Consider the following 43,414-nt stretch of genomic DNA (forward strand, 5'->3'; position numbering starts at 1 on the left):
TGGTCATGGTCTTGTTTTTTGCAATCATGTTGGTTGCCCATGCCATGATGATAGCCGCCATCATGTTGGTTGCCCATCCCATGATTATAGCCGCCATGCTGTTGGTTGCCCTTGTCTTGCTTATTGCGATCATTCTTCTGATCGTTGTGTTTGTCCCTCTTATTATCCTGCCTATCTTTGCCATGATGATGGTCGTGCTTATGATGTTTCTTCTTACCTTTCATAACCCTCTCTCCTTTGTTAAAAAACATATTATTTACAATTAGTTTATGAACCGTAAGGAAAATTGGTTGGACAAGCTACCATAAGGGAACGCTTTTATTTCCTTGGGAGCTAAAATAGGCATGTCAGGACATTATGATTGAACCTTTTTGAAAATCTTATAACTTTTCCAATGCATTTCCGAAGAAAAAAAGCCGATTTTCCTCTTAGGAATATCGGCTTTTTATATTTGAGCATTTTAGAATTACTTTTGCGAGGAACCACCAATAACAGACGTATCTGTCAAGGTCATATTTGGGTAATAGTGTGTGAGGATGTCATTAAACGCCCATCCTCCTAGCCCTAATTGAGAAGCCCCATATTGACTCATCCCTACACCGTGGCCATTCCCGCCTCCAAAGAAGGTAACACCCTTTTCAGCATCTATTTCAAAACTAAAGAACGCAGAAGGTAGAATGGAATAGTTTTTGAGAGGTGAAGCAGTATAGTCGCTGCTTCCACCAATGGCACGGTGCAATAGTACATCACTGCCACCTGTAAAAACAGATTGTGGTCTGATGGTGAAGCGAATATTGTATTCCTTCACAATTTTATAGGTTCCAGTAGATCCTTCAATTACGAGTTCCATAATATTGCCGCCATCCCCACGTTTTAAAACGTACATATCATGAAATTCTCCAATGCCTTCCGCAGGAATTGGCAGGCTGACAAATTCACCTGATTCAGTTTGTGTTAGGATAAACTTTGGATCTGCAGCATACCTGCCACCAATATTTTTATTAATGGTATTAGCTAATTCTTCCATAGAGAAACTTACTTTCCATCTGAAGTAAGCAGATGTGTCATCATATCCTCTGTAAGATAGTGTTTTATAAAAGTCTCGTATTTGTTGCTCGTTAGAAGTATCGATACTAAGCATTTTACTAGAATCATTTGGATCGAACGTATGACTTTGTGCTACTAAATATGGGATCTCCTGCCCTGGGAATGATCCGTCTGCATCTGCCCAAACTTGGTGTTTCGATGCCCCAAAACCTCCAGAAGTAGAATAGTATCTAGCATCTACTAAACTGCCATCCTTACTATACATAATGACTCCTTTTGTTTCCTGTACCGCTTGTGTGGTTAAAGCATTTTCTGCAGAATTGTTATACACCTGGCTCATAACACTGTCCAGAACAAAATAACCATCTTTAGCAAATCGATCGCTTAAATAATCACCTAAAGCATAGGTTCTAGCCGCAACTGCCTGTGCTTTTAAAGCATTTAGTCCAAAGGAAGCTGGCATTTCGCTAGGAACTACCTGGTATAAATATTCTTCTAAATTCACTTCATTAATTAACTCAAGTTTATCACCAGTTGAAGTCGCAGTGATTTCAAAAAACCCTCGATAGGATGGATCCTTAACCGCTCTTGTAATATTGTCTACCTTTATTTTACTACCCTCATCTGTAGACACATAAAGTCGATTTGCGGTTGTGTATACTTCCGTACCGTCTTGCTTTTTAACGGTGACTACATGAGAATCTACTGTAAAAATAATCTTCTCATTTGCACCAACCTGAAAATTTGCATTTGCAATCTTATCAACAATCTTAAGCCCTGTTGGAGAACTCAATTCTATCTTTTCATGGTCCATTGACGCAAAACCAGATGTCATGATACCGACTCTCATATTGTTCACAGGCGTCGGCCCCTCAATAAAGATTTTATGAATTTCACCTTTATGATTAACCCTTACAGTGACATTTTCTGCCCCAACTCTTACATCCTTTAGTGATTTTTCAACTTTCTTCCCATCAATGATTTGTGTAACTTCATAATCTTCATGCAGTGGCAGAACTCCTTGAATCTCTAACTCTAGCGTTTTGTTCGTGCTATCTTTCGCCATAATCTTTTCTGAATATACATCCCAGGATCTGGCCGCCGCAACATTAGCCTGTCCAGGGAACATCTGCGGAAAAAGGCCAACTAGTAGTAGGATTGCTGCTAATACACTAATGAACTTGTATATCTTTTTTATTTGCATCATAAACCTCCTGAATTTTGATAGCGTTTTCTTTTTATCAGAAAAAGCTGCTACTATATATAACTTTGAATCTCTATCCTCCTTTTTTCTACTCTACTATTACAAGTATAGTAAACCGTACAAACAAAGGTCAACATAAAATTTTAAATATTTTAAATTATTTGTGAAATTTTATTTCACTCACTGTGAAATTTTTCCACTGTAAAAGTCCTGCATGACCATTTACCCATAAAATAAAAAAACTCTATTAATTTTACTTAATAGAGTTCACCATAGTAATTGTCGTCTGTTACAGATTCACATTTTCTCTTAAAAAATCAATCGATTCTCTTGTTTCGTCTAAATGTTTGACCGTTTCTTCGTATTGCTGTGATGCTACACACATAAAAAGAATATCGATGACATGCAGCTGTGCCATTCTTGATGAAGTTGCTCCACTCCTAAATGTAGGTTCCCGTGTAGCAGAGGTGTATAGTTTGATGTCTGCGAGCTCCGTTACTAAAGAAGATCCATATTTAGTCAAACTAATCGTGGTTATACCCTTTTTCTTTGCAAGCATTAAAATCTTTGCAACTTCTAAAGTTTTACCTGAAAAAGATATCCCAACGACAACATCACCTTTTTGAGCGTTTGCTACTAAGGTAGCTACCATATGAATGTCTGCAAAGGCAGTGGCGGTCTTGTCGATCCGCAGAAACTTTTGCTGTGCATCCTGTGCAATAATACTAGAAGCACCCACTCCAAAGAAATGGATATTTCTTGCTTCTCTTATCGCTTTAATCGCCTTATTAAGCTCATCTAAACTTAATAGTTCTGCAGATTCCTGCAGCGTTTTCGTACTATTATTGGTCATTTTTTCAATAATCGATAACGGGGATTCATTCGGTTCAATGTCTCTAAATCCCTGCTCCCCTTTTTTCTGTAAATCACCAGCAATTCTCAGTTTTAATTCCTGGAACCCTTTTAAATCCAATGATTTGCAGAGTCTGATGACAGCTGCACCGCTCGTAGAACTTCGCTTACCTAGTTCACTCGCCGTTAAGGAAATCGTTTCATGTGGATTTTCTAATATATATTCAGTAATTTTCCTTTCAGATGGTGGAAGTTTACTTTGCATTTCTGAAAGCATAACTAATCCTCCGGTCATAAAAGCCATGGCCATCAACTCACTTCTACTATGTAAGAAGGAAAAAAGATACCCGTTCTCTCTCCTCTAAACACTAGATTAATTTTCTCATAACATGGAATTTACGTGTAACTTCAAATCCAGTCTTCTTATAAAGATGTCCGGCAGAGGTTTTTTCACTTGTCCATAAGAACCACGCACCATGCAACCCTTCCGCCCGCATGGCATGTAAACACACATGCAGCATAATCTTTCCTAGTCCTTTACCCTGTTGCTCTGGATCCACTCCAAAAGGACCAAATCGATCAGCCACACCTTCATAGCCTCCATAAATACAAAACCCAACAAGCTTGCTGCCTTCTCTTGCAACGAAAATTCGATTGAGTGGAAGACCCTGGAGGATACCTTCACGAATGGCCCGTCCCCAATCAGGATTAAATGTTGTATTAGCAAATTGTATCACTTCATAAAGGTCTTTGTCCTCTGCCGAAGAAAAAGTATACCCCTCAAGCTCACGCTGCTTTTTTAGCTCCAGTACTTCAGTTGGTATGTCAAACCCGATTAAGTTTCGATCCATCGCTACAGGTGAATATAGTTTTTCAAAACCTAACTTTTGTAAAAACGCAAAGCCAGCCGGATAGGTTTCTTCATCTATACCCGGTAAAATATAATTGGGTGCATAGGAAGCAAAAAAGACATTTTCCCTGCCCTCTGATGCAAGAAAATCAACCGCTTCTTTGACAAGCGCAGCCCCAACACTCAATTTTCGAAATTCCTTTTTTACAAAAAAGAAAGGAATCCAGCCATTTTCCGGTTCGAGGTTCACACCAAACATCGGTAATAATCTTCTTACCGCATAAACGCAGCCAATTAATCGATCATCGTGAAACGCCAGACGCATTCCTTTTGGATCAAAATTGGCATCTAACAGCACTAAATTTCGAAATCTTACCGAAGTAATAGGGTCCTTCGGTAAACATTCATTCCAAAGTTCAACAATTTTCTTTTCATCCCCAGATTGATAATAGCGAAAAGTATTCACGTTGTTTACTCCTTTTTTAATTATATAGTAAATAAGGTTGTTTTTGCTTTGAAAAATAGTGCAGTTCTTCCTCACATTCTTCTAGAAATCCCTTGATATCCCTATTTAAAATTCGATCTCTCAGCGCCTTTGTTCCTGCCAATAGGTCAAAAAAGAATTTTTGATTTTCCTTGTGCTCCAAAAATTCAAAGTCGTTCGGGTACATTTCGGCAATCGTCTCGATCAGCGTTAATCCTGTTTTTAAAGAATGTAGGGAATGCCGATCAACAACGTGTAATTGAACTCCCTCACAGACTTTATCTTTATGTTTTTGATAGGTAGGCATAAATGAGATTGGGCGTGCGAGTACCCCGGGTAAGCCTTTTCCATTAAACACCTTTGCTAAGCGGTAACCATCAATGTATGGACTGCCAATGAATTCAAACGGCCTAGTTGTCCCTCTTCCTTCTGATAAATTTGTTCCCTCCACTAAACAAGTTCCAGGGTACAGGATGCTCATATCGATTCCTGTCGTGTTTGGGGATGGGGGTACCCAAAATAAACCCGTTTGATCATAATACATATCTCTTTCCCAACCGTCCATTGGTATGACCGTTAGTTCACAATTGATTCCAAATTCATGCTTATAGAGTAACGCAATTTCTCCCACCGTCATCCCATGACGATTGGGGATTGGATACAGTCCAACGAAGGATTGAGCTTCCTCTTTCACTAAATTCCCTTCCATCAATGACCCTGAAATGGGATTTGGCCGATCTAACACAACAAAATGCTTTCCATGTTCCGCACATGCTTCCATCACATAGGCCATCGTATAAATAAACGTGTAATAGCGTGCTCCAATATCCTGGAGATCGAAAAAGATAACATCCACGGGATCAAGCATTTGTTTACTCGGCTTTTTTGAAGCACCATATAGGCTATAGACCGGAACCTTCGTATAAGGATCGATAAAGGAATCCAGCTTTTCCCCTTCCTTAGCATCGCCTCGTATTCCATGCTCTGGTCCATAAAGAGCCGTCAGCTCAATATCTGGATGCGCATGAAAAAGATCAATCGTCGGTACCAGCCTATGGTTAACCCCTGTCATATTGGTCACAAGTCCAATTCTCTTTCCTTTGAATTCTTGAAATCTACTTTCAAAAAACACATCAATGCCTAGCTTCAAACCGATCCCTCCTTTCAAAAAAAGAGAGATAACATCTCTCTCTTGTTTTCGAACTCTATTATTCTTTTACGCCGCCCAATGTCAAACCTTTGATAAAATGACGTTGGAACATGATAAATACGATAATCATCGGAACAGCTGCGATGGCTGCTCCGCTCATGAGTAATTTAAAGCTTGCTAAGTTGGCATCCTGTAATGATTTTAGACCCACTGGCAACGTATATAGATTGGCATCATTTAGTACGATAATTGGCCATAGGAATGAATTCCAAACGCTCATAAACGTAAAGATACCTAATGCTGCTAGACCTGGTCTTGCTAATGGCAGTACAATTTTCCAATATGTTTTCCATTCACTCGCGCCATCGATTTTCGCTGCATCTAATAATTCATCTGGAATGGAGTACATAAACTGTCTCATTAAAAACACGCCAAATACCATGGCTAAATCTGGGAAAATAAGTGCCCAATGTGTATCCATGATCCCTAGATTTTTTACCATCATAAACAATGGTACCAGGGTTACTTGTCCCGGAATCATCATCGTAGCGATGATGGCCCAGAAAATGATATTCCTACCTGGAAATTGTTTTTTCGCCAGGACATAGCCTGCCATGGAATCGATGAGTAATATCCCTATCGTGACAACCACGGCAATGTATGCACTATTTAGGAACCAGCGACCAATATTATTCTTTTGAAACAAGGTGGTAAAACCAGAGAATGTATCTGACACAATATTGTCCATTACTTCACGGTGATAAGCCTCTTCCTTTGTGTCACCATTTTTGTCAGCTTCACGAGCTTTCCCCCAGTGTTCAAAATACTCTGGAATCCCCATCGGATACATCTTCGGAGGGTTAGAATCCACATAGGATACTGGACGTTCTAATTCTTCATCTTGGTACTTGCTTAATTGCATCGATGTACTAAAGACCCAATAAAGAGGCAAGAGGGAAACGATTGAAAAAACGCCTAATAGCAAATAGATGATGGTTTTATTTAGCTTCTGAATACTTCTAGAATTTTGCATATATGTCCCCTCCTATTCATCGTACTTAAGTACACGGAATTGAATGACTGAGAATAATAGAATGATAAAGAATAAAACAACCGATTGTGCAGCTGCTAATCCAAATTCAAAATCTCTAAATCCAGTCTTATAAATAAGATGAACAAGTGTTTCGGTTGCGGAACCCGGTCCTCCACCAGTCATCATGATAATCTGAGTAAATACTTGGAATGATCCAATTGTACTTAATAAAACTAAATATAAGGTTGAAGGCTTTAATAATGGTAACGTGATATGAATCCATTTTTGGATCCCATTCGCCCCATCAATGGTTGCCGCTTCATAAAGAGATTCGGAGATGGATCCCATCGATGCTAAATATAAAATAATCCCAACTCCAAAAGGAATTAAGCATTGCATGATAATGAGTGCCCAAAGTGCTGAGGAAGATTGTCCAAGCCAGTTAATGGAGTCCACTCCAAACCAGCCTAAAATATAATTAAAAATCCCAAAATCTGTGTTATACATCCAACGCCAAACCATGGCAACGATTACCATCGATGTAACAGTAGGCAAATAAAATGCCGCGCGGAAAAAGCTTTGTGACAGTTTTCCTAAAGGGTAGATAAGACTTGCAATAATAAGTGCACTTACCACGTTAAATGGTACCGTTACAACGGTAAATAAAAATGTATTTTTAAGTGCAATATAAAACGCTTCACTTTGAAAGACTTTTATATAATTATCAAAGCCTGCCCATTCGCTTCCAAAAATTTTATATTCCTGAAAAGATAAAATAAATGCCCAAACTACAGGTATTGCAATAAATGCAATAAACAGGATTAGTTTAGGAAGTAAAAACAAATAGGCGGGTAGATTTTTTTTAATTTGAGAAAGGATCGATGGTTTTCTTTCGATTACAACACTGTTTGAAGTTTGTTGAACGGGTTTCAATTTAACGCCCCCAATTTATCATAAGCTGACAGACTACCAAGAAAAATGGTAGTCTGCCAATCTTGATGCTGCTATTTTAGTATTTCATTTACTTTCTTCTCTGCATCCTTCATTGCATCTTTAGCTGTCTTTTCACCATTAAATACGAGCTGTAATTCTGACTGAATGGCTTCATCGATTTTTTTCCACTCAGGATGACGCGGAAGCATGACAACCTGTGAAGACATTTCTTGAGCCCGAGCCATTTCTGGGTTGTCTTTATAAGGGTCTTTGTCTGCAGCGCTCTTAAGTGCTGGAAATGTACCGTATTCGGTTGCCATTGTATATTGCTCTTCCGTTGAAGAAATATATTTAATAAACTCGCCTACAACTTTCTTTTTACCAGCTTCTTCTTGTTTGAACATTGTCCAGCCGCCAACACCACCGATGGTTACAGGTTTACCTGAATCACCTGTTGGGTAATTAGCAACAGCGAAGTTTGTTGGATATTTACCTTGTGCGGCACCAATGGCCCATGTTGCCCATGGCTGCATCGCAACGGTTCTTTGTTCAGCGTTTGCCCATGCCTGGAATGTACCACCAACGTCTTGTCCACCTGATGTTTCAGGAGATACTTTATCTTTTAATTTCAAATCAGCAAGCTGTTGAATCGCCTTAACTGCTTTTTCATCACTAAATGTAAATTTCGTCATGTCTTTATTTAACGGGCTTCCACCATTCATATAGAAGAATGGCCATGCTTCATAATAACCAGGCATGATGTAAGTTGAGAAACCAAATACGTCCGTTTTCCCATCGCCATCACGGTCAAATGTTAGCTTTTCTGCAGCTGCCAAGAACTCATCCCAAGTCCACTCACCATTTTTCGGTGGCTCCACTCCACGCTCTTTGAATAGGTCTAAATTTAATAGCATAGAATGAACGGTCATAGAGTTAGGAACACCATAAAGTTTCCCATCAAACTTATAAGCATCAAGTGCATTTGGATAAAAATCTTCTAATTCCTTTTTTGTAAAAAGGTCATCCACAGATTCAATAACACCTTGGTCAATATGGTCGACACTTACTGCACTGCCGCTAATATCAACTGGGGCAATATCAGGCCAAGATTGTCCAGCAATGGAAACACCTAATTTATCAGGTAGTTCTGCCCAAGGAACCTGAACTAATTCAACTTTAACACCTTTATGTTCTGCTTCGAATTCTTTAATTTTGCTATCCATCCAGTGGAATTTGTTGTCTTTATCGTCTGGCCAGCGCGGACCATCCCAAATGGTGATCGTTCCTGTCCATTCTTTCTCCGTGTCACCTGAAGCTTTCTCATCATTACTTTTACTGCTGCATGCAGCTAAGAACAATACGATGGCAAGTAAAAGACTAATAAACTTAACTGATTTTTTCACTTTAGTTCCCCCATATTTTTTATTTGTTTTATACTTTCTTTATTTTACATTACACGCTGTTATCTCTTAGCTCCCGCCCCCCTTCAATGCTGCATTCTTACCAGGCGATTTTTCCCATGATGACAGGTTTTTTTGCGCCTGTTGCAGCCGGTAAATTGTTGGTTCTTTTCATAAAACATTGATAGCCTAATAAGGCAAAAACAATGGCTTCTTTTGCATCACCTGATAAACCAACTTGTTCTGTACTATCCATTCGTATATGTGGTGGGAGACTAGTTCGCAGGCTTTTTAGCAATGTCTTGTTGTGCCATCCACCACCACTTATTAGTACCTCTTCAATCTTGCCTTTTTCGATATAGTGCGTAATACCATTTGCTAATGTTCGGGCGGTTAATTCTGTGATGGTAGCAATTCGATCTTCCACCGTAAGATGGCTGGACTCTTCCCATAGCCGCTTCGCATAGTCATGGCCGAATAGCTCTCTTCCTGTGCTTTTTGGAGGCTCAAGCTGATAATAAGGGTGAGCGAGCAGCTCTTTTAGCCATCCTTCATTCACCTTACCACGGGCGGCAATTTCTCCATTTTTATCAAAAGATTGTTTTCCCTCTGTTGCAAGTTCGGTAAAAGCATCGATCAACATATTACCCGGACCTGTGTCAAAAGCGAGGACACCATGTTCGTCGCATCCAGCGGGTAATACTGTTATATTGGCAATTCCACCAATGTTTACGAGCACACGGCCAAACGCTGGATTTCCTAAGAGTAGATAGTCCGCATATGGTACTAATGGAGCTCCTTGTCCACCTGCTGCCATATCCCTTGTTCGAAAGTCACCGATGGTCATCACACCTGTACGTTCAGCAATGACTGCAATGTCACCAATTTGCAGGGTAGAGGTAATCGAATGACCAGCAATTTCTACCTCTTCTGGTTGATGGAAAATCGTTTGCCCATGTGAACTAATCATATCGATTTGATCCATGCTCATCTTTGCTTCATCTACCACTTTTTTAGCTGCATCTGCAAATTGTTCGCCTAAAAGCATATTCATAGAAGAGATGTCTTCGATTCTAGCCCGTTCCGGATTACATAACTCTAGTATTTTTTCCTTCATCACACCTGAAAAAGGAAGTGTTGAAAAAGAGATTAGCTTTATATCAAATTTTTCATTTTCTTCTTTAATGGACACTAATGCAGCGTCAATTCCATCAAGTGAAGTTCCTGACATTAGTCCAACGACAAACTTTTCACCTGCTGACTTATTCACATTATTCCCCTCTCTCTCACGGTACTTGTTGACTGCCAAATTTGATTTAAAATGAAGGTATTGAAACAGGCAACCGTCCGGTAACTTTCTCTAAACCATAGATGGCTTCTGCAGCCATTTTTAACGCCGGATATGAAAATTCATAGGTACATAGATAGGCGGCAACATCTGGTAAATAAGCAATATCGTATGGACTTCTCGTTGCAACAACCACTACAGGTACTGCAGTATCATGTAATTTTTCCACTAACGTAATTTGTGAATTTCCAGGAAGTGCTGTTAACGTGCCAACAACGATTGCATCATATTCCTTTGCTCGCTCAGAAATAGCAATAATCTCATCTTCAGTCGGTGGATTTGATAATTCCACTACATCGGCTAATGCGTCGATTTCATTAATCGATTTACCTAGTAACATCGATGAGTATCGTTTATCTTCCACCTGCATCGTATAGCTGTTCTCAGAATAAACAACGAGTACACGCTGCTTGTTTTCAGCCGCAAGTGGTAACACGCCATTGTTTTTCACAATGGTTACACCTTGTCGATAAATATCCGCAGCAGTCTGTTCATGCTCTTCACAGCCCACTACACTAGGAACGGAAATGGCTTTGTTTAATTGAAGTTCATCCCAAGTTAAATACTTTTCTTTCAATCTAGTAACTCTTCCAAATGCGTCATTCAAAGTGGATTCATTAATTTCTCCTGACTCGACAGCACAGGCAATTGCCTCAATCGTATCCTTTTGCAGGTGATGAAGATGAGACACCATAACCAGGTCTACTCCAGCCTTGATGGCTTCTACACCACCTTGAGCGGTTCCAATTGTGTTTGCAATCGCATTCATTTCCATGCAATCTGTGGTTACAACTCCGTTAAACTGAAGCTTGTTTCGTAAAAGTCCTGTAATCACCTTTTTAGATAATGTGGCTGGCACGCCTGGTTGATCTTCTATCGCTGGAAAATAGACATGAGCTGACATGATGGTATCCGCACCTGCTTGAATGCTTTCTACAAATGGCTTCAACTCTATTTTCTCTAACCGTTCCATATCGTGTGCTATAATGGGCAGATCTAAATGGGAATCAACATTTGTGTCTCCATGGCCTGGAAAATGCTTTAATGTTGTAATCACCCCAGCATCCTGCATGCCTTTCATGGCCATTTTTCCAAACAATGAAACCTTTTCTGGACTCTCGCCAAATGATCTTACTCCTATGACTGGATTGTCTGCGTTATTATTGACATCCAATACAGGCGCTAAATTCCAATTTATCCCCAAAGCTTTTAATTCTTTCCCTGTACCTAATCCAACTTTATAGGCATTTTCAGCCTTGTCCGTTGCACCTAACAGCATGGCACCCGGAAAAATCGTTGCGCCTTCCCCCAACCTGCGTACGACTCCATTTTCTTGATCGATACAAATTAACAGAGGATGTTCATGCCCGGCCTCTTTTGCTGTTCGTTGAAGTTCTGTTGTTAATGCTAAAATTTCTGTTGGTGTTCCAATGTTACGTCCAAAAAGAATAATGCCCCCAACGTGGAACTCTCTTATCAATTCTTTTATTTCTTCTGAAGCGGTTTTACCCTTAAATCCGACGACCATTAATTGGCCGACCTTGTGACGAATATTCATGCTGTCACCCCCATTTCTTGTTTATAACTCAAATCCCGGTATGCTTGTTCCTTTTCTAACATTTGCTCCTGTTGGGTATTTTAATGTTTGCGCATAGGTTGTTCGATTGAGACACCCTCTCATCGTTCCCAGTGCTTTGTAGTAATCATAGTAACGGAAAGAGGTTGAATTCATAATAAACCAATATTGCGACAGCGCTTCCAAATAGGTGTCAAACTCATCTGTTACGTCGACAAATATATCCGGCAGATAACCCTCCATATCCTCCCAATTCTCACTGTGAAACATTCTCGTTAATGAATGTGGAGGCAAGCCTTCTAAATCAAACCCAGGAAGTGCAGCCTTAAGCCATGCCGCTTGAACAATTTTTGGACATAAAGCATGGTCTGGGTGCATGCTATTTTCCCAATGCGTAATCACAACATTCGGCTTAAGCTTTCTGAATAAGCAAGCAACATGTGAGATGGTGGCATCGTCATTCGTTAATTCTGCATCTTTATAATCAAGCGTAATACTCTTTGCACCTAATACAGCTGCAGCTTTTTCCGCTTCCCTAATCTTTTGTTCCCGATACTCTTCTACCGTTAAACCTGCTGGTGTCCCTTTTTCACCTGCAGTCAAATGCAGAAAGGTTACCTCATGGCCTGCTTTGGCATATTTATGGGCGATGGCACCTGCTTGAATCTCTGCATCTCCACAATGTGCCCCAACCACCATTAAATGAATTTTATTTGACACGTCCATTCCTCCTTTAAAAATGTGACCGAATGATGTTATGCAATCTTGGTCGAAGGCGAAGGATTGGATCTTTTCTTCCAAAATGCACTCGATTTGTAAGTAAAATGACATGAAGCTTTATTTCAGGATCAAACCATATGCTTGTGCCTGTGAATCCAGTGTGACCATAGGATAACTCTGAAAAAAGATCTCCACAGCTGGAATGGCTTGGACTTTTCAATATCCATCCTAGTCCACGATATTCATTACTAAAAGCTGTAAAGTTTTTTCTACTCAGTTCAATAGATGCTTTAGACATCACCCGTTCTTCTTTAAACATTCCTTCATTTTCTATCATTGAAGTGAACTTAGTAAGGTCACGAACAGTCGAGAACAACCCGGCGTGTCCGCTAATTCCACCCATGCTTTCCGTATTGTCATCATGTACGATTCCATGCTTATAATCATTTAGCTTTTCACTGTATTCTGTGGCGGCATAACGACTTCTTTCGAATGCCGGGTTAAATGTCGTATCAGTCATTTCAAGCTTGTCGAATAGTTCTCTTTTGAGATAATCTTGAAAACGCTCATTTGTGACGGTTTCAATTAATTTGTAGAGAGTTATATATCCCAAATCACTATAAATAACCTTTTCACCAATGGGTGCCACTAATTGCTCGTCATAGATTCGCTTCAAGATTTGTTCAGTCGTTAAATTTTCTAAAAAATATTCTCTGTGAGCAGGTAATCCGGATGTATGTGTTAATAAGTGCTTGATGGTAATGGTTGATTTTCCGTATCGGTGAAACTCTGGTAAAAAGCAGGATACTGGTTCATCCAGGTGCAAGAATCCTTTTTCAACCAATGTAAGAATAGCAGGAAGTGTGGCAACTAGTTTGGTTAAAGACGCTAAATCAAAGACAGAATTTACTGCCATCGGCTCTTTGACAGGAAATACAACTCGGTTTCCGATCGCCTCTTCTAAAACACACTCTCCCTGATAGGAAACATAGATTACAGCTCCAGGAATATGATTCAATTGAATTTCGTTATGTAGAAAATCAAGAACTTCCCGTTTCATAATCTAGAACTTCCTTTCATTCGCTAGTTCAATGGCTTTTCGCGTAAATCCATTCGCATGCTTGATGGCCTCAATCGCTTCTTTGAAAGAAACATTCGCATTGATCATCACAATGGCCGGCTTCACTTTTTGGTCGGTTTCGTTTAGAACCTTTGCTGACTCTTCATAGGAAACACCCGTAATTGTACTCACAATATTTCTAGCTCGTTCAACTAACTTCGCATTACTTGCATTCAAATCCACCATTAGATTGCCATAAACCTTGCCAAGCTTAATCATGGTTGTAGTTGTAAACATGTTTAAAATCATTTTCTGAGCAGTTGCAGATTTTAATCGAGTAGATCCTGATAAAAATTCTGGTCCAACGATCGCTTCAATATTATAATCTGCGATTTTACCGATCTCTGAATTTTGATTACAGGATAATGCGATCGTAACTGCTCCGACCTCTTTTGCATATTTCAATCCACCAATCACATAAGGGGTTCTGCCGCTAGCGGCAAGTCCGACAACAACATCTAAATGTGTAAGACCTCTTTGTCCTAAATCTATCTCCCCATATTCAAGACTGTCTTCTGCACCTTCAACCGCTTTAAACATCGCTGTTTCTCCGCCAGCCATAATGGCTTGAACTAATTCCGGCGGTGTACAAAAGGTTGGTGGACATTCAGAAGCATCTACAATCCCAATTCTCCCACTCGTACCTGCACCGATATAAAATAAACGGCCATTATTTTTTAAAGATTGATAGATTGCTTCTATGGCAGCCTCAATCTCTGGAAGGACCTTGTGAACTGCATCTGCAACACTTCGATCTTCTTCATTCATTAATGCAACGATCTCACTCGTTGAAAGCTGATCGCTATGGATTGATTTGTGATTTCGCTGCTCTGTTGTTAAGTTTGATATATTCACTTTCATTTGGACACGCCTTTCCAAATTTACTATTTATCTTTGGCTACCTTAATACAAATCTTTACTCAGCTGCTGGTATTCCTTCCAAACCTTAAAACCTAGTTTTCCATAAAAAGTAACCAGTCCAGTCCAATCGATGACAATGCTATGTATGTTTCTATCTCGTAAATAAGAAATACCTGCTTCAACAATGGCAAGCCCATATCCATTTTTTCTTTCTCTTGGGTCAATTCCCAATGGGCCAATTCCACCCAATGGCTCATTCACTAACGGTGCCCAATACACATTTTGTGCAATATAAGGAGACTTCAGGTCGTTTATTCGGCAAAATCCAATGATTTCCCCATCCTTCTTGATGATGACAAACTCTCGCCCAGTACCGCCTCTTTGAAAATAGTGAATCGATTCATATTCCCATCTTCCAGGGAAGCAGCGCTGCAAAAACGAAAGAAACTCCTGTTTTTCTTCTATAGTAAGTAACGAAAATTGAACATCATACTTAGATGGATTAAAACGATTTGGCTGATTTTGATAGTGATGGATTAAATCATACTCTATGTAACCACTTACATAATTTCGCTGCGTAAACCAGTTTATAACCTTCTCAGAGGTCTTCGGAATTCCGGGAAAGTAATGCCATGGATCTCGCCCCATATGTACTGTTTTTATGTTTCTTTCTTTTAACGCCTGCTCCGCTTTCACTAATAGAGCGCTTCCAATTCCTTTACAACGATAGCTCGATTTCACTAAAAGCACCTGGATCCAACCAATTTCCGGGTTCATTCGAACATCTAGATTCTCTTGCCAGCATTTTGAGACCACAAAACCAATCACCTGGTTTTCATCATTCACTGCAATTAATGAGCCAGCTTGTAATATATTTTTGTCTTCAAAGCTATTTTGAATAAAAAGTTCTTTTCTTATCGGGAACTGCATACCAATTTCTGAATTCCAAAGCGAGACTAGTTCTTGTAACCTATTAATATCCCAGCTTATAAATTTCATATCGATACCCCCAATTTTGCTGTTGGAAATTCCCTGCTATTTGTTATTTCATCCATATTATAGCCTATAATATAAAAATGTGAAATAAAAATTCACAATATTATCAATATTTTCGTATTAATATTTCACCCCAGCGATAGAAAAGCCTCCTCGAACCCATCTTGAACGGCTGCGTTTTTAGATTGGATTGCTTTAATTACCGCACCGCCAACAGGCGGAAGCTTCGGTTTTAGTAGGGTTGTTTGGACTTTTTGATCCTTTAAAGCTAATTCAATCGCAGGAATGACTAGGTCTGAACGGTTAAATACTCCGCCAACCAATACAACCGGAACTGTTTCCTCCGCATTAAATAACTGCTGCGCTAAACTACTTATCGACTTCCCTATTTTTCTCCCTGCGTGATGAATGATTTCTTTCGCAACTTCATCATGATGGTCTGCTGCTTCTGCAACATACCTACTCAATGGTGAAATGACTTCGCGTGACTTCCCAACCTGATAAATGATATGGATTAACTCTGGTGGCAGACTTACATTGAAGTGCTTTAAGATACTTTCTGTTAGGATGGTTTTTTTACCTCGCCCATCATATTCCCTAAAAATGGCATGTAATGCTTCCTTGCCAAGGTCATAGCCGCTGCCCTCATCATCGATTAAATAGCCCCATCCACCTACACGGCCTCTATCACCATTCGAATTGATACCAAACGTAATAGACCCAGTGCCTGCAATTTGGACGATGCCCGGTGCTCCGAAGGTTCCAGAATACAAGGCATTAACTCCATCATTATCAACCACAATCTTTGTACCATTTGGCACCATTGTTGAAATCATCTTTTCCATCACAGCTTTTGCATCAGGACGATCTACGCCGCTCATTCCAGCAAACACAACAGATAAATCTAAGAATGCGCTTTCATTTTGTGCCTTTAAAGAAGAAAATAAGTTTATTAATTCCGATTCTACCTTGTTACGATCAACGCCATTTTGATTGGTCGCACCAACTGTTTGATGTGCAGCAATTTTTCCATACTCATCAGCAATGACACCAACTGTCTTCGTGCCCCCACCATCGATACCTAAAACATACATGTAAAAAATCCTCCAAAACATCTTGTAGTTTGACAGTTTCATCATACACTATAAAAATATATTTTAAAAATAAAATATTATTAATAAAATTTTATTTCAATTTCTTGATCCTTATACCTTCTTATCTATCAAAAAAACAGCCAAATGAATGAAAATTCATCTGGCTGCTTCTATTATTTACTAGCAATGATAGGACTAGATATCAACTTTGTATATACGACATACCGATCAGGTGCATCCCCAATAAAATTAAATGGATAGCAGGTTGTTAAGGTGAGCGTTTCGTAATCAGTTGGTACCATTACCGTCATATCGTCAGCTGATACAACTTTTAATTCTGTGGTTTCATACACAAAATCACCATAGGGAGTAGTGAAGGTCACTTGTTCACCTAGTTTTAGATGTTCCAGCTTCCTAAACACCGTATCCCGATGTCCACTTAAAATGACATTGCCGCCTTGACCAGGCAGGGAGCTGCCAGCAAAGTGACCTGCACCTTTTTTCAACTCATTGTCATGAGTGCCTTGGACGACAGGTACAGTTAAGTCAATCGTGGTAAACTGTAATTCACCAATGGACGAACCTGGGTCTGGCAGTTTTGGCCAGGCCTGCTCAAACGTATGATTAGGTAATTCTGGTTCATATTTATCGACCACTTCGTGCGCTAACAGGACCGTCTGCTTTGATAAATCCCACCCAAAATAGGCTACAATACCAACACCGGTTAAGATGAGCAAAATCGGAATACTAAGCAGTACCCATTTCAACTTCTGATACCACTTCTTTTTCCGCTTCTTCTTTCTTACTTTTTCCATAATGGATTAAGCTTCGATTTCGGATTTGCGAGCAAATCGCACTGCAGGTACAACTGCAACTCCGCCTAATAAAATTAATAATCCACCTAAAGCCATATATTCTACAGTGTTGCTATCTGTGTTTGGTAGTGGAGCATTTGGCATCGGAACGAATTTACCAGCTGATTCTAATTTTTGTTTCGCTTGAACCGCGTTATTTAATGCAACCATTTTTGCTTCAAGAGCAGCTGGGTTTAAATCAGCTTTCGTAGGATTAACGACTGCTAGTACGTTTCCTTTTAAATCCTTTAACTGAACTATAAGTGCAGCAGATCCAGCTTTATACGTTGTGATATCAATTGGGTTTCCTTTATCATCAACGATTGACGCTTGAAGATGTGCCAGTTTAACACTTTCAAGGAATAAGCGTGATACTTCCGCTTTTTGAGCTGTTGGAAGATCTTCAGGATTAGCTGCACCCTTTAGGATTTGGCTAACTTGATTCGTATTATCAAGAATGCCTTTGTATTCTGCGTCACTTAAATTAACAGATTGTAAATAAGCATATAAATAATCTACATCACCAATATTTAATGCCTTTAATGAATCTACTAATTTTTGTGCTGCAGGATTTGTTTCAGCTGCCAAAACATTGTTTCCTGGAACTGCTGCAAATGCAGATAGTCCTAGGCTTAGTGCTGCAATTACTGCACCCTTTTTCATTATTGACTTCAAATTCATTTTCTCACCCTCTAGTTTCTTTATAATATCTTCTAAAGATAACATATTCTGCTAGTTTTCTCAATACAATATAGTGAAAATTGTCACATTTTGTTAGAATTATAGGTTTATTCCACTATGGGGTTGGTTACAAAAGGTCTCTTTAATATTTCATTATATTATTCTGAAAAACTGTGTAATTCAGTAATTAACATTGTAAATCCACGTATCACAGGAGATTTCTAACATCCCCAAAAATATCATTCTAGTCAAAATTATTCAAAAATACTTTACAACTCAACAAATTAATGCCTATAATCACTTTTATAGTTTCAAATTTTCAGCATATATTTAATATTTGAAACAAAGTAAATATGAGGAGGAAAAAAAGTGAAAGCAAAGAATTGGTTATTACTTTTAGCATTTGGTTTGATGCTTAGTGTACTAGCTGCATGTTCCGGTGATACGTCGAAGGAATCTGGGGGTACAAAAACGGAGAAGAAGGAAGAGGAAAAGGTACTTAACTTTTTAAACCCTGAAGCCATTCCGTCAATGGATCCATCTTTAGCTACAGATGAATCTTCCTTTGTCAATTTAGCTGCAATAATGGAAGGACTATACCGTTTAGATGAAAAAACACAAGCATCTCCAGGGATTGCTGAAAGTCATGAAGTAAGCACGGACGGTCTGACTTGGACCTTTACATTACGCGAGGACGCAAAATGGTCAAATGGAGATCCAGTAACAGCTCATGACTTTGTCTATGCATGGCAGCGTGCCGTTGATCCGGCAACAGGATCAGAATATGGACCATACATGATGAGTGGTGTAATCAAAAATGCTGCAGCAATAAGCAAAGGTGAACTTGCCGTGGATCAGCTGGGAGTACAAGCTGATGGTGATTTTACACTTGTTGTTGAATTAGAAAACGCAACACCGTACTTTGAAACATTAACGACATTCGGCACATTCTTCCCGTTAAATAAAAAGTTTGTCGAAGAAAAAGGCGATAGTTTTGCGACGAGTTCAGAAAACTTATTATCGAATGGACCATACACGATTTCCAATTGGACAAGCACAAGTGATTCATGGGAACTCGTAAAGAATAAAGATTACTGGGATGCAAAAACAGTAAAATTGGACAAACTGACGTTCAAAGTCGTAAAAGATCCACAAACGGCTCTAGCTTTATATGAAGAAGGAACAGTAGATCGAATGGATCTAACATCCGATCTAGTAGACCAATATTCTACAAGTGATGATTATGTAGTGTCAGCAGAAACATTCTCTTACTTTTTAAAATTTAATCAAACAAAATCGGAAGCACTTGCAAATAAGAATATTCGTGCTGCCCTCAGCCGAGCATTTGATAAAGAGGCATTAGTCGGTGAGATTTTAAACAACGGATCCATCGCTTCCAATGGCTTGATTCCGAAAGATTTTACACCAATGCCTGAAACAGGTGAGGATTTCCGTAAAGTAAGTGGTGACCTTGTGAAGTATGACCTTAAAGCAGCGAAAGAGTTCTGGGAAAAGGGATTGGCAGAATTAGGAACTGATTCCGTTGAACTTGAGTTCCTAGCTGATGATGACAAGACAACGAAAAATCTAGTGGAATACGTTGCAAACCAGCTTTCAACGAACCTAGAAGGATTAAAGGTTACCATTAAACAAGTTCCAAAAGAACAGCGTTTAGATTTAGATTCAAATATGGATTATCAAATTCAGCTTTCCCGTTGGGGCCCTGACTTCCTAGATCCATTTACCTTCATGAACCTATGGACTACAGACAGCGGAAACAACTGGACTGGATATTCTAACGCAACCTATGACAAGTTAGTGCGTGACACAGCTTCAACTCTTGCTACCGATGCGAAAGCACGTTACAACAACTTCTTAGAGGCTGAAAAAGTGCTATTTGAAGATGCGGCGATTGCCCCTGTTTACCAGTCTTCCAGAGCACAATTAATATCTCCAAAAGTTCAAAACGTGTTCGTAAACCCATTTGGTGCAACATACGAATATAAATGGGCAGATGTAAACGAGTAAACATATGAAAAAAGCGAGGGGGAAATGCCATTTGGTTTTGGTATTTCCCCCTCTTTTTCCAGTTTGGCGAAACCTCGCTAATGATTTGTAGAAACTGTATGGTTTTTTGTAGAAGGTGTACGGTTTTTTGTAGAAACTGTACGCTTTTTTGTAGAAACTGTACAGTTCCCCCTTATCGGAAAATTGAAGTAACAACTAAAGAGGGGGAAATACCATTTGGTTTGGTATTTCCCCCTCTTCTATATTAATCATCCATTATTTTTATACTCCGACTCTCCATTTCTTCAACTATATCATTTGATTCTTCATTCAAAGTGTTATCCGGTACACCAAGTCCGTGGCTAGTCTATTATTGTGCAAAACTGTGCAGTGGCAGTGCATCACCCTGAAAAAGCACCTAGTTGTAATAGATATCTCATATTTTCAGAAAATACCATTCTATCAAAATTATTTAAGAATACTTTACAATTTAACTAGTTATTGATTATAATCATTTGTAGTTGAGAATTTTCAGTAAATATCCAATATTCGAAACAGGGTATAAAATGAGGGGGAAAATGAATGAAAGCAAAGAAATGGTTATTACTTTTAGCATTTGGTTTGATGCTTAGTGTACTAGCTGCATGTTCTGGTGATGAGACAAAAGAACCTGCTGGTGGTACTAAAACAGATGACACCGCAGAGGAAAAGGTACTTAAGTTTTTAAATCCGGAAGCAATTCCGTCAATGGATCCGTCTTTAGCGACAGATGAATCTTCTTTTATCTATCTTGCTGCAACGATGGAAGGTCTTTACCGATTAGATGAAAAAACACAGCCAACTCCTGGGATTGCCACCAAGCATGATGTAAGTGCCGATGGTCTGACATGGACGTTTACATTACGTGAAGACGCGAAATGGTCTAACGGTGACTCTGTAACAGCACATGACTTTGTGTATTCATGGCAGCGTGCCGTAGATCCTGATACAAAATCAGAATATGGCCCGTATATGATAAGCGGAGTAATCAAAAATGCTGGAGCCATAACCAAAGGTGAACTGGCCGTTGACCAGCTGGGCGTAAAAGCAGACGGCGATTATAAACTGGTAGTTGAATTAGAAAACCCAACTCCATACTTTGAAACACTAACAACATTTGGTACATTCTTCCCGCTAAACAAAAAATTCGTGGAAGAAAAAGGCGATAGTTTTGCAACAAGCTCTGAAAACCTTTTAGCAAACGGACCTTACGTGATTTCCAATTGGTCAAGCACAAGCGATTCATGGGAACTCGTCAAGAATAAAGATTATTGGGATGCAAAAACAGTAAAAATGGATAAACTGACCTTTAAAGTCGTAAAAGATCCACAAACAGCACTAAACTTATATGAAGAAGGAACTGTTGACCGAATGGATCTAACATCCGATTTAGTCGACCAATATTCTACCAATGATGATTACACGGTTTCTGCAGATACATTTGTCTACTTCCTAAAGTTTAATCAAACAAAATCAGATGCATTAGCAAACAAGAATATCCGCGCTGCACTAAGCAGAGCTTTTGACAAAGAAGCATTAGTCGGCGAAATTTTAAACAACGGATCGATCGCTGCGAATGGATTGGTACCGAAGGACTTTACGCCAATGCCTGGATCAGGTGATGATTTCCGTAAAGTAAGTGGCGACCTTGTAAAGTATGACCTTAAGGCGGCTAAAGAGTTCTGGGCAAAAGGGTTAGCAGAAATAGGCACCAATTCAGTTGAACTAGAGCTCTTAGCAGATGATGATCAGACAACGAAAAACTTAATTCAATACGTTGCGAACCAGCTTTCTACGAATCTAGAAGGTTTAAAGGTTACGATTAAACAAGTACCTAAAAAGCAGCGCCTTGATTTAGACACAGCTATGGATTACCAGATGCAGCTTTCCCGTTGGGGCCCTGACTTCCTAGATCCATTTACCTTTATGAACCTATGGACCACAGACAGTGGAAACAACTGGACTGGATATTCCAGCGCTACCTATGACAAGTTAGTGCGTGACACGGCTTCAACTCTTGCTACAGATCAAGAAGCACGTTACAAGAATTTCTTAGAGGCGGAAAAAGTGCTATTTGAAGATGCACCAATCGCTCCTGTTTACCAAGCTTCAAGAGCACAATTAGTTTCTCCAAGAATCCAAGGCGTGTTCGTGAACCCATTCGGTGCAACATACGAATATAAATGGGCAGATGTAAACGAGTAAAAATATGAAAAGAGGGGGAAAAGCCATATTGGTATGGTATTTCCCCTTCTTTTTTTCGTTTGTGGCGAGGTTAACTCCATGAATTGTAGAAGCTGTATGGTTTTGTGTAGAAGCTGTACGGTTTTGTGTAGAAACTGTACGCTTTTTTGTAGAAGCTGTACGGTTAATGATTATAAATAGTCATTGTTCCCAAGTTAAAAGGCAGCAATTACAACAAAAGAGAGGGAAGTGCCATACTAAACTGGCATTTCCCTCTCTCTTTTCCTAGACGCTTCTAGTATTCGTAACTGCTGTTGCCACTTTTCTTTTTCTTACCAAATGACGGATATTTGAGACAGTAAATATTACTAAAGCTAGCCAAATGCATGAAAAGGTGATGACATGATCCATGGTAAACGGCTCCTCGTAGAGAAGGACGCCGAGAAGTAAACTAATGGAAGGAGCAATGTATTGTAAAAAGCCAATGATGTAAAGTGGAATCTTTTGTGCCCCGATACCAAACCATAATAGCGGTACGGCTGTAACAACACCTGCGCCTAGTAGAAATAAATCAATTTTAAGAGACCCTCCAAGGAAACTCCCCTGACCATTTATACCTAAATAGGTTATAAACAATAAAGCGAAGGGTAAACTGAATAAAGTTTCCAGCAGCAGGCCTATAATGGAATCTACTTTTATTAGTTTTTTAGACAAGCCATAAAAACCGAAGGATAAGGCTAATACAAGTGCAATCCATGGAAGCTTTCCGAGCGAGATCGTCATATAAATAACACCAATCCCCGCCAGTACAAAAGAGGCAGCCTGCCACCGATTCATCCTTTCGCGTAATACAAAAACACCTAATAAGACAGTAACAAGCGGATTAATATAGTAGCCTAAACTTGCCTCCACAATGTGGCTCGTATTAACAGCATATATATAAGTGAGCCAATTAATACTAATCAAGAGCGAAGCTAGTATAAGGCCTAGCCACGTTTTTTTCTCGCTCATCTGGACTTGAAAGAAGTTCTTTAATTGTTTTCGCTTCATAAGAACCACGATGACTAAAACGAAAATAAACGACCAAATGATCCGATGGGCTAAAATTTCAAGCGCTGGAACTTGATTTAAAAATTTCCAGTAGATTGGTAGTATTCCCCATATAACATAAGCAACTGCTATAAAGGAAATACCAATTGTATTATCACGATCCATATTTTCACCAGTTTCTATTTTTATCTGAGCTGCTAAAACTCAGTCCACAAAAGGATATATAATTATAGCACAACTTCCTTTTTTGATGGGATTCTGGTTATCAAATTCCAACTCATTCATTGATAATGGCGAGCGGGACTTATTTTGTTTGTAACTCTCTCGTATTTCTGCACTTTGGAAAGCTGCTGCATCCGAGAAATTCTCCTCTTTTCCCTTTTCTCAAGACCATTGGACTGCCACATTTACCACATGACTCATTAGAGCTGCTAGATTCAGAGGCTACTATTTTTTTAGAGGAGTTACCGAATGCTTATTTTCCAATTGATTTTGGGCCACTATAACAAGCCTATAGTGACCAGAAGGCCTGTCTGTTTCCCGTAAAGGAAGTCCGAGCTCTTTCAGCCTTATTTCCAAAAGGGTAATCCTTTAGTTTTCCTTCATACTCGAATTGAAAAGTAGAAATCTTCTGCAGGTCATGAGGTGAAATTAGTGGTAGTGGCTTCTCAAAATGAAGGATATTACCTTCCTTTAGGACAGAGGCAACAAATTGAGAACAGAAGAAAGCTTTTTTTCTATTAATAGGTGTATTAAACATAAACCCGAATAATCCTAAAAAATTATAACGGTACTCTTTCTTTTGTGCCTCGATTTTTCGTAAATAGTGGTTCATCCTTTGCAATTGACCTTCTGTTACAGTAAAGGAATAGATGGCACAGTCTGCTTGTTTGAACAGGCCTGCCCTTACATTTTCCTGTACAAATCCGCCAATAAATGGGTTCCGCACTGTTTTTCTCCCAAAACTATAGACCTCTGATAAATCCTCATCAAAGGCAATGGATGCATGATTATATGGTTTTTTTGTATAGAGCTTAATCAATTTTGTTAAAAAGGAACCTGTATTGGTTAAAAGAATATATACCTTTCTTTCTGCCATCATTAGCCACCTCAATCGTTCTTTTCTACTTAGTACTATACAAACAAAAACCTAAGAAAAGTTTAATAGAATCCTTAAGAAATTCTTAAACTTTCAGAATAAGAAAGTGGCCGCGTAAAAAAAGAATAGGACATCTTTACGATATCCTATTCCTAATTATTCCCTTCACACATGGCTATTTTTATATTTAGGTAAATAGATCATCGATTTAAACAAATCTCCATCTACTTGTATCGTAAATTTCCCTTTTTGGATATCAATCAGGCTTTCCGCAATGGATAGACCTAACCCGCTTCCGGAACTAGTTCGAGATTCATCTCCTCTTTTAAACCGTTCCATTAATTCATCCGCAGATATATTTAACTCAAAGGCAGAAATGTTCTTAAAGGTGAGAAGCACTTCGTTGCCTAAATCTTCGATATCGATATACACCCGTGACCCTTTAAGTGCATATTTAAAGATATTCGATAAAACGTTCTCGATGGACCTCCACAGTAACTTTCCATCAGCTGCAACATATACCTTATCCTTGGGATGATTAAACTTAAAAGCTAAATCGAAATCCTCAATCTTATCACTGACTTCCCCAAGCCCTTGGGTGATTAACGAGACAATATCGATACGCTCCAACTGGACCGGAATCGTTCCGCTTGAAGCCTTAGCTGCTTCAAACAAATCATCAGTCAAGATTTTCAGCCTTTTAGATTTTTGATCCAGCACCTCGATATATTGTTCTGTTTTCGCCGGATCCTTTTCCTTTTTCAATAAATCTACATAGGTAATAATCGAAGTTAATGGCGTTCTGATGTCATGAGATACATTGGTGATGAGCTCCGTTTTTAACCGCTCACTTCTCAGTTCGCTATCAACCGCTTTGTTTAAACCATCAGTGATACTGTTGATATTGGCAGCAAGTCTTGCAAACTCTCCTTTTCCATCCACCTCGATGGTATGATGAATATCGCCAGCTTTTACTCTCTCTACCCCTTCTTTTATCGCAATAAATGACTTGATTTTCTTAAAGGCAAACCAAGCAGCGATTCCTAAGGTTACCGGAAACATGAAAAACGTTGCCGCAACCAAGAGGGGATATCCGATGACAAGCAATACTGTCTTCACCCCAACACTACCGCTATCATAAACATTTTTTACGATTTGAAACAAACGATTAAAGATGCGATAGATCAACGTATGTCGTAAGAACGTACCGTTCTTGACATGCTTCACTAGCGATAGAATCAACACGAACACTGCCGAAGAAATCGGAATCGTAATCGGGATGATCATTTTATCGATAGTAGAAGAAACTATACCTTCTAACAGCGCGACCCAAAGAATGACGAGACCAATCCCTAGGAAAATATTTATATCAACATATAGTTTATCGATTGCATGTAAGTGCAATTTTTCATCCCCGAATGACTTTCTTCCGGTCACGAGCAGCAAATAGAGAAATGAAAGAATAAATCCTGCGAAAAATGCTAGTAAACGATAAAAAATGGCTGTGGTAATAACTTTATTTTCTTTCCATTCTTCTATTTTTACATCTAAAAATTCCTTTGGAAATGCAATCGCAACAACATTACTTTGCGGATCCAATCCATTTATGTTTTCAGAAATCGGATAGAAGTGATTATTCTCTGTTACTTCTTTTGGAAAAAGTTCAGTTTTGTATTCCTCAAATAGCATATAGGAAGGATAGGTCCTAAATCGTTCCTTTTCTGCTTTGGTTGTGTTGGTATATTCATTTACACCATCACTCGCATAATACAAGGGACCTTCAACCGCTTCTAGCCTTTGTAATAGGAAATGAAATTCCCTTAACTCATTTTTTATCTGCCGATCTCTTCCTTGAGTGATCTTTTCTGCATAGTCTGTTTTAAACTTTTCGTAGTTTTCTGCTTCACTTAATTTTGGATTATAGCTTTTGGAATTAAATTGAAAATCCGAATATAATTCTTGTTCTTCACTTCTTAATTCTGCCTCATTCATCGTTCCGCCGGTTAAAATATGTTCTTCATTCTTAAATTCCCCTAGCAGTCTGGTTAGGCTGCTAACGACCGGTTCACTTTCCTGAACATATGCCTGGCTTAAAAAGTAATTTTCCTCAAAAATAATTCCAAGGTCGCCATTATTCACGTCCTCAACATCTACAAAGGCTTTAATGACGCCTGCAAAACAAGTAATCATCAGCATAAAAACAATTACTTTTGTCGTCAGTAAGTGACTATATTTTTTCAACTTTATATCCAACTCCCCACACCACCTTCAAATATTTAGGCTCTTTTGGATTGATCTCAATTTTCTCTCTGATTTTTCGAATATGGACCGTTACTGTATTCTCCGGACTATAAGCCGGTTCATTCCACACCTTCTCATATATCTCCTCAATGGAAAAAACCCTCCCAGCATTTGCAGTCAGAAGCTTCACGATCTTATATTGCACCGGTGTAAGATGGACGGCCTCCCCATCGACAGTGATCGCTTTCCTTTCATCATCAATTTCGAGACCCCCTGTTTTATACACATTGGTCTTGGTTTCCGCGCCGCCAAATGTGGTATACCTTCTCAACTGCGATTTAACTCGTGCAATGAGTTCTAATGGATTGAAAGGCTTGGTGATATAGTCATCCGCCCCAATATTCAATCCTAAAATCTTGTCGTAATCCTCAGATTTGGCTGAAAGCATAATCAAAGGGATTTTATTATCCTCTCTAATCTTCATGGTCGCTCTTATTCCATCCATCCGCGGCATCATAATATCCATAATAATGAGCTGAATTTCCTGCTCACCAACGATTTCGATGGCCTCTATTCCGTCATAAGCTTTGAATACTTGATAGCCTTCATTTTCCAGGTAAATTCCGATCGCATCCACAATTGCTTTATCATCATCACAAACCAATATGTTCATGAAAGTCACTCCTAACTATGTCGTTGATATCCTATCTCCCCTTTATTTTCGTTGATAGGATCATGATACCCATGAAATCTTAACAAACCCCTTATATAAATCTTAATATTTTCTTAGTTTTTAAGGCCGGGTAACCATGGGACGGTTCACATGGTTCAATTATCTCCTCACCAAAAAGGCCATGAGAACCATTCCCATGGCCTTACGTTTGAGGCAAAAGAATAATAAATTCTGTTCCCTTATCCTTTTCACTGATCACTTCTATTTTACCTTTGAAGGATCGGATAATTTGAAAACTGACCATCATGCCAAGTCCTGTCCCACTTTCCTTTAAGGAATAAAACGGAGATCCAAGCCGCTCAATTTGCTTTTTTGTCATACCGATTCCTTGGTCCTTAATGGCAATTTTAATATATCCATCATCGGTTGGCGTACAGGTAATCCAAACGGTTCCACCATTTGGCATGGACTCAATCGCATTTTTCAAAATGTTAATCAAAGTCTGGTTCACTTTTTGCGGGTTAGCATACACCCTGCAATGATCGAGAATATCCGTTTTAATTTCAACATTATGGTTCAGCGTATAACTTTGAAGGATATTCACGACACGTTTGATCTGATAACCCATGTCGATTTTTTCATTGTGATCGATGGTGGGTTTTCCAAAAGCTAAAAAATCACTAACAATTTCATTGGCACGATCTAATTCTTCAATCGATATTTGGATATATTCCTTCTTGCTATCAGGCAGCTCAGGCTCATTTAGAAGCTGCAGAAAACCACGAGTCACCTGCAGCGGATTTCGAATTTCATGAGCGAAAACACTTGTTAACTCACTAATAACCCGTAATTTCTCCGTGTTTTGCATTTCTAATCGAAGCTGTTGAATCTCCCTGATGGTTTCATTTAATTGCATGAGGAACCAAGTAACGATCACTACAAAGATAAGATGGATAATCTGTACTTTAAGATACTCCATGGAAAACCCTCTTAAAATACCAGAAAGAGTGAGACCGATAAGACAATAATAAAAGGCAAGTCCTACTGCAATTTTTACCTTCTTTTCTTTATTTGAACGTGCAAACGTTTTTTGAAAAAATAGCATAACTGGCAGTGTTAATAATAAGACCAGAACGGTATTATAAAATCCTAAACTGATACCAAAAGAAAGTCGATAAAGTATAATAATAACTGCTAGGAAGATTCCGGACCCAGATCCCGTGTAAAGCGTCCCAAATAACAGCGGAATAATTCTTAACTCCACGCGAGCATTTTGACCAAAAATCACTGGAAAGGACATGCAAAATAGGATTGATATTCCCCACAAAATGGACATCATTACTTTTTTATTTTTATTGCTCGTTGCCTTCTCAGAAATAAATGTAAAGTAAATAAATATAGGTATGACCGTAACCGTTAGCTGCAGCAAAAAATCCTTTATTATACTCATATTTGTTACCTTCCATAATCTATTCTATATATGAATCCTTGTAGTAATCATCCACTATTATACTTAATGTTGTTAAAATTGGTAAACTTTTGTTTTTTCTAAAGACTTTAATCTCAAGGAATAACCTCTTCCCCGTCCGAATCCACTAACCATAACATTCGATTAGGAAGATGTCCCTTTAATTTTCTTCTACCCTTGAACAAATTGCAAAAAATTACATAATCTAAGTATATGAGGCACACTAAAAAAGACCGTGAATGGTTCCCACGCCACGGTCTAAAAACAACTCTTTAAGTGATTGATTAATCCATCCTGTCTGGACCACAGGGTGGATTATTTTTGGGGGTTAACACTTAGACATCACTCTCTTCCTTGCCCATTATGGTAACTGAATGGTTTTGATATGCTCCAAATTCCAATACATGGTGCTCCCGTCGGCGGTTACCAAAGCTATTTTATAATCATGAACCTTTTGCAATAAGCCTATTTTCTCCTCTTTTTCCCCACCATCCAAGATGACCAATTGATTCTCCAATTTCTTCATCTGCTCTTCCAATGATCTTGCCAAAGCTGTTGTTAATGGTTGTAAGGATAGATTCTCTAATGAATACGGGGTTGCATTTGCTGGATACGGAATCAGCCACTTTACATGGTCCATAGAAATAAACATCGTTTTATAGACGGGGGAGTGAAACACAAAATAGTCATTCATGATGCTGGTTAAATACCCATGGATTGATTTGTTGCCTGTCACATAAACCTGGACAAACAATCCCTTCGCACTCATTAATATTTTTCGATAGGAGATTGCATCCGTTGCAATCGGTGTTTCGGATGGCGGTTCATAAACAGTGTCACCATCTACTTTTTTCGTCTCATAGAACCGCTGAATATGAACATACGGAATGTAATGAAAGTTCCAACCATCATACAAAACAAATAGGTCCAATCCAGATTCAATAAGCACTCCTCTTTTAAAGCTGCCACCGGAAATTTCAACGTCTATATTTTTGCCTAGAAAATCTAAAAACATCTTCCTTCTCCTTTCATGTTACCCTTGAAGAGTTCCGCCAAATAGCCAAGAAACCCAATAATATAAAACCACTAACGTAAACAAAGTCGCTGGGGGGATAACAACCACCGTTATTTTTATATATTCCAGCCAACTAATCATGACTTTTCCTTTTCTTACAATATGCATCCACATTAATGTTGCCAGCGTTCCCATTGGAAGCAATAACGATCCCATGTCGCTGCCAATGACATTCGCCAGATAGGCAATCTTTAAGGAGAGCGGAGTTAAATTCATCTCCATTAATGTGAGCGTTCCAACCATTAGCGCAGGGTGATTATTAAAGATATTGGAAAGGACCGATAGCAGGATTCCCATTAGCACACTTGCATTAAGCAAACTGCCAGAAACCATAGGCCGCATAAATTGAATGAGCCAGTCGGTTAGTCCGATATTATTCAAGCCATAAATAATCACGTACATACTAAAAGCGAAAACGATGATATACCACGGTGTTTTCTTCAGCATGTCGCTAGGCGGAATTTTCAAATAAGCCCATCTCCATCCTAAAAGGACAAGTGAACCAATCACAGCCATCAGTGAAACTGGAATGTTAAGGAACGATGCAACAAAGAGGCTGACTCGGACAGCAAAGACGAATAATAAAACGTTTCTCATAAATCTGGAACGAGCCTTTTCTGAGGTATGTTCCACCAGACTTGGCTTGAGCGGGTGATAGGAAGGGAGTGTCAACCCTTTAACTTTAGTTGGTACTTGTTTGGGCAGCACCTTTTTAAACCGAAGGAACAATAACCAAGTAAGCAACAGTAAGCCCAGGGTCGCGGGAACAAACATCATCGCCGTATGCAAATAAAGATCCATGTGTACGATCTTTAGCGCTATTAAATTGACAATATTGCTGACGCCGATCGGAGCGCTTGAAGCAGTGGCAATTAAGGCTCCAGACAATAAATAAGGTATTTTTTGATGATTTTTTAAACCCATATTGTTTAGTAGCATGACTAAGATTGGAGTGGTAATTAAGATACTGCCATCATTGTTAAAAAAGAGGGTCATCAGGAAACACAGAAGATTGACATACCAGAACAATCGAATTCCTGATCCATTTGCTTTTTCAGCAAGCTTCTCGGCGGCCCAGTTAAAGAATCCAAAGCTTTCTAATACAATCGCCATGACAATTGTTGCCATAATGGTAATCGCCGCACCACTGATGGTCTCTGTTATAACACCAAGGTCCGTTAAGGAAACACTCCCACAAAGTACCACAATAATTGCTCCGATTGTGGCTGGTATGGCTTCATTAATGCCCCTTGGCCTCCAAAGGATAAATCCTAATGTAATTAAAAAAGTTAGTACCGTGATCCAAACCACAGAATTTTTTCTCCCTTCATCTAGCTAGTATTCTGTTGATGAGTTCCCTCCCCGATTCCATCCGCACTTGTCCCCCCCTTCCATCTATCCCTCTTGTTAGGTTGTACTATCACTATATGTAACACGATATTGACGGCTTTAGGTTTGTACCCGTTTTTAAATAACTTCCACGAGAGTCTAATGAAAAGCCAAGGGAAAATCCATGGTCAGCTTAAAAAAGACATAAAGAAATGACGTATAGCATACGTCATTCTTTATGTCTCAAGTGTTTATTAGTTTTTTTAAAAGAAAAACATTAAAACCATCAATCCAACCGAAACTCCCTGTCCTATCGCTAATCCAATCAGCCATTTTTTAAATAGCCCTTCTCGCTTCGCACCATTCTCGATGCTTAGCTTCCATTTTTCTTCCCACTTATGCTGCAATTCTTTTTGGTTATGCGTAAGCTGCTGATTCAACTGAGCTATTTCTGCTTGATGGCTTTCTTCAACCACTGTTAATTCTTTTAAGATAACGCCTAACCGTTCGCCCACAGCTTCATACTTCACATTCAACTTGTCTGCTTCCTCACTCAAAGCTCTTGTCACCTGTTCCTGAAGAATCCTTACCTCTGTTAAAACCCTTTCTGTTTCCCCAACAATAAACTCCTGGTCATCTTGCTGTAATCCTTTTGCATCCGCTAACAGCCTTTCCGTTTTAAGCAGATAATCTTGAAACTCCTGGTGCCAGAAGGAGATTTTCTTATCCAGTACCGCGATGGTCTCGTCGAACCGTTCCATTCCACGATCAAAAACTTGCGACTGTGGCTCAATAACTTCTTCCTTTAGTTGCTCACTGACCTGCACAGGGAAGTGCTTCAACGATTTCTGCATTTTTTCAATCGATTCATATACTTCTTCATTTAATTCTGCTAGTGTATCTTCCCGCTCTTTCATAATCTTCTTGAGGTCATCATAGAAAAGATCGTTATTAATTTTCTTTAGTGATTGAATTGCTTCATTATATTTCTCATCGATTGCTATATTAGAAGTAGTCATTTCCAATGATCCTTTCTGCTTGCTTTAAAATAATTTGGCAGTACTGGTGATAAGCCCACCGTTCCACATCAGAAGCATCTTCAGCGTACAATTTCTCCTGCCAACCCGACACTGCCTTCACAAACTCTTCTTTTAAAATATCATCCAACAGCTTAGGACGCAGTAAATCCTGTTCCCATTCCCGCTTCGCCCGTTCCCATTTATCTTGAAGTTCAATCAACCGTGCTTGTTTCTGTTGTTGCTTTTCCTGCTCTGCTAGCAGGTTTTCATCCGCTACCTTTTTGTGTTCGTCCTTTAGCGTCGACAGCTGGAGGATTTCTTTTTTACCATTGTGCTTAAACTGATTGATTTGACTGACATAATAGTCATAAATGATATTATTATTCCGCGCCAACGTATCCAGCACAATCTGATAATCCTCTTCAAAATTGCCAAGCTTTAAATATTGATCGAGACCCCGGCCATGGCTTAAGGAAAGGCCCAAGAGCGGTGGATCTGATTTAAAATCAAACCTAACCGTCGAAGAAATATTCTGCATGCTGCGCGTCAACAGGAGCCAAGTATCCGCTAACCGCTTTTGGTAAAAATCAAGCATTTCCAGCTCTGCCATTTGAAAGCTTTCCAAGAGCTTTGAAGTCTTCCGTTCCTTAAATACGACCTGGTCTTTTTTATCAAATTCAAAATAGCTATATAACTGGGACCTGTATTTCTCCAGCTGAATCACATCCAAGCCCTTACGTTCAGCCTCGTAAAACTCAAGTTCCTCTTGTAAATAGTGCACCGTTGATTTCAAATTCTCATAGACCCGCTGATCTTCTTCCTGGCTTTCCTCAATCGTGGTAATCTCTTTGCTCATACGGTCAAGTTCGAGATTCTTCTGCTTGCTAATGCTATGCTCGATGTTCTTGATTTGCATAATTTGGTTTTCAGGCGTTTTCACGGCCGTTAGATCATCCAACAATTCTAAAAATAAGCTGTCCATCCAGCCCTTCGCCTGATGGTAGACGACATCATTCCTATCCTTTAATTCAAGCCATGTATCACCAAATTCAAGCGGATAAATTTGATTCGGAATTTCTTGTTCATTTCGCTGTAAGTGATCTCGAAAATTCGCCTTGAATTCTGCTAAGGAAGTAATCTCACCAGCCTCAATCGCACGTTTCACAGAGGCGGACTGCAGGCAGCGTGTCAGGACCACACGAAAGTTTTGGGGATAATACATCCAATCCTTCACGAGCGGTCGGTCCATTTGAAACAGCCTAACAATCTTAGACGAGATTTCCATCACCAAACAAACGCTGCAAAGCGGCATATATCTCGTTAAAATATGCTCCACATACTCTTCTTCACGCTTTTCCTTCGTATCATCGCCTGGTAAATCAATAATCGATATAAATCTACTGTTTTCCGCAAACCGTTTATTGGAAAAAAACTGTTGGGCAATATCCAAAATAATTGGCTTATCATACGATACTTTTCCGCTCTCAATTTGCTTTCGAATCGTTTGCAATGCTGTTTCCAGCTCTTCTAAATCCCTGCAGCTAATCCTTGTTTTATCTGGAAAAATCAAATGAAAATTCTCATCCGCTGAACGTTTATAAATAAAGCTCGTGATCGTTGATGAATTTCCCTTCTCGCGCTTACCCCGCAATGCTTGTGAAAGAGGACCGATTTCCTTGTCCCCAATTCCCAGCATCGTTAAAATCAAGGTTGTTTTTCCGACTTGAGTCGGTCCATAAACACCAATCAGTACCTGATCCTTCTCATACTTTTGACCATCAAATCGCAAAAACCCCTCATTGAAATGGTCAATTGCTTCATAAATCCACTGGTCCTTTTCATCCTCAAGCCTAGTAAGCAAATCGGTGATCATCCTTCATAACCTCGTTTATCAATTTGACTTTAAAATACTGTTTGCTTGATACTGAAGTTTCATTAAATCTTGGTCATAGCCAACAAAGCAAACCGGCTCACTAAAATGGCATAATTTGCAGTCAGTATTTTTTCCACTCCACAAAAAACTAGATATTTCCATTTTACTACAATTCCGGGCAAACTTCGACACTTTCAAAAACCCAGGGGTCAAAATGAAGTGGGATTTTCTATATATCTAAATATTCAAAAAAATGTTACTATTAGTCTATCCGATAATGGCAAACCTATTGAAAAGTAGGGACGCAAAGTCACAGATCTAATGTGAAATGAACGATGATGGCTGGACTGCCCAATTTAATCATTCAAAGGGAGTTGTTCTATTTGAGTCTTAAATCCCTTCTTTGTTTCTTTCGCAGACGACACAAATATAGTTATTACACGAGCAAATGCATCAGATGTGGAAAAAGCAGTAAATCAATATAAAAAAGAGTTTACTGTGCAAAACCCTTAACAGCTGCGGCCTTACTATGAAGCTCGTAGCAAAGGCCGTAATTCAACATTGAAATTCCAAATTACGGTAAAATATGTATTATTCACCATTTTTATCTGTTATTCTAAGTTCATTGGAGGAATATAGATGAGATCTCAAAAAAAGAAACCTAAGTGGCTAAAAGTCACTGGAATCATCATATTACTAATACTCGTATCCGCTGGAATTTATGGATACACTGTATATAATTCGCTCACGAATGCTGTTGTCCGAATGCATGAACCTCTTAAACGTGAAAAATCAGAAAAGCGTCTAGTACCAGTAGCGCTGGAACAAAAAGACCCATTTTCTGTGTTAATGCTGGGTGTAGATGAACGAGAAGGTGATCGTGGGCGTTCCGATACCATTATTGTATTAGCAGTCAACCCGAACAATAATTCCGTGAAAATGCTCAGTATTCCACGAGATACACGAACTGAAATAATAGGTAAAAGCAAAGAAGACAAAATAAACCATGCATATGCCTTTGGGGGCGTACCTATGGCGATGGATACCGTTGAGAATTTCCTTGATATTCCAATCGATTACTACATGCAAATAAATATGGAAGGATTCCAGGACATTGTTGATGCTGTTGGCGGTGTTACTGTCCAAAATGATTTAGACTTTACGGTAGGTGATTTCCACTTTCCTATTGGAGAAATAAATTTAACGGGCGATGAGGCATTGAGTTACGCTAGAATGAGGTACGAGGACCCACGAGGTGACTTTGGCCGCCAAATGAGGCAGCGACAAATTATTCAAGCGGTGATTAAAGAAGGGTACAGTCTATCCAGTCTTACCAACTATTCAGATATATTCTCAGCCCTCGGGCAAAATATTAAAACAAATCTTTCATTCGAGCAAATGATGGATATCCAAAAAAATTATAAGAATGCAGGAAGTAACATTCAACAAATGGAAATTAAGTCCGAAGGAACAAAAATTGATGGAATCTACTATGGAATAGTGGCCGCCGAAGAAAAACAGCGTATCCAAAACGAGTTAAAAATACAATTAGAACTAGATTAAGGAGACCTCAAGGACGGCTCTCATGGCTCTATTATCGTTCACTGCTAACCCCAGCTAGTCACGAAAAGCCATAAAAACCGTCCTCTTTGTCACCTAAATGCCTGTCTGCTCTGCATATTTTTTAAAATTATCTAGGATCGCCTGCCATCCTTGTTTTTGTAACTCAACGGGATTCTCAGTTTCAGCATCAAACGTTTCAATTACCTCCGTTACGTTGTCGTGACCTTTGAACGTGATTTTAACTGTTCTTCCGTCCCCGAGTGTATACGCAATAACCTCATGTAATTTCACTTCATCATAAATCCCGCCAAAATCGAAACCAAAACTGCCATCTTTAGCTTCCATTCTTGAATGGAATTTCCCTCCTGCTCGTAAATCATTCTCAGCAATGGGTGTGTGCCAGTCATCTGAAGCAGAATTCCATTTTGTTATATGGGTTGGCTCTGTCCAATATTCCCATACCTTCTCGACTGGTGCTTGAACTGTTGTTTCTACTGTAACTTTATTAGATGTTTCCATTTCATTTCCCGCCTCTCATATACAAATAGTTTCCACAATAGGTGCCTGGCTCTATTATAGGTGATTTCAAATCGTTTCGATACCCCTTCATTGTTTCCTTTTAACGCAAATAAAATCCAATTCCCCATCTTTCGGTAACTTGACCACCACGTTCTCAATCCGCTATCTGCACTAATACTGTCGGGTCCTTTATTTTATGATCCTCGGCTAGCATGACGATCTTTGATGTAATTTCTGCCGTTTTCGGGTCATCATCGATAAAGGGCAGGAATAAGCGCCCTCTGTGCTGGGAGTGAATCGGGAGAATGGATAAGGATCCACTGGCCATTTTATGAACAACCCCGCTGCCTAAATGAACCGTATATTCGCCAAGGTTTCCTTTGATAATCGCATGAGAGCCTTTTAGCTCAACATTTGATAGCTTTAGTAACCTCCGTAATTCAGCCATGATCGCTGTTCTCATTTCAATCGTCGATAGACTTGCTTCCGGATCGACTCCGCCTACATGTGCGACACTGACGACTAAGTCAACATCCCGCATGATTTCTGAAAACAGCACCTCCGGAACAGCTGCAAATGGAACTGATTTCCCTGTATTTCTATCGGTAAATTCGATGCCCTCAATCGTGTGCGCCTCAACATCGGCAGGTGAATACCAGTCAGCCATCGCATAAATATGGGCAATAATATTTTCCTTATAATATACTTTTTGAAGACCTTCATCATAGCTGACAGTCCAGCCCCTGCTCTTAAGAAGAGCGGCCGCCTTTCTTGGCTGAATTTGATGACCATCGTAACGTGCGGATATCATCCGCGACTCTAGTTCATCAACATTCGGTCTGTATAACTCCCTAAATACCTGCTTAAAAGGCTGGATAATTCCCTTTTCAAAGATATCCTTTTGAAAAACCGCCCACTCTCCGCTATTGTACAAGTGAACAGGGTGTGCAATCACACAGTCAGTCTCAGGCCCCAATTCCAAAATCTGCCCCTCCGTTCCAACTAGTGCACCATCCCTAAAATACCCTAAATGGTTACCAGCTTTGAAGACGAGATTCTGTAATAACGGATAGATAATCGGGTGTTCTGAAAGGCCCACAAGTTCAGCAGCCGTAAACACATCCCCTGCTTCCATCGCCTTTTCCAGCATGAGCCTGGCCCGTGAATACTGCTCCTTTAATGACTTATGAACAGCCTTTATTTCTTTTACATACTCATGATTCTTTAACCTAGGCGGAATACTCTTGAGTGACTTGCCGTCTTTTTCTACAGCAACCGCCGCTCTACCCAACGCATCAATCGAAATATACATTTCCACATCATCGACAACCCCCGGCTTTAAAAAAGGTTCAATCGAGCGAATTTTTTCTGTTTCCATATTCCAAGTAAATCGGTTTGGATCAGAGAAGCCAGCATTCCGTGCTAGATTTTCTAGTGAAAGCGAGACAGCCTTTGCTTCCGAGGCACGGCGCTGTGCACCAAACTGCTTGCTCTCTTTTAGAAAACCATGAAGGAATTCATATCTGTATAAGGCTTCCTTTTTCTCATTACTAAGGGGAATAAGTCCATAGCAGAGAAGATAATCCTTATTTCTTTTTTCAGAGATAATCTCTTCCACCTGTGCTGGAACAAGCTTTCCTAACATCGCATCTGTAAAAAGCTGCGATCGTTTATGCAGCCCGCCTCCAGCTATATATTTCGCACTATTATAAACAACGTTAAATCGTTTTTCACCCAGAAGCGCAAATGCCTCATGAAACCAATCTAGGTCAAAAGCACCGCTTTTTAAGTCCTCTGGGGAAATCGGTGAATAGCGAGCAACAATGGTTTGTTTATCATGTGAAAATGCTTCGTTTATATGTGCGTGGAAATACCAGCCTGCGGACTTTAGCCCTGGCCAGTCCAAATACTTTTCGACAATATCCAGCCATTGTGGAGAATACATCGCCGCATCAACAAGCTGCTTATCAGACACTTTTCTTTTACCTAAAAGCTCTTTTAACGTATTCTCATCCTCACCCTCAGCTGGAAAACAGTTTTTCAACAAGTGGCTAAAAATTTCCTTTTTTGTACTATCGTTACCAACGAAATTATAGCCTCGAACATAGGTATCCTTCCCGGCACCTATCAGAATATCCACAAAGAATCTAGTACCCGAGGCTCGGTAAATCCTCGAGACCAATGTGCTAACCTCTGTCGTCATATCCCCCCGCTTTAACTCAATGCTGACTAACCTATCAACTACTTTTAGACAAACCTCTTGGAGCTTTTGACAAGCTGTAACCGTTTTGTAAAGATAGAATTCAGAATTTGTTAAAGTACGTAAATTTTCAGCACTTAACGGCCGGCCGCATAACTCTCTGTACAATTCATTTTCATCGACCATGCCCATCGCAAAGGCCTTTTCAAAATCGGATAGCTGAATACAAGTATGGGAGGTAAAACCCGAAGCTTTATACAAGGCATACCCAATATGGAAAACGTCCTTAAAATCCGGTTCCTCCCCACTGCTATAGGCGCGCATATGGCTATACCAAAAGGAGATTTCATGTGCATTCACCAGCGTATTCGAATGATTTCCATAATAATAGTATCCCGATGCCGCTTCCTTTTCGTACTCTTCAACAAAGCGGTGTGCAGGTATTCGATGGTACACGAAGCAAACCATATCCCGGCACAGGTCAAATACTTTCCTACGAGAACATTCATTTAATAGTGCATGAAAAATAGTAAAAATATGCTGAGCATAAGGCAAGCTCTTCGTAAACTCGTTAAATTCCTTCTCCTTTATCGGAAACAGCTGTGACAGCAATTTCTCAAACCAATCTTTTTTTCCACGATGCGAATATTGATTAAAGCTAGAGTAGAAAAGTATTTCTATTATTTTTTTAGTAGATAACTGATATTCCTCGGCGGCTTTCCTCCACACCTCCGGCAGCGGATAATCCTCCAGCGTTAGAACATCATCATGATTACCACGGCTTCTGATGCTCCTTATATTATATTCACCGCCAAGGATCACTTTCACCCGACCACCGTTCCAGTCTTCAATCTCGTATTCATACTCTCGATGTTGATCAATCAGACTGCTAAACCCCGACAATACCCTTTTAATCTCCTGAAAGGATGAACCTAGAATATGCTTACTAGAAAAGCCTGAAGGTTCTGGTATCGTCGGTAAGGAAAGTTGCTGGCTGGGATCATAAAGTCCAAACCCTTCCTCTTTCGAAAAATCATTTTCCGTTATTTTTTCCACCAATACCTTTGCTGTTTGAGATGGATCTGAAAGCGCAGCCGCTAGCTGTCTGCATTCACCAGCAATCCTTTTCCTTTTAGGATCCTTATCAATGGCGGCAATGATATCCAGTCCTGCCAGCTGTTTATTTTCGCTTTTATCCTGAACAAGCCGTTTTACACTGCCCACCAGCTCATCGGGTGTTTGCTTAAGCAAAATAGCCATCGCATTTTTACGCAAATCACCTGCTTTATAGTGAAGCAAATCCTCAATCATTTTGTAATCCTCTGGCGTTAAGGATAACCTGTCTACCATTTTTAACGCAGTCGAACGGAGATAGGAGCTCTTATCTCCTAAGAATTCAAGCAACGCCGTTTTTTGCTTCGGTGTTTTAGGATCAAGCAAAAAGGTAGTTAGAAACACTGACCGGGTGTCAACACTCATGTAAACTCTGTAGTCCAGCAGTAAATCAACCTTTTCATTGGATGGATTCTTGGCAAAGGTCAGCAGCATTTTACTAAGGATCTCATCACGGGTAACCTTAATTTGACACCATGGAAAAGGGCTCTCTGTAAACGTTTTTTCTTTTTTCGGCATCGTATCGAGCATGTTTTTAAGCTTTTGAAACAGTTCTTCTGAGCTGAAAATCCCCTCCATACCCTGGTATTGACTTAAATTCTCCTGTTGCGAAAAATGGCGTACATCACTAAAAAGATTCTTAATGACCCAGCTTTTCACCTCTAAATCAGGGTCATCTAAAAGTGCTGCAGCGTATTGATGCTGAAAACGTGGAATCTGAAGCTGCATTAAAAAATAAAGGGCTGTTAATCGTTTATATTTTTCAGGTGCACCCAACAATTCCAAAATCCTGCTCTCAATCAAGGCAACCTCAGTAAACGCGATTGACCATAGTCCCATATATATCAACAAAGAATCACTGCTCTTCAAGCATTCTTCCTGGTACTCAAATTCCGTAAGACATCGGTAGGCAGTGACTAAGCATTTCTTAATGACAGCCGGTTTTTCAGCTGTTATTCCGAGGCCCGTCCAAACATCGAAACCTCGAACAACCGAAGAATATCGAACCAAATCATGATTAATAATGATCTTAAGCAGATAAAGAAAGCCTTCCTTTGACCCTTCGTCCATACTTTCAACAATCGTCTGGCGCAGACCCTCCTGAAGCTTGGCAGCCAGCAGCAGATCACCTACCCACTTATGTGCCTTTTCATTGTGGCTCATGATGATTCCTTTAATAATCTCGCGGGTGAGCAGACCTGTGTTGTTCTCTCCGTATACAATCTCCTCAATGGCGCTCATCACCTCTTCATTGTTCTCATCAATCTCCAAGGCTAAAAGATCTGGAAGTACCGGGTTCCCACTGAAACGATTATTTTTTTCAGAAAAATACGTCTTGTAAGAAAAATTCTCCGCTGCCAAATCAAGCATTCCATGAAGCTTTTCAATCGCAGTTGAAAGATAGATAGAATCATAGGTTTTGGTACGAAAGGAACGTCTTTGTTCTCCCAGCAAGTATGTATAGTGATGGCTGTGATCCCAGACCGCTTTAAACTTCCTTGCCCATTCCTTGCCAAAGAGCGTAACCAACACCTTAAACTCTGAATCTGCAAAAATGCTTGATAATCCCTCAGAATTCTCGTTCCATAAGGTATGAAAAAGCTTATTCTTTCTCTTGTTCCATTCAGAGTAGTCGTACCCCTCCATCGTATAACAGGAAAAAAGGGCGTTTAAAAGCTGCTTATTTCTACCAAAGGATAAAACGGATTTCACTTGAAGCTTCTTCACATACTTTTTCGTTGCTTCCTTACTTTGATAATAGTAATACATATCAACACCTCACCACATTCTCCCTGACAGCATCGTAAATCGAATAAAAGTCAGGACATCCCCGTCTTTAATCCCCAGCGGCCCGTCAAGACTTTCGATCTCTACATCGCCAATAAATACTCTGTATAAACCATCCGTAAAAGCCAGCATCGCCGTTTCAACCGCTTTTCCAGCATCCGCCTGCCGCTCATCTACCCGCTGGCAAAAACCAACCTTCCCCGTAGAAACCTGTGCCTCGATTTCATCAAAGGTAAGGTAGTTGAACAGCAACGAATCTAGCGGTCTACGATTATAGCTTTCAACATTTTTACGAATAATCTCCATGATTAGTTCTCGTAATGATGCTGGGTTGTCGTCTAGTACCAACTCTTCTTTTTTTATATACTCCTTCCGTCTTCCTGCCTGTTTAACAGAAACAAACACCTTCATGGGCTTCACCTCTTACTTACTATAAGTATAACAATTTTCTGACAATAGGAATATACTTTCCAGTGCTCAGGGTTGCCAAATTGCAGGGGCAAGGTGTTGCATGCCAGTGGGGCCGACACTCTTATGGCCTCATTACGGGTAACTCATGCCAAAAAAGCCAGCAAGTCGTCGCTCCGGTCCCACAATCCCCGTCTGCGGAATTTGTCGAAATCATCGTGACTTTTTACTATTTCTATGTTTATAATAGAAATGATTTATTAAAGGGCAAAATCACTGAAAGGTGATGACGCAAAGCTATAGGGGCTTCTATCCAAGGATCAGCCAGCCAGCTACCATCAAATGTGAAAAGGGGTTTTTTGATGTCAAAAAGTATTTGGACCACACCTGAAGAGGCAATGAGAAAGAAGAAAATGAAGAAGAACCTACTGTATATTGCAATTATGTTTGGCACAGTCGTTCTGAGTGCAGCCGTGACTTTACTTGCCAACTCAATTTAGACTATATTTTATCAGAACCACTTTATGCCTACGACGGCATAAGGTGGTTTTCTTGTTTTCTAGCACATTCTAAACAAATAAAAACTATTTTTAAAAAAGTAGCAAATCTGCTTTTTCGTGGCTAAAGGTATAGAAAAAAAACTGTTTCATAGATTGAAAAATACATTTTGACCCCTTTTTCCTGTTCAAATTCACTGTTTGGCTTTTTGAAAAGTAATCAAATCATGTCTATTATTTGAAGAGAAAGGGAGTGCATAAAATGGAGAAACACCAGATATCCGAAAGCTTTTATCAGGTAAAAAGTAGAGATCGAGTGGGTGGGACAATCAAAACAGACGTATTTAAATTAGAAAGTGGCATTTTTGAAGCCTTCTCCTCCTACTGGCAGGACGAAGATGAGAGGACAGTGGGGTTTGCTTCAAGTTTCGACGATGATTATGCTATCATGCAGTCCAGAAAATCATTAAGAAAAGAATGGAAAGAAGAATACACACTTGCTTAACCATTGCAGGGATCTGCCTTAACCGAAGCATATCTGCGATACTCATTTTCCACCTAAAAAATACAAAAAAGACGATTCGCGGGGGAACGAATCGTCTTTTTGTGCCTGCTAGTTAGGCTGTTGCTTTATTTTTTCCAGTTGTTGTCTTAGTTGCTTTGCGGATGAATGGTACCACCCAGCGGTCTAATCCAATACGGCCAGCGTTGTAACCTGCTGTTAAGATGATGAAGCCTAAGAAGATGTCAGTTGGGTTATGAGATACAGTTCCTGCTAAGAAGAAGCTGAAGTTCATGACTAATCCGAAGAACATAGCTGCTGTTGTTAAACATCCAAGCATAAGCCCTAAGCCAATCAATGTCTCGCCCCAAGGAACGATGAAGTTGAATAAATCAATGTTTGGTAACGCAAAGCTTTCCAAAAAGTTTACATACCAGCTGTAAACCATGTTACCATCTGGACCTGTTACCGGTTTTGCAATTGCTCCTTTTAAGAAGCCTGAAGCGTCGAATGCACCGCTCTGTAGTTTTCCTAGTCCTGCTGTAAACCAAGCGTAACCTAGAT

Annotated in this window: 36 protein-coding genes and 2 riboswitches; of the genes, 6 read left to right on the forward strand and 30 right to left on the reverse strand. The window is 39.6% G+C overall.

Features of this window, described 5'->3' with window-relative positions; translation table 11 throughout:
• A partial coding sequence (locus V7124_RS15695; protein ID WP_335490692.1) for a hypothetical protein occupies positions 1-266 on the forward strand: 266 nt, incomplete at its 5' end.
• Positions 267-466: 200 nt separating this feature from the next.
• Here V7124_RS15695 and V7124_RS15700 read toward each other — a convergent pair.
• From V7124_RS15700 to V7124_RS15775, 16 genes are all read right to left on the reverse strand, one after another.
• Positions 467-2,251 (reverse strand): SpoIID/LytB domain-containing protein, encoded by a 1,785-nt coding sequence (locus V7124_RS15700; protein WP_335490695.1) that lies wholly within the window; start codon positions 2,249-2,251, stop codon positions 467-469.
• A 289-nt stretch (positions 2,252-2,540) separates the two neighbouring features.
• Entirely contained in the window at positions 2,541-3,380 is an 840-nt protein-coding gene (locus V7124_RS15705; RefSeq protein WP_335414667.1) for a MurR/RpiR family transcriptional regulator, read from the reverse strand.
• A 91-nt stretch (positions 3,381-3,471) separates the two neighbouring features.
• Positions 3,472-4,419: a GNAT family N-acetyltransferase gene (locus V7124_RS15710; protein WP_335490699.1), complete on the reverse strand. Its 948-nt coding sequence runs from the start codon at positions 4,417-4,419 to the stop codon at positions 3,472-3,474.
• Positions 4,420-4,435: 16 nt separating this feature from the next.
• Positions 4,436-5,587, reverse strand: coding sequence for an exo-beta-N-acetylmuramidase NamZ family protein (locus tag V7124_RS15715; RefSeq protein WP_335490702.1), 1,152 nt, complete (start codon positions 5,585-5,587; stop codon positions 4,436-4,438).
• A 58-nt stretch (positions 5,588-5,645) separates the two neighbouring features.
• Entirely contained in the window at positions 5,646-6,620 is a 975-nt protein-coding gene (locus V7124_RS15720; protein WP_335414658.1) for a carbohydrate ABC transporter permease, read from the reverse strand.
• Positions 6,621-6,632: 12 nt separating this feature from the next.
• The gene (locus tag V7124_RS15725; protein ID WP_335414655.1) at positions 6,633-7,553 is read right to left on the reverse strand and encodes a carbohydrate ABC transporter permease; all 921 of its coding nucleotides are present in this window, start codon (positions 7,551-7,553) and stop codon (positions 6,633-6,635) included.
• Positions 7,554-7,624: 71 nt separating this feature from the next.
• Positions 7,625-8,956: a sugar ABC transporter substrate-binding protein gene (locus tag V7124_RS15730; protein ID WP_335414650.1), complete on the reverse strand. Its 1,332-nt coding sequence runs from the start codon at positions 8,954-8,956 to the stop codon at positions 7,625-7,627.
• 97 nt (positions 8,957-9,053) lie between these two features.
• On the reverse strand, positions 9,054-10,223 hold the full coding sequence (locus V7124_RS15735) for an anhydro-N-acetylmuramic acid kinase (RefSeq protein WP_335490706.1): 1,170 nt from the start codon (positions 10,221-10,223) through the stop codon (positions 9,054-9,056).
• Positions 10,224-10,269: 46 nt separating this feature from the next.
• A complete protein-coding gene (nagZ, locus tag V7124_RS15740; RefSeq protein WP_335490709.1) occupies positions 10,270-11,859 on the reverse strand; it encodes a beta-N-acetylhexosaminidase in 1,590 nt (529 codons plus the stop codon).
• Positions 11,860-11,880: 21 nt separating this feature from the next.
• Positions 11,881-12,597, reverse strand: coding sequence for a PIG-L deacetylase family protein (locus V7124_RS15745; RefSeq protein WP_335490712.1), 717 nt, complete (start codon positions 12,595-12,597; stop codon positions 11,881-11,883).
• A 13-nt stretch (positions 12,598-12,610) separates the two neighbouring features.
• Positions 12,611-13,657 (reverse strand): serine hydrolase domain-containing protein, encoded by a 1,047-nt coding sequence (locus V7124_RS15750; RefSeq protein WP_335490715.1) that lies wholly within the window; start codon positions 13,655-13,657, stop codon positions 12,611-12,613.
• 3 nt (positions 13,658-13,660) lie between these two features.
• Positions 13,661-14,578, reverse strand: coding sequence for an N-acetylmuramic acid 6-phosphate etherase (gene murQ, locus V7124_RS15755; protein WP_335490720.1), 918 nt, complete (start codon positions 14,576-14,578; stop codon positions 13,661-13,663).
• A gap of 42 nt (positions 14,579-14,620) precedes the next feature.
• Positions 14,621-15,577 (reverse strand): GNAT family N-acetyltransferase, encoded by a 957-nt coding sequence (locus V7124_RS15760; protein ID WP_335490723.1) that lies wholly within the window; start codon positions 15,575-15,577, stop codon positions 14,621-14,623.
• Positions 15,578-15,702: 125 nt separating this feature from the next.
• A complete protein-coding gene (locus V7124_RS15765; RefSeq protein WP_335490726.1) occupies positions 15,703-16,668 on the reverse strand; it encodes an N-acetylglucosamine kinase in 966 nt (321 codons plus the stop codon).
• Between the two features lie 173 nt (positions 16,669-16,841).
• Positions 16,842-17,483 (reverse strand): class D sortase, encoded by a 642-nt coding sequence (locus V7124_RS15770; RefSeq protein WP_335414627.1) that lies wholly within the window; start codon positions 17,481-17,483, stop codon positions 16,842-16,844.
• 6 nt (positions 17,484-17,489) lie between these two features.
• Positions 17,490-18,203 (reverse strand): cell wall anchor protein, encoded by a 714-nt coding sequence (locus V7124_RS15775; protein ID WP_335490729.1) that lies wholly within the window; start codon positions 18,201-18,203, stop codon positions 17,490-17,492.
• Between the two features lie 369 nt (positions 18,204-18,572).
• Here V7124_RS15775 and V7124_RS15780 point away from each other — a divergent pair, with 369 nt between their 5' ends.
• Together V7124_RS15780 and V7124_RS15785 are read left to right on the forward strand one after the other, a co-directional pair.
• Positions 18,573-20,231, forward strand: a complete 1,659-nt coding sequence (locus tag V7124_RS15780; protein WP_335490733.1) for a peptide ABC transporter substrate-binding protein — start codon at positions 18,573-18,575, stop codon at positions 20,229-20,231.
• A 561-nt stretch (positions 20,232-20,792) separates the two neighbouring features.
• Positions 20,793-22,454, forward strand: coding sequence for a peptide ABC transporter substrate-binding protein (locus V7124_RS15785; protein ID WP_335414621.1), 1,662 nt, complete (start codon positions 20,793-20,795; stop codon positions 22,452-22,454).
• 264 nt (positions 22,455-22,718) lie between these two features.
• Here the strand turns inward: V7124_RS15785 and rarD are convergent, their stop codons facing one another.
• The 10 genes from rarD to V7124_RS15835 all read right to left on the reverse strand — a co-directional run bounded on the left by rarD (position 22,719) and on the right by V7124_RS15835 (position 34,260).
• Positions 22,719-23,648, reverse strand: a complete 930-nt coding sequence (rarD, locus tag V7124_RS15790) for an EamA family transporter RarD (protein ID WP_335490736.1) — start codon at positions 23,646-23,648, stop codon at positions 22,719-22,721.
• Between the two features lie 139 nt (positions 23,649-23,787).
• Positions 23,788-23,934, reverse strand: coding sequence for a topoisomerase DNA-binding C4 zinc finger domain-containing protein (locus tag V7124_RS15795; RefSeq protein WP_335490786.1), 147 nt, complete (start codon positions 23,932-23,934; stop codon positions 23,788-23,790).
• Positions 23,935-23,994: 60 nt separating this feature from the next.
• Positions 23,995-24,582: a hypothetical protein gene (locus V7124_RS15800; protein WP_335490739.1), complete on the reverse strand. Its 588-nt coding sequence runs from the start codon at positions 24,580-24,582 to the stop codon at positions 23,995-23,997.
• Positions 24,583-24,747: 165 nt separating this feature from the next.
• Entirely contained in the window at positions 24,748-26,835 is a 2,088-nt protein-coding gene (locus V7124_RS15805; RefSeq protein ID WP_335490742.1) for a sensor histidine kinase, read from the reverse strand.
• Positions 26,810-27,496 carry a response regulator transcription factor gene (locus tag V7124_RS15810; RefSeq protein ID WP_335490745.1) on the reverse strand — a complete coding sequence of 229 codons (687 nt, stop codon included), beginning with the start codon at positions 27,494-27,496 and terminating at the stop codon, positions 26,810-26,812. The genes V7124_RS15805 and V7124_RS15810 overlap by 26 nt, the downstream gene beginning before the upstream one ends.
• A gap of 202 nt (positions 27,497-27,698) precedes the next feature.
• Positions 27,699-28,946 carry an ATP-binding protein gene (locus V7124_RS15815; protein WP_335490748.1) on the reverse strand — a complete coding sequence of 416 codons (1,248 nt, stop codon included), beginning with the start codon at positions 28,944-28,946 and terminating at the stop codon, positions 27,699-27,701.
• Positions 28,947-29,325: 379 nt separating this feature from the next.
• The gene (locus tag V7124_RS15820; RefSeq protein ID WP_335490751.1) at positions 29,326-29,979 is read right to left on the reverse strand and encodes a DUF2642 domain-containing protein; all 654 of its coding nucleotides are present in this window, start codon (positions 29,977-29,979) and stop codon (positions 29,326-29,328) included.
• 18 nt (positions 29,980-29,997) lie between these two features.
• Entirely contained in the window at positions 29,998-31,350 is a 1,353-nt protein-coding gene (locus tag V7124_RS15825; protein ID WP_335490755.1) for an arsenic transporter, read from the reverse strand.
• A 281-nt stretch (positions 31,351-31,631) separates the two neighbouring features.
• Positions 31,632-32,387: a hypothetical protein gene (locus V7124_RS15830; protein WP_335490758.1), complete on the reverse strand. Its 756-nt coding sequence runs from the start codon at positions 32,385-32,387 to the stop codon at positions 31,632-31,634.
• On the reverse strand, positions 32,374-34,260 hold the full coding sequence (locus tag V7124_RS15835) for a hypothetical protein (RefSeq protein ID WP_335490761.1): 1,887 nt from the start codon (positions 34,258-34,260) through the stop codon (positions 32,374-32,376). Before V7124_RS15835 ends, V7124_RS15830 begins: the two co-directional genes overlap by 14 nt.
• Positions 34,261-34,529: 269 nt before the next feature.
• A riboswitch (cyclic di-GMP riboswitch) is annotated at positions 34,530-34,615 on the forward strand.
• A gap of 284 nt (positions 34,616-34,899) precedes the next feature.
• Here V7124_RS15835 and tagU point away from each other — a divergent pair.
• Positions 34,900-35,823 (forward strand): polyisoprenyl-teichoic acid--peptidoglycan teichoic acid transferase TagU, encoded by a 924-nt coding sequence (gene tagU / locus V7124_RS15840; protein WP_335490764.1) that lies wholly within the window; start codon positions 34,900-34,902, stop codon positions 35,821-35,823.
• 93 nt (positions 35,824-35,916) lie between these two features.
• Here tagU and V7124_RS15845 read toward each other — a convergent pair whose 3' ends face one another.
• The 3 genes from V7124_RS15845 to V7124_RS15855 all read right to left on the reverse strand — a co-directional run bounded on the left by V7124_RS15845 (position 35,917) and on the right by V7124_RS15855 (position 41,854).
• Positions 35,917-36,342, reverse strand: a complete 426-nt coding sequence (locus tag V7124_RS15845) for an SRPBCC family protein (protein ID WP_335414565.1) — start codon at positions 36,340-36,342, stop codon at positions 35,917-35,919.
• Between the two features lie 154 nt (positions 36,343-36,496).
• Entirely contained in the window at positions 36,497-41,425 is a 4,929-nt protein-coding gene (locus tag V7124_RS15850) for a DUF4132 domain-containing protein (protein ID WP_335490768.1), read from the reverse strand.
• A 9-nt stretch (positions 41,426-41,434) separates the two neighbouring features.
• Positions 41,435-41,854 (reverse strand): hypothetical protein, encoded by a 420-nt coding sequence (locus V7124_RS15855; RefSeq protein WP_335490771.1) that lies wholly within the window; start codon positions 41,852-41,854, stop codon positions 41,435-41,437.
• Between the two features lie 253 nt (positions 41,855-42,107).
• A riboswitch (cyclic di-GMP riboswitch) is annotated at positions 42,108-42,191 on the forward strand.
• Positions 42,192-42,213: 22 nt separating this feature from the next.
• Here V7124_RS15855 and V7124_RS15860 point away from each other — a divergent pair.
• Together V7124_RS15860 and V7124_RS15865 are read left to right on the forward strand one after the other, a co-directional pair.
• Complete coding sequence (locus V7124_RS15860) at positions 42,214-42,351, forward strand: hypothetical protein (RefSeq protein ID WP_335414555.1); 138 nt, start codon at positions 42,214-42,216, stop codon at positions 42,349-42,351.
• 259 nt (positions 42,352-42,610) lie between these two features.
• The gene (locus V7124_RS15865; protein ID WP_335490775.1) at positions 42,611-42,853 is read left to right on the forward strand and encodes a hypothetical protein; all 243 of its coding nucleotides are present in this window, start codon (positions 42,611-42,613) and stop codon (positions 42,851-42,853) included.
• Positions 42,854-42,965: 112 nt separating this feature from the next.
• Here V7124_RS15865 and V7124_RS15870 read toward each other — a convergent pair.
• Positions 42,966-43,414: Crp/Fnr family transcriptional regulator (locus V7124_RS15870; protein WP_335490779.1), on the reverse strand; the 449-nt coding region annotated here is incomplete at its 5' end.

The organism is Neobacillus niacini, assembly GCF_036961885.1.
Lineage (GTDB): Bacteria > Bacillota > Bacilli > Bacillales > Cytobacillaceae > Neobacillus > Neobacillus niacini_H.

What these genes read in the sequence shown, in the direction of transcription:
- V7124_RS15820 (WP_335490751.1), bottom strand. Translation starts at nt 29,979, where the DNA reads ATGTTTTTAGATTTTCTAGGCAAAAATATAGACGTTGAAATTTCCGGT.
- V7124_RS15835 (WP_335490761.1), bottom strand. Translation starts at nt 34,260, where the DNA reads ATGATCACCGATTTGCTTACTAGGCTTGAGGATGAAAAGGACCAGTGG.
- V7124_RS15785 (WP_335414621.1), top strand. Translation starts at nt 20,793, where the DNA reads ATGAAAGCAAAGAAATGGTTATTACTTTTAGCATTTGGTTTGATGCTT.
- V7124_RS15850 (WP_335490768.1), bottom strand. Translation starts at nt 41,425, where the DNA reads ATGTATTACTATTATCAAAGTAAGGAAGCAACGAAAAAGTATGTGAAG.
- murQ (WP_335490720.1), bottom strand. Translation starts at nt 14,578, where the DNA reads ATGAAAGTGAATATATCAAACTTAACAACAGAGCAGCGAAATCACAAA.
- V7124_RS15810 (WP_335490745.1), bottom strand. Translation starts at nt 27,496, where the DNA reads ATGAACATATTGGTTTGTGATGATGATAAAGCAATTGTGGATGCGATC.
- rarD (WP_335490736.1), bottom strand. Translation starts at nt 23,648, where the DNA reads ATGGATCGTGATAATACAATTGGTATTTCCTTTATAGCAGTTGCTTAT.
- nagZ (WP_335490709.1), bottom strand. Translation starts at nt 11,859, where the DNA reads ATGAATATTCGTCACAAGGTCGGCCAATTAATGGTCGTCGGATTTAAG.
- V7124_RS15770 (WP_335414627.1), bottom strand. Translation starts at nt 17,483, where the DNA reads ATGGAAAAAGTAAGAAAGAAGAAGCGGAAAAAGAAGTGGTATCAGAAG.
- V7124_RS15700 (WP_335490695.1), bottom strand. Translation starts at nt 2,251, where the DNA reads ATGCAAATAAAAAAGATATACAAGTTCATTAGTGTATTAGCAGCAATC.
- V7124_RS15860 (WP_335414555.1), top strand. Translation starts at nt 42,214, where the DNA reads ATGTCAAAAAGTATTTGGACCACACCTGAAGAGGCAATGAGAAAGAAG.
- V7124_RS15855 (WP_335490771.1), bottom strand. Translation starts at nt 41,854, where the DNA reads ATGAAGGTGTTTGTTTCTGTTAAACAGGCAGGAAGACGGAAGGAGTAT.
- V7124_RS15800 (WP_335490739.1), bottom strand. Translation starts at nt 24,582, where the DNA reads ATGGCAGAAAGAAAGGTATATATTCTTTTAACCAATACAGGTTCCTTT.
- V7124_RS15720 (WP_335414658.1), bottom strand. Translation starts at nt 6,620, where the DNA reads ATGCAAAATTCTAGAAGTATTCAGAAGCTAAATAAAACCATCATCTAT.
- V7124_RS15760 (WP_335490723.1), bottom strand. Translation starts at nt 15,577, where the DNA reads ATGAAATTTATAAGCTGGGATATTAATAGGTTACAAGAACTAGTCTCG.
- V7124_RS15705 (WP_335414667.1), bottom strand. Translation starts at nt 3,380, where the DNA reads ATGCTTTCAGAAATGCAAAGTAAACTTCCACCATCTGAAAGGAAAATT.
- V7124_RS15815 (WP_335490748.1), bottom strand. Translation starts at nt 28,946, where the DNA reads ATGAGTATAATAAAGGATTTTTTGCTGCAGCTAACGGTTACGGTCATA.
- V7124_RS15750 (WP_335490715.1), bottom strand. Translation starts at nt 13,657, where the DNA reads ATGAAACGGGAAGTTCTTGATTTTCTACATAACGAAATTCAATTGAAT.
- V7124_RS15865 (WP_335490775.1), top strand. Translation starts at nt 42,611, where the DNA reads ATGGAGAAACACCAGATATCCGAAAGCTTTTATCAGGTAAAAAGTAGA.
- V7124_RS15775 (WP_335490729.1), bottom strand. Translation starts at nt 18,203, where the DNA reads ATGAATTTGAAGTCAATAATGAAAAAGGGTGCAGTAATTGCAGCACTA.
- tagU (WP_335490764.1), top strand. Translation starts at nt 34,900, where the DNA reads ATGAGATCTCAAAAAAAGAAACCTAAGTGGCTAAAAGTCACTGGAATC.
- V7124_RS15845 (WP_335414565.1), bottom strand. Translation starts at nt 36,342, where the DNA reads ATGGAAACATCTAATAAAGTTACAGTAGAAACAACAGTTCAAGCACCA.
- V7124_RS15765 (WP_335490726.1), bottom strand. Translation starts at nt 16,668, where the DNA reads ATGTATGTTTTAGGTATCGATGGTGGGGGCACGAAGACAGTTGGTGTC.
- V7124_RS15830 (WP_335490758.1), bottom strand. Translation starts at nt 32,387, where the DNA reads ATGACTACTTCTAATATAGCAATCGATGAGAAATATAATGAAGCAATT.